Origin of the sequence: Rhizorhabdus histidinilytica (genome assembly GCF_900167915.1) — a bacterium.
Taxonomy (GTDB): domain Bacteria; phylum Pseudomonadota; class Alphaproteobacteria; order Sphingomonadales; family Sphingomonadaceae; genus Rhizorhabdus; species Rhizorhabdus histidinilytica.
The window spans coordinates 494,425-545,902 of record NZ_FUYM01000003.1 but is presented as its reverse complement, the minus strand read 5'-3'; the positions used below and the strand labels follow the sequence as shown (position 1 = coordinate 545,902).

Genomic DNA, 51,478 nt, shown 5'->3' with positions numbered 1-51,478 from the left:
CCAATGATGCCGCCCGATCATACCACGATGGCTCGCAGATCGTCTGACCAGCATGACACTCCGCAGCCGTCTCGTTCCGGGCGCGCCAATTTTCCCCAAATCGTTGGAAAAACTGTAGAAAAACGGTCCGGCAAACCGTCTTGCTACACAGTCCTGCTACACGATCAGCACGATGATCCGGCCCTAACTGTCGGAAATCGTTCGCGGAAACGACAATCTGGCTCGAAGGCTGGCGTAGCAAGCCGTCGTATGGTTAAAGGCGACCCGAGTTAGTCAAGCTAACGCGGCCCGATCGCCGTAGATCACGCGGTCGAGGCGCAGTGTTAGGTTCGTGATAAATTCGGTGCAGTCATTTGCATATTTCGGCTGCATTTGTCGGACCGTTCCGCCGGATTCATAATCGCCTTCGTGAGCAATCTGGTTCCGCCGCTTAACGTAACTGGCAAGCCGACGCTTGATCTCATCGGCAGTTGTTCCTGGTCCCGGCCATAGAGCGGCGACCTCCTCGAAAATTCCGGCGCTGCCGATCAAGCTATACGCGGCAATGATCTTCTCGGGAGCTTGGTAGGATAGGAACTGGAGGCTCTGATCGCGCAGCCGGGTGGCGAGCACAGTGGGTGTATTTGGGCTGGAGAGGACTGGGTAGGCCGACTTGAAGTTGTTTCCGCTTTTGATCGGGAGAAGATCGGCCATCGCGTTTGCTAAGGCGTCCGGTATATCCGCTGCGGCTAACGCCAGGGGAATGCGCTCCTCCAAGACAGCGTGAATATAGGCGTCCATTGCTGAAATGGCTGCCACCACTGCTGATCTGGGCATCCATAGCAAATCTTGGTTGGCCGCGTTCAACTTGCCGCGCCTCCCAAGGCCTCGCGCGGAGCGAAGCTCCACGTACATCGCCGTAAGTTGCCGTGCAGCGGCGATGCTCCGTTCAAAGTCGCTGATCGTTGTCATTGGGTTGTGATTGCCTACCCTGGAATTAAGTGCACATCCGTAATAACCCGCTGCCGCATGTAAAGCGATGGGGGGGGGCGTCGCCGCCCTTTCGGCTTTAGCGGTTCAGGGATTTCAGGACTTAACCAAGTGCAGAATGGCAAGATCAAGATCGGGATATCGCACCCTGCTGATAGCCTCTAACAAGGTACCGATCTTGTAGCCGCTCCCATAGGCATCAGACACCGAAGCTGATCCACCAGCGCCGCTCGGACGGGACCAACCGCCCAGAGCCAGAGCGATGTCACGATCGACACGGGCTTCCCGCAGGGCGTCGCGGAAGACGTGTCTGAAACTGTGGAAGCAGGTTTTCCTGCTGCTCGCTCCCGCCTTGGCGCAAAACCGCGCGAACCATGCTGAGAACGTCGCTGATCGATATCCCGTCGCGCCAAGGGAGACTTCTGCGAACAGCTTCGTTTCGCCAGCTTTTGCGCGCTGCGCGACGAACTCCATGAAACCAAGCGCAAGAAGTTCAGGATGAATAGGGATCAAGCGCTCGCTCGATGCGGTCTTGAGTCGCTTGTCAGTGTCCGGCGTGGTCGCCATCGCAGTGATGGTGAAGCACGCTACTCCTTCGACCATCCTGATGTCGGCAACATCGAGTTGGCATGCTTCGTTGAGGCGCAGGCCTGCAAACAAGCTGATCAGTGGTATCCAAAAGCGCGCATTACGAGGCCGATTCGATCCTGGTCGTGCGTAGCCATGCCCATCGTCTTGGCAGCCGACGTAGAGCGGCGCCGAGAAAATCGCTTGTAGCTGCTGCGTAGTGAACGGCTCGCGCTTGTCGCGCCGTTGGGTCGGATCAGGCACCTTCAGTCCAGCGGCCGGGTTGCGGTCGATCAGTTCTTCCTTGATCGCCCAATTGAGCACGCCGCACAGCTTATTGACGTAGGTATTGATGTTCGCTGCACTGATTAGGTCGGTCAGGCCGTTTGCCTTGGCACGTTCGGCAACATCGACCGGGCTCATGTCTGGAAATCGCTTCGAGGCGTTGCGCGGCAGCCAACGCAAGGTCTCGATGAAGGCCCTACATCGAGCGCGGTTTATTGAATGGATCGGAGTCTCGTCGCCGAAGACCGCCAATGCCAATCGACGGGTCGTCTCGTAAGCCAATCTCGTTCGGGGCGACCAATCGTGGGTTGGGTCGCTCATATATGCGTCATAGACCTGTCGGAACGATGGTCGTGGCGCAGCAGACTCGGCGGGAGGAGGCACCTCAATGATGAGAGGGACCGACGGTGTCTTCAGAAGCAGATTGGAATCGAGAGAAAAGCCGATCCGCTGTCGAGCCATCTCGAACTCGTGCTCGATGGTGGCCGCGACCTGATGCGAGCGGCGCTGGGCCGTGGTGAGGCTGTCGGTCTCCAACGATCGCCAGATTTCTCGTCGCCCAACGGTCGCCACCAATGATGCGGGGACGCGTCGCCGGAAATAATAGCGCTTACCCCGCAGAACGACGCCATGCGTTCGAATGTGGGGTGGGTTTGTGTAGCAGCCAGATTGTCGTTTCCGCGAACGATTTCCGACAGTTAGGGCCGGATCATCGTGCTGATCGTGTAGCAGGACTGTGTAGCAAGACGGTTTGCCGGACCGTTTTTCTACAGTTTTTCCAACGATTTGGGGAAAATTGGCGCGCCCGGAACGATTCGAACGTCCGACCCTCAGATTCGTAGTCTGATGCTCTATCCAGCTGAGCTACGGGCGCGCTGTGAGGGGGGCATCTAGTCGGGGATCGCGTCGGACGCAACCCCGTTGCGCAGATTTTATCGCGGGCCTAGAGCTTGGCCATGAAAAGCCGCCTTTTCCATGCCTTTCCAGCCCTCCGCATGGGGCTCGCCGGTGTTGCGGGCCTTGCCGGCCTCGTGGGGCTCGCGGGCCTGACCGGCTGCGCCGATACGCGGACCGGCTATCCTTCGCTCGTGCCGCGCCCGATCGAGCGCGAGGTGATGCAGGCGGAGGCGGTGCCTCCCGCGCCGCCGGCCACGCCCGCGCCGCCGGCGCCATCGGCCGACATCGCCCAGATCATCGCCGGCGCGCGCAGCGCCGACGCGGCCTTCCGCGCCGAGGTCGAGAAGGCGCGCGCCGCGATCGAGGCGGGCCGCTCCGCGCCCGAGGGCAGCGAGGCCTGGGTCGCCGGGCAGCAGGCCTACAGCAATGCCGACATCGCCCGCCTTCCCGTCGCCGACGCGATGGCGGAGCTCGACCGGCGCCGCGAGGCGGCGATCGAGGCCGGCGATTCGGCCAGCGAAGCCGCTATCGCCGAGGCGCAGGGGCAGCTCCAGGAGCTTCAGGAGGCCGAACGCGCCCTGCTGACGGCGCTGCTCCCCGCCTGATTCCCCCGCCGATTCCCAAGGTTTCCGGAAATGACCCACGACCTGCCTGCGCCGCCCGTCGCGGCCCGCCGCCCGCACAGCTACAGCCGCCACGGCCACCGTGTCGAAGATCCCTGGGCCTGGCTCAAGGACCCGAAATACCCGACCGTCGACGATCCCGACATCCTCGCCTATCTGCGCGAGGAGAACGCCTATTTCGAAGCGGCGATGCGGCCGCACGCGGCGCTGGTCGAGACCCTGTTCGCCGAGATGAAGGGCCGCCTCAAGGAGGACGACGCCAGCGTTCCCCAGAAGGACGGCAACTGGCTCTACTGGTGGGCTTACAAGCCGGGCGGCCAATATCGTCTCTGGTATCGCAAGCCGGCCGATGGCGCAGATGCTAGAGAGACGGTGATCCTCGACGAACCGGCCGAGGCCGCGTCGGTCGATTATTTCCGGCTGCAGGTGCTGAGCGTCAGCCCCGACGGCAGGCTCGCCGCCTGGTCGGCCGATCGCAGTGGCGCCGAACGGTTCGAGCTGCGCATCCGCGACCTCGCCACCGGACAGGACGTCGAGACGGTCACGACGGTCGCCAACGGCGCGGTCGCCTGGGGCAATGACTCGCGCAGCCTGGTCTACACCGAGGTCAACGACAATTGGCGCACCTATCGCGCGCGGTTCCACATCCTCGGCACCGACCCGGCGACCGATCGGACGCTGTACGAGGAGACCGAGGAGCTCGGCTTCAACGTCGGCGTCGGCAAGACCCAGGATGACCGCTGGATCGTCGTCGCCACCGGCGACAACCAGACGAGCGAGGTCCGCCTCGTCCCCGCCGACGATCCGGGCGCCGCGCCGCTGCTGGTCAGCGCGCGGCAGGTGAAGCGCGAATATTCGGTCGACAGCGCGCATGGATCGCTCTGGATCCTGACCAACGACGACCATGTGAACTTTCGCGTGGCGCGCGCCGATCCGGCTGATCCGGGCCGGTGGGAGACGGTGATCGCCGGTTCGGACCGCGTCTATATTCGCGGCCTGACCGCCTTCGCCAGGCACCTGGTGCTGACCGAGCGGGTCGACGGCCTCGATCAGGTCCGTCTGCGCGGCTATGAAGGCGCCGAGCATCGCATCGCCTTTCCCGAGGCGAGCTACACCGCCGGCCTCGGCAGCAATCCCGAATATGATCCGCCCGCCTATCGGCTGAGCTATGCGTCGATGGTCACGCCGCAGACGGTGTTCGACTATGACCCCGCCGCGCGCACCCTGACGACGCTCAAGGTGCAGGAGATCCCGTCGGGCTATGATCCGTCGCTCTACGCGACCGAGCGGCTGATGGTCCCCGCGCGCGACGGCAAGGCGATCCCGGTGTCGGTGGTCTATCGCAAGGGCTTCCCGAAGGACGGGTCGGGCAAGCTCTTCCTCTATGCCTATGGCGCCTATGGCCATGCGATCCCGCCGGGCTTCTCGACCGTGCGGCTGTCGATGATCGATCGCGGCTGGGCCTATGCGATCGCCCATATCCGGGGCGGCGACGATCTCGGCTATGACTGGTATCTGCAAGGCAAGGCCGAACAGCGCTGGAACACCTTCCACGACTTCTCGGATGCGGCGCGCGGGCTGATCGCGGCGGGCTTCACCCGCGCCGGCAACATTGCGATCAACGGCGGCTCCGCGGGCGGCGAACTGATGGGCGTCGTCGCCAACACCGATCCCGAGCTATGGGGGGCGGTGGTCGCCGACGTGCCCTTCGTCGACGTGCTCAACACGATGCAGGACGAAAGCCTGCCGCTGACGCCGGGCGAATGGCCCGAATGGGGCAACCCGATCACCGACAAGGCGGCGTTCGAGCTGATCCGCAGCTACAGCCCCTATGACAATGTCGCGGCGAAACCCTATCCGCCGATGCTGATCACCGGCGGCCTCAACGATCCGCGCGTCACCTATTGGGAGCCCGCCAAATGGGCCGCCCGGCTGCGCGCGACCAAGACCGACGACAATCTGCTGCTGCTCAAGATCAACATGGGCGCGGGGCATGGCGGCAAGTCGGGCCGCTATGAATCGCTGCGCGAGGATGCGGAGGCCTATGCCTTCGTGCTGACGCAGGTCTAGTCCCGACTTGCCCGCAACGCCGCCCCGGCGGCGAAGGGCGCCAGCGCGGTGAGGATCAGGGCGGTGGCGCCGAGCAGCTTGAGCGCGCCCATGCCGTCCGGCCCCAGCGCGCCCGCGCCGAAGATCAGCAGCGGCACCGCGAGCGGCAGCATGACCAGCCCCGCCAGCGCTCCCGCGCCGCGCAGGCCGAGGGTCAGCGCGCTCGTCATCACGCCGAGCGCGGCGAGCGCGGGGGTGCCGACGGCGAGGCCCAGCTCCAATCGGCCGAGCGTCGCGCCGTCGAGCTTGAGCAGCGCGGAGGCGGGCAGGGCGGCGATCATCAGCGGCGGGCCGAAGCCCAGCCAGTGGGCGGCGATCTTGGCGGCGGCGACGCCCTCGTCCGACAGGCCGCGCACCGCATATTGATCGAGCACGCCGCTCTCGGCATCGGGCGCGACCAGCCGGTCGACCGGCAGCAGCGCCGCGAGCAGTGCCGCCATCCACAGCGCGCCGCCACCCACCTTCGCCAGCAGCGCGCCGTCGGGCCCGACCGCGAAGGGGAACAGCGTCGCGACCAGCAGGAAGAAGATCAGCGGCAGCAGCGCCCCGCCGCCCTGATAGGCGAGGCGGACGTCGCGCAGAATGATCGCCGCCCAGGCGCTCATGCGCGCATCCCCAGCGCGATCTCGACCGCGCCGGGCAATGCCAGCGGCTGGTGCGTCGCGACGACGACGATGCCGCCCGCCGCCCGGTGCGCGGCCATCGCTTCGGCGAGCCGGTCGACCGAGGCGGCGTCGAGGCCGTTGCCAGGTTCGTCGAGCAGCCAGATCGCCGCGCGGCCGGCGATCACCCGGGCGATCGCGGCGCGCTTGCGCTGGCCGGTCGAGAACAGGCGGACCGGCACCTGCGCGAGATTGGCGATCGCCATCCGATCGAGCGCGGCGTCGACATCGGTCGGCGAGGCGCCGTCGAGCTTCGCCCAGAAGCCGAGCGCCTGCGCCAGCGGCAGGCGCGGATCGAGCGCGGCGGTCTCTCCGGTGAAGGCGGCCCCGCCCTCGCGCACGACGGCGCCGGCCGAAGCGGGGAGCAGGCCCGCCGCGATCCGCATCAGGCTCGACTTGCCCGCGCCGTTGGGGCCGGTCAGCAGCGCCGCGCCACCGGCCTCCAGCGCGAAGCTCAGCCCCTCGAACAGCAGCCGGTCGCCGCGCAGGCAGGCGACCCGGTCGAACGCCAGCCGTGCGGCCATCAGCCGGCCATCTCCTCGAGCGCGTGCATGTCGGCGTCGGACAGGCCGAAATGATGGCCGATCTCGTGGATCACGACATGCGCGACCAGCGCCTCCAGCGTGACGCCGGTCTCGACCCATTCGTCGAGGATCGCGCGGCGGAACAGGTGGATCATGTCGGGCATCGTCCCCGAATGGTCGACCGACTTCGCGCCGATCGGCAGGCCGGTGTAGAGGCCGGTCAGCTCGAACGGATTCTCGATCCCCATCTCGTCGAGGGTGGCGTCGTCGGCGAATTCCTCGATCTTCAGGACGACGTCGCCCAGGTGGCGGGCGAAGGCGGGCGGCAGCTTCGCGATCGTCGCGCGCGCGATCGCCTCGATCCGGTCGGCGCCGGGCGCCAGGGTTTGACCTTCGCTCATCTTCGGCCGACATAAAGAGCAGAAACGGATCGCGCCAGCGGAGGATGCCATGTCGATCGAACCCCTCACCGACGAGGAGCGCGCCGACGCGCTCGATGCCCTGCCCGACTGGGATTATGATGACGGCCGCGACGCGATCAGCCGCAGCTTCACCTTCCCCGATTTCTCCGCGGCCTTCGCCTTCATGACCCGGGTCGCGCTCTATGCCGAGAAACACGACCATCATCCCGAATGGTCGAACGTCTGGAACCGGGTCGACATCCTGCTGACCACCCATGACGCGGGCGGCCTGTCGCACCGCGACGTCGCGATGGCGGAGGCGATCGAGGCGCTTGCCGAGTAGCGGTCGATCTGCTAATGTTCTCTATTTGTTCTTGACAATTTCGCTGAGATCGTTATGAGCGATGGGCAGCGATAAGGCTGCGGCAATGGGAGAATGCCGTGACCAATTTTTCGAAAAAAATTCCTTTAGCGCGCGATAGCACGCCGGACGAACCGCGTTCCTATTGGGATAGGCTGTTGATGGAAGAGGCTGCCGCTAAGGTGCGGTCGGCAAAGCTGGCAAATTCCGGAAGGCGGCTACCGCAGCCCGACCCGAACACGAAGTTCAAGGTCACTACCATAGCGCCGGCCATTTCGATGAAGCAGGGTGACAGTGGTCGGCAGCTCGGTATTAAACTTGAGAATGGTTACCCGACCTATAGACCGGATGCCGTACAAAAGAGAGTTATCAAAGAATATTTGACGTCACACGGTATGCCGGCAAGTCAGGTAGACAGTCTCAAATTTGTTCCTGGTCTCGATAAAGAGGCAAGTATTCCAACCCGACTTGGTTATCATGGGGGCGGTGGCGCGGTAACCCAAGGGGATACGGTTTATGTTCATCCCGAAGATTTTGTCGATGTCGTGCAGTTCAATTCTCCTACGCCGTTCGAAGAGGCTTATCATTCGGCGCAATTTGAAGCGGATGGAGGGGCCGGATTTTATCGGCCTTATGTGCTAGGGATAGTCGGAGGTATTCTGTCGGGAAAAGGCAATTATCAGGGTATTCCATATGAAGCCTTTGCCCACGGGGCAGCTAACGAAATGTACAAAACCTATGCTAGGTCAAAAGGCAAACAAAAATGAAGACCCTTCGCTGGACCTTGTTTTGGGTATTCGTGCTGGTCTATTTTTCCTATTGGGCGCCGAGTTGTTTTCCGGGCGATCCGCCACCCGGTGTAGATAAAGGACCTCCCAGTTGGGCGTTCTGGTTCTTCTTCCTTGGGTTGCCTTTGCTGGCGGCGATCATACGCCAGTTCGACGAGGATCGTTGAAGGGTTCCATGATCTGCGGGAAGGGAAATCCAATGAGCGCCAGGCGCGCACCGCCGATTTCGCTCATCGGTCTATTGCTGACGGCCTGCAACGAGATCTCTCCCAAATCGGTGACGCTTCATAACCGGTCCGCTGAGCCTTTGTCCGACATTTCAGTCGATTTCGCCGGCGACGTGAAACGGATCGCCAGATTGTCCCCTGGTCAGTTCGTCGGCTTGGCATCTGCGAAGGGGCGCGAAGGGGCGATCTGCGTGACCTTCATGCGAGAGGGTGTGACGCGCAGCTATGGCTTTGCGTATATAACGGCCCATATGCCGAGCGATTGTCGGATGGAGGTGGGCGACCACAGCGTGGAGGTCGCTTGCAATGGAGACCAACAGAGAAGCCTGGAACCGATCGTTGCCAATGGGTGTGGAACTGCTTCTCAAAGAGCTCGGCATTAGCTGTTTTGCTTAGATAGTCAGCCTCGCGACCACCGCGCGAAGATCGCGGTCGGCAGCAAGAGGCCGCGTTCCTCCTCGCGCACCGCCATCTCGCCGACCTCGACGGTGCCGCCAAGATCGGCGGTCGCCTGGCGGAGCAGTTCGCCGATCGCCAGCGCCGACATGCGGATCGCATAGACGGTGAGGACGAGGAACTTCGACCGGTCGTCGAGCAGCGCGCGGCAATCGGCGATCAGGCCGGGCAGGCCCTCCTCCAGTCGCCAGGTCTCGCCATTGGGGCCGCGCCCGAACTTGGGTGGATCGAGGAAGATGCCGTCATAGCGCCGCCCGCGCCGCACCTCGCGCGCGCTGAACTTGGCGGCGTCGTCGACCATCCAGCGGATCGGGCGGTCGGCCATGTCGGACAGGAAGGCGTTGGCCTTGGCCGCCTCGACCGACTTCTTCGACGCGTCGACATGGGTCATCCGCGCGCCTTTGGCTGCGAGCGCGAGGGTGCCGACGCCGGTATAGCCGAACAGGTTCATCACCTCGTCGCCCTCGGCGGTCCGGTCGCGCATCCACGCCCATTGCGGCGCCATGTCGGGGAAGAAGGCGAGGTGGCGGAAGGGGGTGTTCTGCGCGGTGAAGCGCACCTCCTCCCAACGCAGGTGCCAGCCGCCGCGCGGCACGTCGCGCGACAGGTGCCACTGGCCACCGCCATCCTCGTCCGACGCGCCGATGAAGTCGCCGTCCGCCTCCCAGTTGGGCGAGGCGGGCGCCCACATCGCCTGCGGCTCGGGCCGGATGAAACGGAAGCGGCCATAGCGTTCGAGCTTCCGGCCATGGCCGGAATCAACCAAGCCGTAATCGGCCCAGGGCTCGGCGATCAGGGTGGTGAGGTTCATGATCTTTCGCTCAGCCCTGGTCCGTCATTCCAGCGAAAGCTGGAATCTTCCTGCCTTCTTCCTGTCGCTGGAAAGAAGTGAGATCCCAGCTTCCGCTGGGATGACGCTTATGGGAAGGCGCGTCCCGGTTCACGCCGCCGCCTTGAGCGAGGGGCCCACCGTCGCCAGCGTCTCGGGCCCTTCGAGCAGCCGGGCGCCGGCGGCGCGGACCTCGTCGAGGGTGCAGGCGTCGATCCGGGCGACGATCGTCGCGGGATCGATCGGCGCGCCGTGGACCAGCGTCTGGAAGCCGAGCCGGTCGGCGCGGCCCTGGACCGATTCGAGTGCCATCAGGATGGTGGCGCGAATCTGCGCCTTGGCGCGCTCGAGCTCGACCGGGGTGAGCGTCGCCGCTACGTCGCGGAGCAGCGCGCGCGACAGGTCGGTCGCGTTCTGTGCCTCGCGCCGCGCGGTGGCGAGATAGACGGTCAGCATGCCGGTGTCGCGCCAGGCGGCGACCGAGGTGCCGACTGAATAGGCCAGGCCGCGTTCCTCGCGGATCGACTGGAACAGCCGCGACGAACTGCCTTCGCCCGCCGCCTGGCTGAACAGCAGCAGCGGATAATAGGACGGGTCGAAATAGCTGACGCCTTCGTAGCCGAACAGGATGTGCGCCGATTCCAGCCGGCGGCGCTCGACGAAGGTGCCGCCGCGATAGGCGGCCAGCTCGGCGACCGGGCGCGGGGCCGGCTCCATGTCGCCGAAGCCCTCCTCCGCCAGCGCGACCAGCCGGTCGACGTCGATCTTGCCCGCCGCCGCCAGCACCATGTTCTCGGGCCGGTAATGCTTGCGCGTCCAGGCGCGGAGATCGTCGACCCCGATCGCGGCGATCGTCTCCTCGCCGCCCAGCACCGGACGGCCGAAGGCCTGCCCCGGCCAGGCTGTCGAATGGAAATGATCGTTGATGATGTCGTCGGGCAGGTCGCGCGCCTCGCCCAATTCCTGCAGCACCACATCCTTCTCGCGGGCCAGGTCGCCGGCGTCGAAATGCGGCTTGCGGATCAGGTCGCCGATCAGCTCGATGCCGAGGTCGAGATGTTCGGCGAGCAGCCGCGCCTGGAACGCCGTCTGGTCGCGCGAGGTGTAGGCGTTGAGATAGCCGCCGACATTCTCGACCGCTTCCGAAATCGCCCGCGCGCTGCGCCCGCCCGCACCCTTGAACACCATATGCTCGAACAGATGGGCGAGGCCATTGGTCCGCGCCTCCTCGTGCCGGGCGCCGCAGTCGACATGGAGGCCGATCGCGATCGTCTCGACTCCCGCCATCGGATCGGCGGCGATCGTGAAGCCGTTCGCCAGCCGGTGGAGGTGCGGGCCGGACATGGGCGTCAGGCGGCCGTCGCGGCCTGTTCGGCGACGAAGCCTTCGATCGCGCCGATCTCGGCGGGGAGGACGGCATAGCGCTCCTGCCGCTCGAACAGTTCGCCGATCCGGGCCGGCAGGGTCGGGCGGGTGCCGGTGGCTCGCTCGACCGCATCGCCGAACTTGGCGGGATGCGCGGTGGCGAGGGTGACGATCGGGATCGAAGGATCGAGGTCGCTGTCCTGCGCGGCGGCAAGGCCGATCGCGCTGTGCGGATCGATCGTCTCGACCGCGCGGTCATGGGCCCAGCGCATCGCCATCTGCATGCGGTCGGCGTCGATCCGCGCGCTCGAGAAGAGACCGGCGGCCTCGGCCCGCATCGCGGCGGGGATATCGAGCCGCTTGTTCGTCTCGAACCCCTTCATCGTCGTCGCCAGCGCAGCGCCGTCGCGGCCGTGCAGGTCGAACAGCAGCCGTTCGAAATTGGAGCTGACCTGGATGTCCATCGACGGCGCCGCGGTCGGCGTCACCGTGCCGACCGAATAGTCGCCGGCGGACAGCGCGCGGTGGAGGATGTCGTTGACGTTGGTGGCGACGATCAGCCGCGCGACCGGCAGGCCCATCTTCGCGGCGACATAGCCCGCGAACACGTCCCCGAAATTGCCGGTCGGGACCGAGAAGGCGACCGGGCGGTCCGGCGCGCCGAGGCGGACGGCGGCGTAGAAATAATAGACCACCTGCGCCATCAGCCGGGCCCAGTTGATCGAATTGACCGCCGACAGGTTGAAGCGGCCGGCGAAGTCGGCATCGGCGAACATGGCCTTCACCAACGCCTGGGCGTCGTCGAAGCTGCCTTCGATCGCGATGTTGTGGACGTTAGGAGCCAGCACCGTCGTCATCTGGCGACGCTGCACCTCGGACACGCGGCCCTTGGGGTGGAGCATGAAGATGTCGACCTTGGCGCGGCCGGCGAGTGCATCGATCGCGGCCGAGCCGGTATCGCCGCTGGTCGCGCCGATCACGGTCAGGTGGGTGTCGCGCTTCGCCAGGAAGCGCTCGAACAGCAGGCCGAGAAGCTGAAGCGCCACGTCCTTGAAGGCGAGCGTCGGGCCGTGGAACAGCTCCATCAGCCACTGGCGATGGTCGAGCTGCTTGAGCGGCACCACCGCGGCATGGGCGAAGCGGCCATAGGCGGCCTCGCACAGCGCGGCGAGCTCGGCATCGTCGAGCGCGCCGGCGACGAACGGCTTCATCACCGCGACGGCGGTGTCGACATAGGACAGGCCGCGCAGCGCCGCGATCTCGGCGGTCGAGAAGACCGGCCATTGTTCGGGCACATAGAGGCCGCCGTCCGACGCGAGTCCCGCGAGCGTGACGTCTTCGAATCCGAGGCGCGGGGCCGAACCCCTGGTGCTGACATACTGCATGACCGGCGGCCCTTAGCGGCGAAGGGCCGCAGCGGCAAGCGCATCGGCCTTCGCGCGGTTTTGGCCGGGTGAGGGGAGCGGCCGTGTTCCGTCGCTTCCCGTTACGACGGGAACCGCCGTGATGCCCCGACGTTGCCGAGATAAAATTGCTCTATCTTCCATAACTTATGTCAATCCGAAGGATCATCCGATGTCGATCCACAAGATGGTTGCCGCGCATCCCGACGTGGCAGGTGACCCCAACGAAGTGCTGGCAACCGCCGCGCGCCATGCGATGTTCTGTGCGGAACTCTGCACCAGTTGCGCCGATGCCTGTGTCGCCGAGCCCGACGACATGCGCCAATGTGTGCGGAGCTGCCTCGACTGCGCCGATGTCTGCGAGGCGACGGCGCGCGTCGCGGTGCGGCGGACGGGGCGAAATATCGAGGTACTGCAGGCGATGCTCGAGACCTGCGTTCGGACCTGCGAGCTATGCGCCGAGGAATGCGCTCGTCATGACATGGAACATTGCCGGCTGTCGGCGAAGATGTGCCGCGAATGCGCGGCGGATTGCCGCGCCGCGCTGCCGACGGTTCACTGACCGGCGGCGGCGCGCTGGTCGATCCAGATCGCAGCCTGGCGCGGGTCGTCGGCGGCAGGCCGCTCGCGCTCGTGGCGGGGCAACGCGTCGATCGTGTCGAACCAGCCTATCCGGCTCTCGCGCCAGATGTGGAAAGCGGGCGGCAGCCAGGTGGGATCGTCGAGCGTCGCCATGGTGAAATCGATCAGCTCCGGGGCATGGTCGACCCGCATGGCGAGCGAGCTGCCGCAGTCGGGGCAGAACCAGCGTTCACCTACGTCGGAGGATCGATACCGGATCGGATCGCCTTTTTCGACGCGGAAATCCGCCAGCGGCACCGAAGCGAAAGCCATCACCGGCGCGCCGGCGAAGCGCTGGCACATCCGGCAATGGCAATAGCCGGGGTCGAATGGCGCGCTCGCCAGCCGGTAACGGATCTTGCCGCACAGGCAGCCGCCCGTCCGTGAACCGTCGCCCCCCGTCATCGGCCACTGCCGTCATGGTCCGACCGGGTCGGGATGCGCGGCTGCACCTTGTCGCCCTTGGTGGCGCGGGTGCGCTCGGGATCGGCGCCACGCGCGGTCTTTGCCTCGTCGCGCGAGCCGATCTCGGCGGCGAGACCGCCGCCCGAGCTGCCCGATTGCGAGGGTGTCGGAGGACCGTCGTGAAGATCATGGTCGCTGCCGTCATGGCCGGCAGCGAAATGCGCCTTGTCCATCATTTCTCTCCCACAGGACCAGCATCGAACGAGCACGACCCGTGCGAGGCTCCGGCCGCTGATGTGAGCGGTTGGATTTTCCCGATGGGCGCCGATAGGAAGAGGGAATGATGACCGAAACCCGGGATGAAGCGATGATGCCCGCCGACCTTGGCCAACGCTTCGAGGCGGCATGGAACGCGCATGACATGGATGCGTTCGGCCGGCTGTTCCACGCCGATGCCACCTTCGTGAACCGCTTCGGCACCTATTGGCGTGGCGTCGACCAGATCGTTGCCGGCCATGCGGCCATCCACGCGTCGATCTACAGCGATTCGACGCTGGAAATCGATGCGCCCGACGTCGATCCGATCTCCGACGATGTGGCGATCCTGCATTTCTGGTCGCGCCTCAACGCCGGTGCCGCCCATCCGGCGGGGCCGCATCCGGTCGACACGCTGATCATGGCGGTGGCGACGCGCCGCGCTGGTGAATGGCGGATCCAGGCACTGGAGAATGTGACGCTGGTCAATCCGCGCACGGGGGAGACGATATTGCGCCGCTGAGCCTGTCGGGCCTACCGCAGCGCGATCAGCCCGGCGTCGGTCGGCGTGAAGCCGCAGGCGTCGAGATAGAAGGGCCGCAGGTGCGGGTCGAAATCGACGTGCAGCCATTCGCAGCCGGTGTGCTTCGCTTGGGCGACCGCTTCATCGATCAGCGCCTTCGCCATTCCCTGTCGCCGGAATGCCGCCGCGACCATAGTGTCGAGGACGAAGGCGTGGACGCCGCCGTCCTAGGCGACATTGACGAAGCCAATCAGTACGCCTCCGCGGCGCAGGCACACCCAGCCGAGGCTGAAGCGGTTGACCTGCGACCACCAGTCGTCGTCGAGCAGCCGGTGGTCGAAGCATTCGGCGTGAAGCGCGTTGACCTCGTCATTGGTGAACGCGCCGCGCCATTCGATGAGGTTCGGGGAGGGTTCCATGGGCGCGGTTAGACCGGTCGCGCTGACCCACGTCAATGGCCGCGCCGGGCTGCTCGCGGCGGCCCCACGACGAAGCGTTTGACGAGGATCGGCGCACATCACTATATGCGCTCTCCGACAGGCGGCCGGGAGGGCCGCCTTTTTGCGTTTCGGAGTTCGTTCGACCGATTTGGAAGGAAAGGGAGTTTTCGCCATGACCATCACCCCGCTCATGCCGGTTTATCCGCGGTGCGGCGTGCGTCCGGTGCGAGGCGAAGGCTGCTATCTGATCGGCGAGCGTGGCGAACGCTATCTGGACTTCGCCAGCGGCATCGCGGTCAACATCCTCGGCCATGGCCATCCCGAGCTGGTCAAGGCCATCGCTGACCAGGCGGCGACGCTGATGCACACGTCGAACCTCTACGGCAGCCCGCAGGGCGAGGCCTTCGCCCAGAAGCTGGTCGACAAGACCTTCGCCGACACGGTGTTCTTCACCAATTCGGGCGCCGAGGCGGTCGAGTGCGCGATCAAGACCGCACGCCGCTACCATTATGCGAATGGTCATCCGGAGCGGACCAAGATCATCAGCTTCTCGAACGCCTTCCACGGGCGGACGCTGGGCACGATCTCGGCCACCAACCAGCCCAAGATGCGCGACGGTTTCGAGCCGCTGCTGCCGGGCTTCCAGGTAGTGCCGTTCAACGATCTCGAAGCGGCGCGGGCGGCGGTCGACGCCACCACGGCGGGCTTCCTGGTCGAGCCGGTGCAGGGCGAGGGCGGCATGACCCCGTCGAAGCCCGAATTCCTCAGGGGCCTGCGCCAGATCTGCGACGAGCAGGGCCTGCTGCTGATCCTCGACGAGGTGCAGTGCGGCTATTGCCGGACCGGCACCTTCTTCGCGCATGAGCAGTACGGCATCACGCCGGACATCATGGCGGTGGCCAAAGGGATCGCCGGAGGCTTCCCGCTCGGCGCCTGCCTCGCCACCGAGGAAGCGGCCAAAGGCATGGTGTTCGGCACCCATGGCTCGACCTATGGCGGCAATCCGCTCGCCATGGCAGCGGGCGAGGCGGTGTTCAAGGTGGCGGTCAACGACGAGTTCCTCGCCAATGTCCGCGCGATCGGCGACCGGCTGCGCCAGGCGATCGAGCAGCTCATCCCCAACCATGACGGCGTGTTCGACAGCGTCCGCGGCCTCGGCCTGATGATCGGCATCAAGCTGAAGGACGCGGTCGAGGCGCGCGCCTTCGTCGCGCACCTGCGCGACAATCACGGGCTGCTCACGGTGGCGGCGGGCGAGAACGTCGTCCGTGTCCTGCCGCCGCTGGTGATCGACGAGAGCCATATCGCCGAATGCATCGAGAAGCTCTCGGCCGGCGCGCGGACCTACGAGCCTTCGGCATGACCCGGAGCTTCCTGGACCTCGCCGATGCCGGCGCCGCCGGCGTCCGGCTGATGCTCGACGAAGCGGTGGCGCGGAAGAAGGCGCGGGCAGGCCTGCCCAAGGGCGCCGCCGACCGCGACGCGCCGCTCGCCGGCCACACGCTCGCGATGATCTTCGAGAAGAATTCGACGCGGACGCGCGTGTCGTTCGACATGGCGATGCGCCAGCTCGGCGGCACCACGATCGTGATGGATTCGGGCAGCATGCAACTCGGCCGCGGCGAAACGATCGCCGACACCGCGCGCGTGCTCAGCCGCTATGTCGACGCGATCATGATCCGCACCGACGACCACCAGAAGGCGGTCGATCTGGCGAAATATGCCGACGTGCCGGTGATCAACGGGCTGACCGATCGGTCGCATCCCTGCCAGATCATGGCCGACCTGCAGACGATCCTGGAGCATAAGGGGCGCATCGAAGGTCTCGGCTGGGCGTGGCTCGGCGACGGCAACAACGTCCTCCACTCGATCGTCGAGGCGGGCAGCCTGCTCGGCTTCCCGGTGCGGATCGGCTGCCCGGAGGGCTATGATCCCGACGCCGGGATCCTTGCCGAGGCGCGCGCGCGGGGCGGCGGCATCCTGCTGTCGCGGGATCCGGTCGAAGTGGTGCGCGGCGCGGACGTCGTCGTCACCGACACCTGGATCTCGATGGGGCAAGCGCATGCCGAGGAGAAGCTGGCGGCGATGATGCCGTTCCAGGTCGACGAGGCGCGGATGGCGCAGGCCGCGCCGGACGCCGCCTTCCTCCACTGCCTGCCCGCGCATCGTGGCGAGGAGGTGGTCGACGCGGTGATCGACGGGCCGCGCTCGCTGATCTGGGACGAGGCGGAGAACCGCCTCCACGCCCAGAAGGCGGTGCTGCTCTGGTGCCTGGGCAAACTGGGCTGAATCGGAAAGGCGGACGGGCGGACTTGAAATAGCCGCCCGTCATGCTGACCTTGTTTCGGCATCCCGGTCCGAGTCCAGGGTGACGATGGGACATTGAAGTGGCTTCCGAAATCCAGATTCTCGACACCGCCGTCGGCTTCGCCATTCCCGAACGCCATGCCCGCGGCCGGATCGTCCGGCTGGGGCCGGCGCTCGACGCCGTGCTCGGCGCCCACGGCTATCCACCGGTGGTGGAGAAGCTGCTGGCCGAGGCGATCGTCCTTGCCGCGTTGCTCGGTTCCACGCTCAAGCATGACGAGGGTCAGCTGACCCTCCAGGCGCAGGCCGAGGGTGGCGCGATCGAGTTGATGGTCGCCGATTATCGCAATGGCGAGGTGCGCGGCTATATCCGCCACGATCCCTTGCGGCTGGCCGAGATCCCGGCGGATCCCTCGCTGTTCGCGCTGTTCGGGCGCGGTTATCTGGCGATCACCTTCGACCAGGCCGTCACCGGTGAGCGCTATCAGGGCATCGTCCCGCTTGAGGGAGGATCGCTCGCGGAGGCGGCCGAGACCTATTTCAGCCAGTCGGAGCAGTTGCCGAGCCTCGTCCGCCTCGCCAGTCGGCGGCTGCCCGATGGCCGACACGTCGCGGGCGGCCTGCTCGTCCAGCACCTGCCCGAGGGCGAGGAGGGCCGCGACCGCATCCACACCCGCCTCGACCATCCCGAATGGGAGCATGTCCATGCGCTGGCGCAGACGGTGACGGCGGACGAGCTGGCCGATCCTGACCTGCCGATCGAGACGATCCTGTGGCGGCTGTTCAACGAGGACGAGGTCCGCACCTATCCCGGTGTCTCGCTGGCGCGCGGATGCCGCTGCGATCCCGCGCATATCCGCACCGTCATCGCGCGCTTTCCGCCCGACGAGCGAGCCGGGATGGCCGACGAGCAGGGCGAGATTCATGTGGATTGCGAATTCTGCGCCAAACGCTTTTCATTGGCGCTCGATTCGATTTGAGCGGACGGCAGCGAATCGGACGGGCTTTCCCGTTCCTGAAACAAGAACACAGCATTCTTCAGGAATCGGTTTCGCCGGTCTTGATGTATCGACCGTTGGTCGAAGGACGATGGTCTGGCGGCGATGATCGGGGGATCGGGGCGCCTGGACAGGCGTGGGGACGCGTGATGGCTTGGTCGTGGCGGTGCGGCGTGATGGTGCTGATGGCGGGTGCGACGATGCCCGCGGCAATGGCCGATCCGGCTCCACCGGGTGGTTCAGCCGCGCCGATCTCGCTGACTGCGCTCCAGCAGCTCGAGGCGGGCCTGTGGCAGCTCGATGTCAAGGGCCGCGCCCCCCGCCAGATCTGCATCGCCGATCCGGTCGCCCTGGTCCAGGTCGAGCATGACCAGCCCGGCTGCTCGCGCTTCGTGATCGCCAACGGTCCGCGCAGCTCGACGGTCCATTACAGCTGCCAGCGCGCCGGCTGGGGCCGGACGACGGTGCGGGTGGAAACGCCGCGGACCGCCGTGATCCAGACCCAGGGCATCTCCCGCAACGCGCCGTTCGACTATATTGTCGAGGCCCGCCGGATCGGCGCCTGCGGTGGCCAGACGGCCGCTCGCCAGCGCTGACCCCGCTCACCCACGCTTCGCCGAAAGTCGAATCCCCCAGGCGCGCATGCATGTGGCCTGGTTAATGCTTTGTTTAACCCTGCTGGGGTAGATGGGTCGCGTGCCTCCCCCTTTGGGCACACTTTCCTCCCTTAGCAGGCTGTATAGCCTCACTGGGCCGCTCTCGGGCGGCCCTCTTTTTTAGCGTTCCGCCGGGGCCTTCAGCTCGACCACCGAAGTGTCGCCGTTCAGGAAAGGCGGGTCGGGGATCGCGGCGCGTGATTCGTTGAGCAGCATCGACCAGCGGGCCGACAGGTTGCGGAAATAGGGATCGTCTTCCTCGATCCGGCGCCGGATGACGGGGGTCTTGGGATCGGCGCGCATCACCATCAGGTCGAACGGCAGGCCGACCGACAGGTCGGATCGGATCGTCGAGTCGAACGATAGCAGGCCGACCTTCACCGCCTCGTCGAGGGTGCTGTCATAATTCATCGCGCGGTCGAGGATCGGCTTGCCGTACTGGCAGGCGCCGATCTGGAAGAAGGGGCTGTCGCGCTGACATTCGATGAAGTTGCCGGCGTCGTAGATCAGGAACAGCTTGAGCGGCCCGCCGCCGATCCGGCCGCCGAGCAGCAGCGATATGCCCGACGACACGCCCGCCGCGTAGAGCGCGGGCTTGAGCTGGGCGCCGGCGGCCATCACCGCCTCGCCGACCAGCTGCGCCGCCTGGAACATGCTGGGCATGTCCTCGATCCGGCGAGGCCCCTCGTCGGGATTGGTCGCGGGCAGGCCCTCGGCGAGCATGCCGAGGACGAGCTGGGTGACCGACAGGTTGCCGGCGCTCGCCGCGACGACGAGCCGGTTCTCATCCTCGGCCAGGATGTGGAGCTTCCGGTAGGTGGAGATATTGTCGATCCCCGCATTGGTGCGGGTATCGGCGATCATGATCAGCCCCTCACGGAGCATTATCCCGACGCAATAGGTCATGGCGTTCCCCTCGGCCCTCCCCGACCGGCGACGATCATAAAGGATCGGACGCGAATTCCATGCCTGTTTTTCGGGGTGCCCCGGCTCACTTTCGCGCGCGGCAAAAATGGCCTAAGCGCGGGGCATGTCTGACATTGCGAACAAGGAAGGCCGCCGCGCGATCGTGCTGCTGTCCGGCGGCCTCGATTCGATGGTTTCCGGCGGCATCGCGCGCGAGCAGGGCTTCGCGCTCGCCGCGCTGACGATCGACTACAACCAGCGCCATCGGGTCGAGCTCGAAGCGGCGAAGCGGGTCGCGGCGGCGCTCGACGTCGACCGGCACGTCACCCTGCCGCTCAATCTACGCGCCTTCGGCGGCTCGTCGCTGACCGACGACATCGACGTGCCGAAGGACGGGGTGATGCCGGGAATCCCGTCGACCTACGTCCCCGCGCGCAACACCATCTTCCTGTCGCTGGCGCTGGGCTTCGCCGAGGCGACCGGCGCGCGCGACATCTTCCTCGGCGTCAACGCACTCGATTATTCGGGCTATCCCGATTGCCGGCCCGAGTTCATCGCCGCCTTCCAGCATCTCGCCGATCTGGCGACGAAGATGGGCGTGGAGGGGCAGGGCTTCACCATCCACGCGCCGCTCCAGCACATGACCAAGGCCGATATCGCACGGGAGGCGGCGCGGCTCGGCCTCGACGCCGGGATGAGCTGGTCCTGCTACGATCCGACGCAGGACGGCAAGCATTGCGGCCTGTGCGACAGCTGCCGGCTACGCTCCAAGGGCTTCGCCGAGGCCGGGCTCGCCGATCCGACGGTCTACGCCTGATGGGCAGCTATGCCGTGAAGGAGATGTTCCTGACCCTGCAGGGGGAGGGAGCGCAGGTCGGCCGCCGCGCGGTCTTCCTGCGCTTTGCGGGATGCAATCTCTGGAGCGGGCGGGAAGAGGACCGCGCCGACGCGCAATGCCGCTTCTGCGACACCGACTTCGTGGGCCTCGACGGCGACAATGGCGGGCGCTACCCCGATGCCGGCACGCTGGCCGACCGGGCGATCGCGCTATGGGGCGAGCTGCCAGGCGCCTTCATCGTCATGACTGGGGGCGAACCACTGCTTCAGGTCGACGATGCGCTGGTCGCCGCGCTCAAGGCACGCGGGTTCGAGACCGCGGTCGAGACCAACGGCACCCAGCCGGCGCCGGCCGGGATCGACTGGATCTGCGTCAGCCCCAAGGCGGGTACCGACGTCGTCTTGCGCCGGGGCAACGAGCTCAAGCTGGTCTGGCCGCAGCCGGGGATCGATCCGGCGGCGCTGGAGGATTGGGATTTCGAGCATTTCCTGCTCCAGCCGATGGACGGCCCACGGCTCGACGAAGCGCGCGCGGTGGCGATCGCCTATGTGATGGCTCACCCGAAATGGCGGCTGTCGACCCAGACCCACAAGGTGGTGGGGATTCGCTGACATGGTCATCCCGGCGAAAGCCGGGATCTCCCTGCCTTTTCCATCATGGAGAAATGAGATCCCGGCTTTCGCCGGGATGACGGCCCTGATTAAGTTACCTCAACCCGCGCGGCCGTTGGGGGCGCTGGCCTGTTGCACCGGGGGCGGGGCGCAGGCGGCCTTGAACAGATCCTTGCGGGTCCAGCAGGCCTTGTCCATCGATACCGGCTGGATCGGCACGTAGATCTGGCGGCGCGCGTGGATCATGTCGCCGGCCGGGATCAGGCTGTTGCGGAACTCGCGCATCCGGTCGATGGCGAGCTGGGTCAACTTGCCGCGGCCGAGCTTGCGCGCCTCGCGTCCGATCGCGCTCGCCGTCTCGCAGAAGCCGAGCTGGGCGTGCATCGTCGAGAAGCCGTTATAGGTCTTGGTCGTGTAGTTATCGAACGTCTTCTGCCAGGTCTTGCCGCCGGTCCGTTTGAAATAGGCGCCGAGCGTCTTGTAGGCGTCGTTGAGCTCCGCCGCGTTCTTCGACAGCAGGTCGTTATAGTTGGGCACCGTCAGCAGGATCGGCGAAAACTGGCACTGGAGCGCTGCCACGTTGAGCCCCGCGCGCATGTTCCACAACATATGCGCCCTGAGTTCCGCCGGCGTCGCCTTCGGCAGCGGCTGACCCAGGCCGGCTTCGTCGCCGACCACCGGGCCGCCCGTGAAATTGGGCTGCACCCAGAAAAGATAGGCGGAAGCGGGGGCGGCCTGGCCCACCGCCAGCATCGCCGCCATCCCCGAAACCAACCATCGAACCATGCTTTCTCTCCCGAACCTCAGAGAACCGCCCGCCCGACAGTGCTCGACCATTTTCCTGATCCGCGATCGATCACATCGCGTTGACGGCGTTGTCCGCAGCGGCGCCGTTTTCGGCGGCGGCCGCAGCAGCGCCCGCCTGATCGAGAGTCGCGCTCTCGACCGCCGTCATGTCGTTCATCGATCCGTCGCTGGCGTTCATCTCGACGATATTGGTGTCGCCGCCGCTGTCCTTCTTGCCGCAGGAGGACAGGCCCGCCGCAGCCATCGCCAGGCTGCCGACGAGAAGAAGATGGATCGAACGCGTCATGATTACTCCCCGCATACAGGCTCTTGGCGGGCAGGATATAGCCAACGACTCGGGCGCTCAAGAGTCCTTGTCGGATCGGCTGGAACAGCGCAGCGCGGCGAGCATCGCCGGGAAATGGCGGTGCAGCGCTTCATCGACCCTGGTCATGTCCGCGGCGACGCCGAGCCGTGCCATGCTGGTCACCGCGAACTCGCCGAGCCCGCACGGCACGATCCCCGAGAAGTGCGACAGGTCGGGGTCGACGTTGAGCGAGAAGCCGTGGAAGCTGACCCAACGGCGGACCCGGACGCCGATCGCCCCGATCTTCGCCTCGTCGGCCCCATGGCCGGTCCAGATGCCGACCCGGCCGGGCTCGCTGCGCCCGGCGATGCCGAAGTCGGCCAGCGTCGCGATCACCCAATTCTCGATCGCTGCGACGAAGCAGCGGACGTCGCGCCCGCGCTTGTCGAGGTCGAGCAGAACATAGCCGACCCTCTGGCCTGGGCCGTGATAGGTGTATCGGCCGCCGCGTCCCGACCGGAAGACCGGGAAGCGGTCGGGGAGCAGCAGCTCGTCGTCCTCGGCGCTGGTGCCCGCCGTGTAGAGCGGGGGATGCTCGAGCAGCCAGATCAGCTCGCGCGCTTCGCCCGCGCGGATCGCGGCGGCGCGCGCCTCCATCTCCGCCACGGTCTCGGCATAGGGAGACAGGCCGGGGGTTACCCGCCATTCGATCTCGTCGTCCACGGTCATGTCCTTCGCATATTGCCGCTTTCGGCGATCGATCAAGTGCTGCGCGATTGCGCTCGGCACGCCCGGCGGATAGGGGGCGCGGACGGGGTGTGGAGTAACCATCGAATGACGGCTTTCTCGCTGGGAACGGTCTGGGAAGAAACGATCGCCTTCCTGCGCCGGGAGAGTGGGCTTCTCGTCCCCGTCGCGCTGGCGGTCTACGGCCCGGCCCAACTGCTGTTCGATGTCGGCATGCAGGCGCTGATGTCCATGCGCGGCGCGGGGGAGGCGGTGCCGTCATGGCAGGCGCTGCTGGTCGTGCCGGGCGGGCTGTTGATGCTGCTCGGCAATCTCGTCGTCTCGCTGCTCGTCCTCGCTCCGGGCATCAGCGTCGGCGAAGCGCTTGCGGCTGGGCTGCGCAGGCTGCCGACCGCGCTGGCCGCGATGCTGCTGCTCGGCGTCGCCATCCTCGCGGTGATGCTTGCGATCGTGGTCGCCGCGACGCTGGGCGCGGTCACTTTCAAGGCCGATCCGCGCTCGCCGGTGATCGCCAGCCAGCTCCTTGTCCTGATCATGATCCCGATCGGCCTGTTGTGGCTGCGCCTGTTGCTGCTGCCGACGGTGATCGCGGTCGAGCCGCTCGGCGCGATCGATGCGATCCGGCGGTCCTGGGCGCTTGGCCGGACCAATGTGCTGCGGCTGCTCGGCGTCTGGTTGCTGCTGCTCTTCCTCAGCATCATACTGGCGATGATCGAGATGTTCGTGGTCGGGTCGCTGACCGAGCTGCTCAAGCTCGGCATCGGCGATATCGGTCTTGCCTCGGCCGTCCAGATGGTCGCCAACGCCGCGCTCGAGGCGCTGCTGTCGATGGGCCTCGCGGTCTATCTGGCGCTGGTCTACCGCACGCTCGCGTCGCGCTGATCGAACAGCGGGACGTGCGGCGCGGCCTCGCGCGGCAGCACGCCGGCCAGGCGCGGATCGGCGAAGGTCTCGACCGCACGCGCAAAAGGCACGAAGCCATGGCGGCGATAGAAGCCGAGCGCGCCGGGATGGTCGAGCGTGCAGCTATGCACCCACATCCGCTCGACGTCCTTGCGCCAGCCCAGTGCCAGCGCCTGCGCCATGAGCCAATTGCCATGTCCCTTGCCGGCCAGCTCGGGGATGAAGCCGAAAAAGGCGATCTCGGCCTCGCCGGGCCGGCGGAAGTCGAGTTCGAGCAGCCCGATCTCGATGCCGTGCCGGTCCTCGACCGCATGAATCTCGACATCGGGATCGCCGATGATCGCGGCCAGCTCCGCCTCCGTCATCACCAGCCGCGAGAACCACAGCCACGGCTCGCCGATGCGGCGGAACAGCGCGCGATATTTGTCTGTCGACGGCGTCTTCCACCGTGCCAGGCGGAAGGGCGCGTTGGGCGCCGGCCTCGGCCGGGGCCGCTCGAGCATCTCCAGCGAGGTGACGACGGTCGCCACCATGTGCGGGGGAACCTCGGTCAGCGGCACGGGATCATCATTCCCACGTCGCCTCGGGCGGCAGGCTCATCAGGATCGCGTCGATGTTGCCGCCGGTCTTGAGGCCGAACAGCGTGCCGCGGTCGTAGACCAGGTTGAACTCGGCATAGCGGCCGCGGAAGTTGAGCATGCGGCGGCGGTCCTCGTCGCTCGCGCTCTGGTGCATGCGGGCACGGACGATCTTCGGGAAGATGTCGAGGAAGGCTTCGCCGACGTCGCGGGTGAAGGCGAAATGGGCTTCGAACCCCGCTTCGTCCTCGACGTCGAGATGATCGTAGAAGATGCCGCCGACGCCGCGATGGACCTGGCGGTGCGGGATCCAGAAATAATCGTCAGCCCACGCCTTGAAGCGATCGTAATAGTCGGCGCCGTGCGGGTCGCAGGCCGCCTTCAGACGGGCATGGAAGGCTTCGGTGTCGGCATCGTAGGGGATCGGCGGGTTGAGGTCCGCGCCGCCGCCGAACCAGCGCTTCGTGGTGGTGAGGAAGCGGGTGTTCATGTGGACGGCGGGCACGTGCGGATTGGCCATGTGCGCGACCAGGCTGATGCCGGTTGCGAAGAAGCCGGGGTTGTCCTCGCCCGCGCCGTGGATTGTCCTGGCGAATTCGGGCTGGAAGGCGCCGCCCACGGTCGAGACGTTGACGCCGACCTTCTCGAACACGCGGCCCTTCATCAGGCCACGGACGCCGCCGCCGCCCTCGCCGGCGGGATCGCCGTCGCGGTTCCAGGGGGTGTAGCCGAATCGGGCGTCGCTGCCTGCCTCGGCCTCGATCGCCTCGAATGCGGCGCAGATTCTGTCACGCAGCGATTCGAACCATGCGCGCGCCGCCGCCTGCTGCGCATCGAGCTGCAATGTCATTGGGGCCATCCTCCGGTCTGCCTCAGCGCCTCGGCCAGCGCGATGCCAGCCGAGACCGCCATATTCAAGGACCGGAAGCCCGGCCGCATCGGAATGCGCACGCGCAGATCGGCCCGGTCATGCACCGGGCGCGGCACGCCGGCGCCCTCCGATCCGAGCAGCACTATGTCGTCGGGCAGGAAGCTGGCCTTGTCCAAGGTCAAATCGGCGGCGGTGGTGAGCAGCACGATCCGGCCCGTCGCGCGGGATTCGAACGCTTCCCAGTCGGCATGACGGCTGATCTCGGCTGCCTCGGCATAGTCCATGCCCGCGCGGCGCAGCGCACGTTCGGAAAAGGGAAAGCCGCACGGCTCTATGATGTCGACGGGGACGCCGAAGCATGCCGCCATGCGCAGGATCGTGCCCACATTTCCGGCAATATCGGGCTGGTGAAGGGCGATCCGCATCGCGCTGCTGATAGGCGAATGTATCGCAATGCCGCAATAATCGGAAAATGGGATTGGCAAAGCCGACAAAGCGGCGCTATCAGCGCGCAGCCGCCGGGGATTTTGCGGGCGGCCGCGCATGCGTGGGGGGAAAGGCTGTTTGTCGGACCCTTTGGCGCAGGCGCCGAAATCGTGGCAGCGCAAAGGTTCCGGAATGGCGACGCTCGAAACTACAGAAACGCCCGGCGAAGGGGCCGGCGACGGCGTTCGTCGCCGTGACTTCATCAATCTCGCGGCGGTAAGCTTCGCCGGCGTCGGCGCGGCGACGGTGCTGCTGCCCCTGATCAACCAGATGAATCCCTCGGCCGACGTGCTCGCGCTGGCTTCGATCGAGGTCGATCTCTCGGCGATCAAGGAAGGCCAGGCGATCAAGACGATCTTCCGCAAGCAGCCGCTCTTCGTCCGTCACCTGACGGCCGCCGAGATCGCGGCGGCGGACAAGGTCGACCCGAGCTCGCTGCGCGACCCGCAGACGCTCGAGCAGCGCACGGTCGACGGCAAGAAGCAGTGGCTCATCACCATGGGCGTCTGCACCCATCTCGGCTGCGTGCCGCTGGGCGCCGGCGAGGGTGAGATCAAGGGCGAGTTCGGCGGTTATTTCTGCCCGTGCCACGGTTCGTCCTACGACACCGCGGCGCGCATCCGCAAAGGCCCGGCGCCGAAGAATCTCGAAGTGCCGAAATACGCCTTCAAATCCGATACCGTCGTCCAAGTCGGCTGAGGTAGACAGACATGAGCTTCCCCTGGGCAAATCACTACGCGCCTAAGCATCCGCTGATGAAGTGGATCGACGACAGGCTGCCTCTGCCGCGTCTGGTCTACAACGCGGTCGGCGCGGGCTATCCGGTGCCGCGCAACCTCAACTATTTCTGGAACTTCGGCGTGCTTTCGGGCGCGGCGCTGGCGATCCAGATCGTCACCGGCATCGTGCTGGCGATGCATTATGCCGCCAACGGCCTCGTCGCCTTCGATTCGGTCGAGCACATCATGCGCGACGTGAACTCGGGCTGGATGCTGCGTTATGCGCACGCCAACGGCGCGAGCTTCTTCTTCATCGTCGTCTACCTGCACATCTTCCGCGGCCTCTTCTACGGATCGTACAAGGCCCCGCGCGAGATGGTGTGGCTGCTCGGCCTCGTGATCTTCCTGCTGATGATGGCGACCGCCTTCATGGGCTATGTGCTTCCCTGGGGCCAGATGAGCTTCTGGGGCGCCAAGGTGATCACCGGCCTGTTCGGCGCGATCCCGGTCGTCGGCACCCCGATCCAGACCTGGCTGCTCGGCGGCTTCGCCCCCGACAACGCCGCGCTGAACCGCTTCTTCTCGCTGCACTATCTGCTGCCGTTCGTGATCGCGGGCGTCATCATCCTGCACATCTGGGCGCTGCACATCCCGGGTTCGAGCAACCCGACCGGCATCGACGTGAAGGGTCCGCAGGACACGGTTCCGTTCCATCCCTATTACACCGCCAAGGACGGTTTCGGGCTGGGCGTGTTCCTGATCCTCTATTGCGCGGTGCTGTTCTTCGCGCCGAACGCGATGGGTCACCCGGACAATTATATCGCCGCCAACCCGCTCTCGACGCCGGCGCACATCGTGCCCGAATGGTATTTCTGGCCGTTCTACGCGATCCTCCGCGCCTTCACCGTCGACTTCATCCTCCCGGCCAAGCTGTGGGGCGTGATCGCCATGTTCGGTTCGATCATCCTGCTGTTCTTCCTGCCGTGGCTCGACAAGTCGCCGGTCCGCTCGGGCAACTATCGTCCGGCGTTCAAGAAGTTCTTCTGGCTGCTCGTCATCGACGTGCTGATCCTCGGCTATTGCGGCGGTTCGCCGGCCGAAGAGCCCTACGTCATGATCAGCCAGCTCGCCGCGGCCTATTATTTCGCGCACTTCCTGATCATCCTTCCGATCGTCTCGCGCATGGAGCGTCCGCTGCCGCTGCCGAACTCGATCACCGAAGCGGTGCTGGAAAAGCACGGCAACGCCGCGGCCTAAGGGGGATATAGAGACAATGGTTCGTCCCATCGCATTCCTCGCCGGCCTCGGCTTCGTCTTCGTCCTGCTGTTCTCGCTGGTGACGGGCGCCGTCGCCTATATCAGCGAGCCGCCGGCCAAGACCGCCGAGCATGAGTTCCACCTGCACCCGAAGGAGGTTTCCTTCGCGTCGGATGGCCCGCTCGGCAAGTTCGACCGCCAGCAGCTCCAGCGCGGCTTCCAGGTGTACAAGGAGGTCTGCTCGGCCTGCCACTCGCTCCACCAGGTCGCCTTCCGTGACCTGAAGGATCTGGGCTTCACCGATGCCGAGGTGAAGGCGATCGCCAAGAACTGGGCGACCGAGGTCCCCTCGATCAACCCGGAGACCGGCGAGCCCGCGACCCGCAAGGGCACCCCGGCCGACAAGATCCCGGCGCCCTATGCGAACGAGGTCGCCGCCCGCGCAGCGAACAACAACGCGCTGCCGCCGGACCTGTCGCTGATGGCCAAGGCGCGTCATGACGGCGGTGCCTATATCTACTCGCTGCTGACCGGCTATCAGGACCAGCCCGCGGAACTGCTCAAGCATTTCCCGGATGCCAAGACCCCGGCGAGCCTGCACTACAACCCGTACTTCGCGAACCTGAACCTCGCGATGCCGCCGCCCCTCGCGGCCGACGGGCAGGTCACCTATGCCGACGGCACCAAGTCGACCGTCGACCAGATGGCCAAGGACGTCTCGGCCTTCCTGATCTGGACGGCGGAACCGAAGCTGGAGAAGCGCCATGCCACCGGCATCGCTGTCCTCGGCTTCCTGCTGATCGCCACGATCCTGGCCTATCTGTCCTACCGGAACATCTGGGCGGGCATCAAACACTGAGCCAGACCGGTTCGATCAACGGAAAGGGCCGTCCGGGCGACCGGGCGGCCCTTTCCTTATGGATCGTCGGCAAAGAGGGGACAGTCAGCGCATGACTAGCAATCGTCTCGGCCTGATCGGCGGCAGCGGGCTCTATCGGATGCCGGCATTGTCGGATGGCGAATGGATCGCGGTCGACACGGCCTGGGGCGCGCCATCGGACTCGCTGCTGCTCGGCACGATCGCCGGCCGCGAGGTGGCGTTCCTGCCGCGCCACGGCCGCGGCCACCGCATTGCCCCGCACGAGGTCAACTACCGTGCCAACATCGCCGCGCTGAAGGCGGCGGGCTGCACCGAGATATTGGCGGTGTCGGCGGTCGGTGGCTTCCATGCGGACGTGCCGCCAGGCAGCTTCGTCCTCGTCGATCAATATGTCGATCGCACCACCCGCGGCGGGCGTAGCTTCTTCGGAGACGGCATCGTCGCGCACGCTGCGTTTGGCCACCCGACCTGTACCCGTCTCGGCGCGGTCGTGGCCGCCGCGCTGGCGGAGGAAGGCGGGCTGCACCGGATCGGCGGCACGATGCTGGTGATCGAGGGGCCGCAATTTTCGACCCGCGCCGAATCGCTGCTGCACAGGAGCTGGGGGTGCGATGTGGTCGGCATGACCGGCCTGCCCGAGGCGCGCCTCGCCCGCGAGGCCGAGCTTTGCTACGCCAGCGTCGCGATGGTGACCGACGATGACGCCTGGTCGGACATTCATGTCGATGTCGCTTCGGTGATCGCGATCATGGAGGCCAACGTCGCCCGCGCCCAGGCGCTGGTGGAAGCGGTCGCCGCCGGCACATGGGGCGGCATCCACTGTCCTCAGGGCTGCGACCATGCGCTCGACGGCGCGGTGATCACGGCACCCTTGGCCTGGCCTCCCGCGACCAAGCGACGGCTGGCGACGCTGCTGCCCCGGTTGTTTGGATGAGACAGCTCGCCTTCTCGCTTGCTGCGCTGCTCCTGGTCGCGGCCCCCGGGCTCGCGCCAGCGGCCCATTGGTGGGAGGCGGGGCCGCCGCTGCCGGTGCTCACGGGGCGGGTGACTGACGAGGCTCGGTTGCTGCCGCCTGCCGTCGCTCGCGACATTGATCAGCGGCTCGCCCGGTTGGAGGCGGCCACAGGCCATCAGTTTGTTGTGCTGACCGTGCCCAGCCTGCGCGGTCAGCGGATCGAGGATTTCGGGATTCGTGTCGGGCGTAGTTGGGGGATCGGCCGCAAGGGCATCGATGACGGCGTACTGCTCATCGTCGCACCGAATGAGCGGAAGGTGCGGATCGAGGTGGGCTACGGCTTGGAGAAACCACTAAGCGATCCGCTCTGTGCGACGATCATCCGCGACACGATCCTGCCGCGCTTTCAGAAGAGCGACATGGCCGGTGGGATCAGCGCGGGCGTGAATGCCATCATCGCGCGGATCGGCAGGTAGGGGCCAGCTTCAGGTCGGGCGGCGATGCTGGATGTTGGTGACTTTCAGCGTCATGACGACGTCGCCGTCCTGGTTGAACACGGTCAGCCGGAAGGTGACGAAGCCCATCGTCGGGCGCGAGCGTGGCGTGCTCTTCGACAGCACCTCGGCCTCGACGCTCAGCGTGTCGCCGGGATAGACGGGCTTGGTCCAGCGCAGCTCGTCGACCCCGGTCCCGCCGAGCGAGAAATAGCCGTCCTCGGTCCAATGGTCGGTCAGGATGCGCATCACCATCGCGCAGCTATGCCAGCCGCTGGCCGCCAGCCGGCCGAAGATCGGGCTCTGCGCGGCGGCTTCGTCGTCGAGGTGGAAGGGTTGCGGATCATATCTGGAGGCGAAGTCGATCACCTCCTCGCGCGTCACCGGATAGGCGCCGAAGCGCTCGACCTGGCCTTCCTGATAATCCTCGAAATAGCGCATCCGGTCATTCCTGCTTTCGCGTCATCCCGGCCTCCGCCGGCATGACGGATTTTTGTCTAATGTCTATACATTGAAGCGGAACAGCATGATGTCGCCGTCGTGGACGACATAGTCCTTGCCTTCCGACCGGAGCTTGCCCGCCTCGCGTGCGGCGGCCTCGCCGCCCAGCGTGACATAGTCGTTATAGGCCATCGTCTCGGCGCGGATGAAGCCGCGCTCGAAGTCGCTGTGGATCACGCCCGCGGCCTGCGGCGCCTTCGATCCCTTCTCGACCGTCCAGGCGCGCGCTTCCTTCGGGCCGACGGTGAAGAAGGTGATCAGGTCGAGCAGCTCGTAGCCGGCGCGGATCACGCGGGCGAGGCCGGTTTCCTTGAGGCCGAGGTCGGACAGGAAATCGGCGCGGTCGGCGGGGTCGAGCGTGACGATCTCGGCCTCGATCGCGGCCGAGACGATCACCGCCTTGGCGCCTTCGGCCTTCGCCTTCTCGAACACGCGCGCCGACAGTTCGTTGCCATCCGCCGCCGCGCCCTCATCGACGTTGCAGACGTAAAGAACCGGCTTGGAGGTGAGGAGCTGCGCCTGGGTGAAGATGCGCGCCTCGTCGTCGTCCTTCGGCTGGGTCAGCCGGGCGGGCTTGCCGTCGCGCAACAGGTCGAGCGCCTGGCCGAGCACCGATGCGGCGGCCTTGGCCTCCTTATCCCCCTGCGCCGCCTTCTTGGCGAAGGCGGGAACGCGCTTCTCGAGGCTTTCGAGGTCGGACAGCATCAGCTCGGTCTCGACCGTCTCGGCGTCGGCGATCGGGTCGACCTTGCCTTCGACATGGGTGACGTCGCCGTCCTCGAAGCAGCGCAGCACATGGACGATCGCGTCGACCTCGCGGATGTTGGCGAGGAACTGGTTGCCCAGCCCTTCGCCCTTCGACGCGCCGCGCACCAGCCCGGCGATGTCGACGAAGGCGAGCTGCGTCTCGATGATCTTCGCCGATCCGCCGATCTTCGCGATCTCATAGAGGCGCGGATCGGGCACCGCGACCTGGCCGATGTTCGGCTCGATCGTGCAGAAGGGATAGTTGGCCGCCTGCGCCGCGGCGGTCTCGGTCAGTGCGTTGAAGAGGGTGGACTTGCCGACGTTCGGAAGCCCCACGATGCCACAGCGAAAACCCATAATCTCTCAAGCCTTGTTCGGATGCGCGCCCGATAGCCGGTGCGGCGGGCAAAGGCCAGTGCATGCCGCAAAAAGCAGAAGGGCCCCGGAGCATCCTCCGGGGCCCTTCCTGTGCATCCGATCCGGCCGGATCAGGTCCGGGACGGCGTGAAGGCCTTCAGCTCGGCGGGCACGCTGACCGGGATGATCTTCGGGGCGGGCTTCGCCTTGGGGGCGGTGCCGGTCGGCGTCACGGAGCTGGGCGCGGGGGCGGCCGAGCCACAGCTTCCCGAGCTGGTCCTGATCACGCGGGGCTGATCGGCCCCCTGGCCGGCGGCGGGCGCGCCGTCCGAGCTGTAGCTGACCGTCCGGGTGCAGCCATCGGCCGATGTCGTGCTCGACACGAAGCTGTAGTGCATCACGCCGACCGGCTGGCCCTGCGCGTTGGTCATGACGATGCCGGGGCCGCGTTCGGCGGGCGTCGCAGGCATCTGCGCCCGCATCGCCGCAGCCTGCTGCATCATGGCCTGGGTACGGGCTTCCATCATCGCCGAGATGCGCTCCATCTCGGCAAAGGCCGAATCGGGGCCGAAGGCGGCATCGAACAGGCTGACGGGGGCCGGGGCCGCGACCAGGACGACCTGCGGGGCGACACTGCCCTGATAGCGGACGTGCTGGACCGAGCCGTCGGGCATTGCGATCAGCATGACCTTGTTGTCGTCGCCGGCGGCGAAGGCCGCTCCGGCAAGAGCCGCGGTCGCCACGCCGGCGATGATCGCGGTTCGGACAAGACGCATGGTATCCCTCCATTCGTAAAGTCGATGGCGCGGAAGCTAATCCGGCGTAGCTGAACCTCCGATAAACGAACGGTCTCGACACATCCGATCATGCCAACGGCCCAGCGTCGTCAGGGCGATGGCGGCGCCGAGCAGACACATCAGCATGTCCCACTGCGTATCCCAGGGATCGCCCTGGGTCCCGAGAAAGGCGTCGGCACCCTGGCCGAGCGCGACTGCCGCCGCGAACTCGATCAGTTCGTACAGGGCGCTGATCGCCAGACAGATCAGCAGCACGATCGGTGTCAGCAGGTTCCTTGCGCGAAGGACGGCTCCGCGGACGAAGATTTCGCGGATGACGATCGCGGGAACGAAGCCCTGCATCAGATGCCCGAAACGATCATAGGGATTGCGCGCGAGCCCCAGCCAATCCTGCACCGCGAAGCCGATCGGCACGCGCGCGTAGGTGTAGGCGCCGCCGAGCATCAGCACGAGGCCGTGAAAGCCGATCAGGCCCAGTGCGAGCGGCGTGAACCGGAAGCGATGGCGGATGGCGAACAGGATCGGCCAGGCGATCAGCACGGGCGCCACCTCCATCCACCAGGTCGCCCTGTCATAAGGCGCCCGGCCGGACAGGATCAGCCCGGCCAGCCAGATCGCGCCGAGCCAGTATAGCGAACGGCTTTCCGCTCTCACGTCCGACGCCCCCCAAAGTGCACCGGACCACTGCTATGGCAATGGAGGGGATGGCCGCAAGCCGTGGCTCAACCGGCCAGCAGGCGCGGCGTGCGCAGCAGCAGCGTGACCCGCGCCCCGCGCGTGCCGTTCTCGACGCGGACCTCGCCGCGATGGCGTTCGGCGATGGCGCGGACGATGACGAGGCCGAGGCCATGGCCGCCGAGCGTCGAGCGGGGCTGGACCGGCTCCTCCTGCTCGGGAAAGCCCGGTCCTTCGTCAGTGACGGCCAGCTCGAGCGCCGGCTCGCCGTCGCGGCGCGCGTCCTGCGCCTCGACGGCGATGGTCGCGCCCGGCGGCGACACCTTCAGCGCATTCTCGATCAGGTTGGCGAGCGCCCGGATCACCAGCTCGCGATCGCCGACGAACGCGGCGGCGGCGACGGTGCGGGTGATCCGCACCTGCTTCTGGTCCTCGGCGACGGCCTCGTAGAGGTCGACCGCATCCTCGACCGCGGCGGCGATGTCGAACGGCACGGGCGGTGAACGGACGTCGGATTCGATCTCGCGCAGTTCGAGCAGCGCATTGAACGCGGCCATCAGCCGGTCAAGCTCCGCCGCCGCGCGCGCCGCCTGCCTCGCGATCTCCGGATCGGCGGCATCCTCCATCGTCGACAGCCGCGCGCGCACCCGGGCGAGCGGGGTGCGCAGGTCGTGGGCGATATGGTCCGACGCCGCGCGCAGGCCGTGGATGCGGCGTTCGAGCTCACCGAGCATGCCGTTCATGTGGCGGGCGAGGACGCCGATCTCGTCGGGCGGTCCGGGATCGGCGATCCGCGCCTTGACGTCGCCCTCGCCCACCCGGTCGCAGACCCGGTTGAGGCGGCGGATGCGCGCCGCGGTCTGCCCGCCGACGATCAGCGCGGTTGCGATCGACAGCCCCATCAGCACCAGCACGATGCCGCCACCCCACAGCCCCAGCGATCGGCGCAGCGCGCTGGCCGAGGCGACCGGCCGCGCGATCAGCAACGCCGCGCCGCCGGGCAGTCGCCGCTCGACGCCAATCAGTTCGCCACGGCCGTCGGGCGCGCGGGCGGCGACATAGCCCTCGCGCCACGGACGCACCGCGTCGGGCCAGCGCGCCCAGGTGCCCTGGACCCGACCGTCGGAATCGCGGAACAAGGCGATGCGGGGCTGCCCCGTGCGGCCGGCATATTGGCCGATCTCGCCGACCGCCGAGGCGAGCAGCGGCTGGGCGGCCGGGCTGCCCATCACCCCGGGGAGCTTCTCGTCGAGGGCCTCGAAATCGCGTTGCGCGGCCTCGGCGGCCGTGATGCGGCGGGCGTCCCGGTCGACCATGGCGAGACCAAGCATGCTGAGCGCCAGCGCCAGCACCGAGAAGAAGCCCAGCAGCAGCGCCGTCTTGGCGGAAAGATGCAATGGTCTCAAGCGGGCCCGTCCAGCCGCCGCAGCATCAGGCCCTGGCTCCGCACCGCGACGATCAGCGGGCTGAGACTGGCGGGGAGATCGGTGCCCGCCGCCTCGAGCTTGCGGCGCAGGCGGGAGACGTGAACGTCGATCGTGTTGGCGAAATTGGCCGGCACGAAATTATAGGTCGACCAGCAGACCGACCAGAGCATCGACCGCGTCACCGGCAGACCGATATTGCGCGCGAGCAGCGACAGGATCGAGAATTCCCGCGCCGTCAGGTCGAGCAGGGTGCCGCACAGCGACGCCGTCATCGTCCCCGCGTCGATCCTGAGCGGGCCGCAGACCAGCTCTGTCCCCGCCGGCGATGCACCGTCCCATTCGCGCCGCCGCAGCAGCGCGGCGAGCCGGGCGAGCAATTCGATCTCCGACAGCGGCTTGACCGCATAATCGTCGCCGCCGCCCGCCAGCCCCTCGATCCGGTGCCGCTCCGATCCCAGTGCGGTCAGGAACAGCGCCGGGGCGCGGGTCGATCGGCCGCCTTCGGAACGGATCCGCCCGAGCGCGCCGAGCCCGTCGAGCTCGGGCGTCTGCCGGTCGAGGATCAGCACGTCGAACGGGTCCGCGCTCGCCCGGTCGACCGCGTCGGTGCCGGTGGCGACCACGTCGACCCGCGCGAAGCCGGCGCGGCCGAGCGCGGTCGCCAGCAGTTCGGCGACTTCGGTCTCGTCCTCCAGGATCAGCGCCGATCGGCCCAGGAACAGGCTGCGGAAGCTCTGCTCGATCATGATATCGTCTTCTTGCCCCATGGCGTCATCATGCCAGCCCGCCGTGGAAAGGAAAGCGGGACGCTTCGGGCCGTCAGATAAATTCAGGCCAACGTGCTGGCCTGCCGGGCGCGGCCATTATAGACCGGAACCATGAAGCGCCTGAGCATCCTTGCCGTCTTGCTGCTGATCGGCGCCGCCGCGCCGTCGGCGATCGAGGACGCGGCACTCGGCCTCAAGCTGGCCGATCATGCGCGGCGCACCGGCGACGCACGCGAGATGCTTGTCGCGGCACGCATCGTCGCAGCGAGCGGCCTGCGCGAGGCGGAGGTCAGGGACGGGCGGCTGGTCGCGCGGGCCGGGCTGCCCGATCGGTCGCCGATCGCCGTCGCGCTGGCGGAAGAGGCGCGGCTGATGGCACCTGGCGACGCCGCCGTCGCCGCCGAGGCGGAGGCGTTGGCCCTGGCGCGGCCCAAGGGCATCGTCGGCGGAAGCTGGGGCAGTGGGCCGCTCCAGTTCCGGCAGATGCTGCCGGCCGGCGAGAGCGTCGGCTGGACGGTGCGGACGCGCGCGGCCGAGCCGGCCTTCGTCTCGGCGATCGGCGATGGCGACGCCGACCTGCACCTGAGCGTCGCCGACCGGCGCGGGCGCACCGTCTGCGACGAACGCGGCAATGCTTATTATCCGCTTTGCCGCTGGTCGCCGCCGCGCGCTGCCGACTATCGGGTGATCCTCGGCAATGCCGGTCGGGTGCCGACGCGGGTGGTGGTGCTCAGCAACTGACCGGAGGGCGCCGATCCGGGTTGTGAACTGGATCACCATCTGGGTCTTCGAACCATGTCATGCTCGGCCCGTCATGTGGCCCTTTCGCAGAAAAACCCGATCGCGCGATGATGATGCATCGGCGACGATCGACGCTGCGATCCTGTTCACGGCGCAGCGCTGGTGTGCCTTCAGCCGCTCGGTGGCCCTGCCCGCCGAGATGACCCTGCGCGACCGCATATCGATCTTCGCCCGCGCGCTCGACGAGAGCCTGCACGGCCATTTCCCGACGCTTGTCTCCGCGCCCGAGCAGGTGATCCTGCTGATCATCGCCAAGGGCGTCGAGCAGTCGGGCCTGCTGGCGCGCGGCGAGATCGAACGCGAGCTGGGGATCATCCTGCCGCATTGAGAGCCGCGATCAGGCGGCCCGGAACCGCAGCAGCCGCGCGCCGATCGCCTTGCCGTCCGTGTCGCGCGCGATCAGCACCAGCGTCTCCTCGCCCTTGGGCAGTTCGCGGCCGGTGCCGGGATCGCGGGTGACGAAGGTGAAGCCGACATTGGCCCAGCGGCCCGGCGCGACGATCAGGCCGAGTGGCGGAGCGAGGCTGGTGTAGCCGCCTGCCGCGTCGCGATACCAGGCCTCGATGCGCAGCGGTTGTGGCGGCTCGGCCATGTCGACGCGGACATGGTCGCAATGCAGAAGAAGGGTGAGGTCGCCGCCATCGTCCGACCGCGGCCGATTGCCGCCGTCCGCCTTGCACGCTCCGGCTCGATCGATCGCCAGCGCGGTGGCGAAGGGCAGCGGCGGCAGCGCGCGGGCGAAGTCGACCATGTCGGGCGATCGCCCGTCGAACAGTAGCGGCGCCGACAGGTCGCCCGCCGTCCAGAAGGCGCCGATCGTTCCGCCCCGGCGCGGGCTGCCGCTGATCCCGGCGGCGAGCGCAGCGAAGCTGGCGGGGCGGTCGGGGGCGATTGCGCGGGCCAACGCCTTGGTGAAGGCGCCGCCGTCGCCGTCGTCCCAGGCGATTGCACCGGGACCGGCGGCGGCGAAGGCGACCAGCCGCCCGCCACCTGCCAGTCCGCCGTCGACGAAGCCCGAGGGATCAACCGCCCCGCGCAAGGGAGCGCCGGCCGGGATGCCGAGCCGGGAGGGCGGAATCGCCTTGGGCGTTCCCGAACCGCGCAGCAGCCCGCCGCCGGTGCAACTGTCGATCACCATCCACACGTCGACGCCGCGCGCGCGTAGCTCGCCGACACGACGGCCGATCTCGTCGTCGACCAGCGCGCCGGGTACCGTTCGGCTGCGCGGGTCCCAGGCGCCGGCATCCGCGGCAAGGAACAGCTCGTCCTTTCCGTCGGGCTCGATCGGGTCGGCGGCCCTGGCGGGCGCCTGGGTGCCGTGGCCCGACAGGAAGATGACCGCGCGGTCGCCGGCGGCCGATGCGGCGGCGAGCCGGTCGAGCGCCGCGCGGATCGCGGCGAGGGTGGCGCCGTCGCCGGTCAGCATCGTCAGCGCCGCGCGGTCGACACCCAGCGTCGCGAGCGCTCCGGCCATTCGATCGACGTCGTGCGCCGCGCCGGGAAGAGCGAAGACGGCGAGGCGCGGATCGGAGAAATGCGAGACGCCGACCAGCACCGCGCGCGTCTCGGCAGCGGCCGGAGCGGCCGAGAGCAGCGCCCCCGCGAGCGCGGCGAGGAGGAAGCGCATTCGCATCACTCCCTCTCCATAGGCGCGCGCACGGGCCGCCGCCAGCGCATGTCAGGAAACGTCAGGGAGCAAATCGGGCGGTCCGTGGCAGAGCCTGCGCCGGGGTAACAGGGGAGATATCGTGACACGTAGCATCTGCTTTTCCGCCGCCGCGGCGATGGCGGCCGCGCTGGCCTGCGCGCCGGCGTCGGCGGCCATGGACGAAACCGTGAAGGGTGCGCTCGCCCTTCAGCAACAGGGCAAGGCCGCGCAGGCCTACGACATGCTGGCGCCGCTCGTCGGAACCCGCGCTGGCGACCCGGACTATGACTATGCGCTGGGCCTCGCCGCCGCCGACAGCGGCCGCGCGGGCGAGGCGATCCTCGCCTTCCAGCGCGTGCTGTCGGTCCAGCCCGGCAACAGCCAGGCCCGCGCCGAGCTGGCCCGCGCCTATGCGCTGGGCGGCGACGTCGACACCGCGCGCGCCCAGTTCAACACCGTCGTCCAGGACCCGACCCTGCCCGATCCGGTGCGGCAGCGCTTCGACGGCATCGTCCGCCGCTTCGACCGGGAGGTCGCCGGCGGGAGCACCGACGTGTCGGGCTTCATCGACGCCTCGGCCGGCCATGACAGCAACATCAACAGCGCGACCAACCTCTCGTCGATCACTATCCCGCTGTTCGCGGGCCTCGGCCCTGGCACGCTGGGTGGCGCTGCGCGGCGGATCGACAAGCAATATTACGACCTGCAGGGCGGCGTCAGCGTCGCCACCCCGGCCAGCCGGCAGATGCGCGTGTTCGGCAGCCTGCTCGGCACCTGGCGCGACAATATCGGCGACCGCACCTTCGATCAGGCCAGCCTGACCGGCACGGTCGGCGGCTCCTACAGCTTCGCCAGCCGCGACGTGCTGTCGCTGTCGGGGCAGGCCCAGAAATTCTGGCTGGGCCATGACGGCTATCGCACCGCCTATGGCGCGATCGGCCAGTACACCCACCTGATGGGCAACGGCGCGGCGCTCAGCGTCGGCGCGCAGCTCTACCGCTTCGACTATGACCGGGACCCGCTGCGCGACGCCGATCGCTATGCGCTGGCGGTCTCCTATGCCGACCGCATCTTCGTCGCCAGCGTGTCGGGTGGCAAGGAGGAGGCGCGGCGCAACGCCGGCGACCAGTTCTCCAACGGCTTCGTCAACGCCAATCTCGGCTTCGAATATTCGATCTCGCCGGGGCTGAACGTCGTCGGCGGCATCTCGGGCGAGCTGCGCCGCTACGACGACGCCGATCCGCTGTTCCTCAAGAAGCGCAAGGACGAGCAGATCGACGCCTCGATCGGCCTCAAATATCTGCTGACCGGATCGGTCTACCTCCGCCCGCGTGTCACTTACACGCGTAATTTCAGCAATATAGCGCTGTACGACTTCAAGCGTTGGACCGCCAGCCTCGGCGTCCGCTTCGAGTTCCGGGGGAATTGAACATGACCAGCACCACCTTCTTCGCCCGGCTCTCGCTCGGGCTCCTCGCCTCGGCGTCGATCGCCGGCCTCGCCACCCCCGCCATGGCGGGCAAGCTGCTCTTCTCCGACGATCCCGCCCTCGCCGGCGCGACGCTGGCGGCGGGGCAGGAGGTCCGCACCAGCGGCGGTACCACCCAGATCATGACCGACAATGGCAGCATCGTCTCCCTGGTCGGCGGCGGCGCGGTTCGGGTCGACGGCGACGACGTCACCGTGCTCGCGGGCAGCGTCACCGTCGCGACGCGATCGGGCGATTCGACGACCAGCGTCCGCCTCCCGGGCGGCGCCACCGCGCGGTTGAGCGGCGTATCGCCTTCGGGTTCCTTCACCGTCACCGGTGACGGCTTCACCGGTCATGCGCTGGGCGGCAACGTCTCGATCCAGGCTGACGGGCAGACCAGGGTCTACACCCGCGGTTCGGCCTGGCAGGGACAGGCCGGAAGCGGCACCTCGCGCATCTTCGCCAACCGGGCCGATCCCGCCCCGGCCGCGTCGCGGACGGCGGGGAGCGACGCGATCGAGCCGGCCGGCGACACCGCGCGGGCGGCCGCCGCCGGCGTGCCCGTCAACCTGGGCGAGGCGCTGGCGGCGGTCGGCGCGTCGGGCGACGTCGTGCAGGCGGCGCGCAACGTCGAGGCCTCGGCGACCAATCCGGCCGTTCCGGCCTTCCCGGCCGACGACGTCGCGACCCTGGTCGACTTCGCGGCGCAGCTTCAGTCGGCCTATGGCGGGCAACTGTTCGCGGGGGCCGAGCCCGGCATCATCCAGACCTATCTCGCCTATCTGGCGAACGGCGGTGCGGGCGACCAGTTCAAGGCGACCTATGCCGCGCTGATCAACCAGTATATCGACCTGCTGCGCACCGGCGCCTCCCCGGCGAGCTTTACCGGGGCGAACCAGGCGGCAGTGAACAGCTATCTCGCCTATCTCTCCTCGACAGGGGCGCTGCAGGGCCTTTCGGCGCAGAACCGGGCGCTGGCCGACGCCTATCTCGACTTCCTGTCCTCCGGCGGCGCCGCGACCGACTTCACCAGGAGCTATCTCGACGTCGTCAACGCCTATATCGACTTCATCAAGGGTGGCGGCGCTCCGGCCAATTTCACCGGCGCGACCCAGGACGTGATCAACGCCTATTTCGCCTTCCTGCAATCGAGCGGCCTTGTTGACGCGATCGCGCAGGCGAACCGGTCAGTGTTCGACGCCTATGCGCAATATCTCGCCAATGGCGGCACAGGCGTATTCGTGCCGCCCGGCGGCTCCAATCCGGGGACGGGCCCCGGCACCGGCCCAGTGGTGCTGCCCGACTATGCGGCCGCGCTGCAGGCCTATATCACCTTCCTCAAGGGCGGCGGCAATCCGAACGGGTTCAGCGGGATCACCGTCGATCTGATCCGCCAATATATCAACCTGGCGATCGACAACGGACTGTTCGCGGGCGTGCCGGCCCCGACGATCCAGCTGATCCGCGACGCGCTGAACCTGCTGGCGACGACAGGCACCTTCGACGCGATCGCGCCGCTGCTCGCCAACCTGACGCTGGTGCTGCCCACCATCCCGACCACGCCGACCGGCCCGACGACACCGACCACGCCGGTCACGGGCGACGGGACGACCGGACAGATGATCGCTTATGCCGGTGACGTGATCGGCATCGATTCGCGCGACAAGACGACGGTCACGACCGGCGACGGCGGCAAGCTGCTCAAATATGTCTGGACGACCAATCCCGATGGGGAATCGCCGGAGATCGGAACCAACAACGGTTTCGAGAGCGGCAGCGTTGCGGGCGTGATCGGCTGGACCCGTTGGGCGGGCGGCTCCACCGCCGGCAAATATTTCGGCAATCCGCCGGTCAGCCGCAGCGACAAGCAGGGTCTTCACCTCGTCTATGGGGCGCCGGCGACGAACCTGCCGACCAGCGGCACCGCTACCTATGCGCTGGTCGGGGCAACCAAGCCGACGATCAGCGACGGTTCGCGCGATCCTGGCACGCTCAGCGGCAGCGCGGCGGTGGCCTTCGGCACGACGCCCAAAGTCGGCCTGGACCTCGACGTCGCGATTGGCGGCTTCGTCTATCAGGTCAACACCAGCGGCGGCATCACCGATCCGGCGCAGAGCCAGATCTCGGTCCAGCCGGACATGAGCTTCTTCGCCAACAGCCTGAACGTCGCGCCGGGGGGACCGGTCTGCCCGGCCTCGAGCTGCCAGGCCGACATTCGCGGCTTCCTTGCCGGGCCTGGGGCGAGCCATCTCGGGATCAGCTACTCGGTCAATGCTCCGGGCGGCGGCCCGACCGTCACCGGCGCGGCGGCGTTCGGCAAATAAGGACTTCGGGCGCCGGCCATTCCCACCGCCCGGCACCCGCGGGAGACGGCGTCAGGTCTGGTAGCCTGGCGCCGTTTTTCCTTTAGAGCGATTTCTAGGCAGATGGAACCATCTGCCGACTCGGAAATCGCGGTAAAACAATGATCTAGAGCGGCCGGTCCGCATGCGATCGGATCGCGAACCGCTCTAGCGGGCGACCAGGATGAAGGGGGCCCAGACCGAGGGATCGGCGCCGTCCGTCACCTTCGGGTCGGCGATCAGCCGCAGCATCGCCTTGCGCAGCGCCTGTGGCCGGGGCTCGCCCTTGGCGGCGCGCGAGGCGGTCTCGACGGTCAATCGCGCAGCGACGTCGTCGCGCACCGCCCAATGGCTGACCAGCAACGATCGCGCCCCGGCATAGAGGAAGGCACGGGCGAGGCCGGACAGGGCAGGGGCGGTGGGGCTCTGGCCGGCCGCCGTGTCGCAGGCGGACAGCACGACCCAGTCGGCGTCGATGTCGAGCCCGGCGATCTCGGACGCGGTGAGCAGGCCGTCGTCGTTGGCGTCGGGCTTGGCGGGCGGGGTGAGGACGAGGCCCGGTTCCGATACCTTGTCGACGGCGCCGCCGACGAGGCCATGGGTGGCGAAGGCAAGGACGCGGACCCGCTTGAGGTCCTCGGCCTTGACCGCGCTTTCGGTCGCGGCGGCGCCGACCAGCAGGCTGGGCTGGAGACCGAGCGCGTCCTGCATCCGGCGTAGCTCGCGCTCGGCCTGGGGAAGCGGGGCGAGCGCGGCGAGGGCGTCGCGATCGACCGCGCCACCGCGATAGAAGCTGTGCAGATCGCCCGGCGCGGCCTTGCCGCCGAGCAGTGGCGCGCCGATGCCGACGAAGCGGTCGCCAACCTTGGCGGCGGCGTCGTTCTCGCCGATGCCAGCGATCGCGGGAACCTGCATCAGCGCCGCCTTGCGGATCAGCCAGGGGGTGGCGCGCAAGGCGGCAGGATCGTCGTCGCGGCCCCTGGGCGCGTCGGTCACCAGCACCGCGAAGGGTAGCTTGGTGAAGCCGCCGCCGGGGGCGAGGATCCAGTCGGTCGCGCCTTTCAGCGCGGCGTCGAGTCCGGCGGGAACGATGTCGCGATAGACGCGGTGGGCGAGCGTGCGATCGAAGCGGGGCTGTTCGCCCGACGCGTCGGCCAGCGCGCCGCGCGTCGCCCGTTCGAGGCCGAGTGAGGCGCGTAGGGCGGCCGCATCGGCCGAGGTCGTCGCGCCTTCGGGAGACCGCGCCCAGGCACCGCCGTCCGGCCGCACCACGAAGGTCAGCGCGCCGCCGGCGAACGGGACGGGCATCACCAGCGCCTGTCGCCGGCCGAGCCGTTGCGCCACCGCCGTTTCGTCGAGCGCGGCGAAACGGGTGAGGGCGGCATAGTCGGGCTGGGCGGCGGTGAGCGCGGCCTCGGTCGCGGCCAGCTCGCTGTCGACCTTACCGACCTCGGCGGTGGCGTCGCGATAATCGGCGTTGCCCTTGCCATAAGCACGCAGCGCCGCCTGGGTCAGCATGTCGCGCTGGGCGAGCAGATCCTGTCGCTTGCGGACTAGCGTGGCGGCACCGTCGCGCGCGGCAGCGCGGGCGGAGACGGCGACGATCGCGCGGCCGGCGTCGTCGAGCGCCATGAGCTGGGCGACGCGGAAGCCCGCTGGCCGATCGCCGACCAGCCAGCTCGCCTCCAGCAGCCGGCCGAGATGATCGGCGACGAAGCTGCTGCGCCGGTCGGGATCGGCGTTGGCGAACAGCTCGCGCTCGGTGACGGTCAGGATGCGGACGAGGGCGGCGTCGGCGCCGGGCTGGCGGAGGCGGGCGGCGAGCAGCGCGCGATAGCCGGCATTCTCGATCCGGTCGGGATGGGTTTCGGGCAGCGTCTTTGCCTGCCAGGCGTCGACTGTGGCGAACTGTTCCGACGCGTCGGCATCGTCGCCCATGTGGAGCAGGGTCTTGCCCAGCGAACTGCGGATGCGCATCGCCCGCTGCTGGTTGCCCTGGCCGAGCCCGGCGATCGCCTGGCGGCGGATCGCGACCGATTCCTCCTCACGGCCGAGATCGACGAGCTGGTCGGCGAGATTATCGCGAAAGGCGGCCAGCGCCTGGTCGGTCGGGTCGCGGGTCCTCTCCCCGATCGCCACGGCCCGGCGGGCATAGGGCTCGCCCTCGGCGGCGCGGCCGAGGAACATCAGGTTGCGGGCGAGGTTGTTGTAGCTGATCGCCAGCGGCGGATAGTCGGGCCCGAAGCGCTTCTCGCGCAGCGCCGCGATCCGCTTCAATATGTCGACCGATTCCGCGCGCCGGTTCTGCGCCGCGAGCACCGCCACCCAGTTGGTGAGCGCGACGATCGCGGTCGGATGATCCTCGGGCAGGACGCGCGCCGCGATCGTCATCGCTTCGCGCGCATAGGCTTCGCTCGCCTCCAGCTTGCGCTGCTGGAGGGTGATGGTCGACATGTTGCCGATCGATCCGACCAACTCGGCATCCTCGGGCGCCGCTACCTTGCGATAGAGGTCGATCGACTCCCGGCCGATCCGTTCGGCGGTGTCGAGGTCGCCCTCGGCGAAATAGATGGTGGCGAGCGTGTTCGTCGCGCTTGCCTCCTCCGGGCTGCCCTGCGGTCGGATCGCGTGCCATTGCGCGATCGCCGAGCGGAGCGATGCTTTCGCTTCGTCGAGCTTGTTGAGATCGGCCAGCGCGGAGCCCCGCATCGTCGCGATGCGCGCTTTGTCGGCCGGGGTGGCGCCGGGCGTCCGCTGCGCTTCGGTCAGGATCGGCAGCGCCTCATCGCTGCGCGAGGCGCCGACCAGCGCGGCGCCGAGGTTGACGAGGACATGGGGCCGTCGCGCGCTGCCCTGCGGCGTCGCGGCGAGCGCGGCGCGCCAGGCGACCACCGCGCCGCCGGGATCGGCGGATATGTCGATCTTCGCGGCGGCTGCCACGGGATCGGCCCCGGTGGCCGCGACCGGCGGCGACGACATCAGAAGCGCGGCCCCCGCCGCGGCAGACAACAGACGGCCCCTCACGCTATTCCTCCGAACGCGATACTTTCCCCAGGGAAGTCTTGTACTGCGGGAAGGGCCCGGCGTCAGCCCGTCAGGGCAGATTGAGCTGCCAGGAGATTCCGAAGCGGTCCTGGACCCAGCCGAAGCGGCGGCTGAAGCCATGGTCGCCGATCCCCATCAGCGCCTTGCCGCCGTCGGACAACCCAGCCCAGAGCGTCTCGATCTGCGCTTCGTCGTCGCAGTCGATGAAGAAGGAGAAGGAAGGCGTGAAGCCGAAGTCGTGGACCGGCGGGCTGTCGAAGCAGCGGACCGTCTGGCCGGCGATCGAGAGGCTCGCCTGATAGATCGAGCCTTCCTTGCCGGGCCCCTCCGCACCCCAGCGGGTCAGCTCGACCACTTCGAAATCAGGGAAGATGCCGCGGTAGAAGTCGATCGCCGCCTCCGCATCGCCCTGGAACATCAGAAAGGGAGTGACCTGCATGACAGCCTCCGTCAGTCGGCGAGCCGCAACGCGATCTCGCTCATGAAACGGGCGTCGTCGCCCGCAGCCAACCAGTCCGCCTCGGACGCGATCGCGCCCAGCATGCCGGCGAGCGGGTCGAGCTCCGCCTTGACATAATTACCGAGGACATAACCCGTCACCCGGTCCTTGTGTCCCGGATGGCCGATGCCGATGCGGACGCGCCGGAACGCGTTGCCGATATGCGCCTCGGTCGATCGCAGGCCGTTATGGCCGGCGGTGCCGCCGCCGGTCTTCACCTTCACCTTGAATGGGGGGAGGTCGAGCTCGTCGTGGAAGACGGTGACGTCGCCGGTCTCCCTCTTGAAGAAGCGCATCGCCTCACCGACGGATCGGCCGCTCTCGTTCATGAAGGTGGCGGGCTTGAGCAGCAGGACCTTCGCGTTGCCGATCCGCCCGGTCGCCGACCAACCCTGGAACTGCTTCTTCCACGGATCGAAGCGATGCACCTCGGCGATCGTGTCGACCGCCATGAAACCCACATTGTGCCGGTGCATCGCATATTGCGCGCCCGGATTGCCAAGGCCGACCCAGATCTGCATGGCGGTCGCTCTAACCAATCAACGGTCGCGATGCCAGCAAAGCCGGAACGATCCGGGATCGGTCGGCCATGCCGCGAAAGAAAAGGCCCCGCCGAACGGGTCGGCAGGGCCTCCATTCTTTCACGAAACCGCGAAGGGCTCAGCCCTCGGCAGCCTCCTCGCCAGCTTCGGCGGTTTCCTCGCCCTCGGCGCTCTTCAGCGCCGACGGAGCGACGATCGTCGCGATGGTGACGTCTTCCTGGTCCTGCGCGACCGCGCCCTTGGGCAGGGCGATCTGCGACAGGTGGATGCTTTCGCCCACTTCGAGGCCCTTCAGCGAGACGACGATCTCCTCCGGGATCTCGGCCGCGTCGACCGACAGGCCGAGGTCATGGACGACGACGTTCAGCACGCCGCCACGCTTCAGGCCCGGCGACAGCTCCTCATCCTTGAAGTGGACGGGGACGTTGACGTTGACCTTGGTGTGCTCGCCGATGCGCAGGAAGTCGACGTGCAGCGGACGATCGGTGACCGGGTGGAACTGGACGTCCTTCGGCAGGGTCCGGATCTTCTTGCCGCCGAGATCGAGCATGACCACGCTGTTGAAGAAGTGGCCGGTGTGCAGCAGCTTCATGAGGATCTTTTCCTCGACGTGAATCGAGGCGGGTTCCTGCTTTTCGCCGTAGATCACGGCGGGGACGCGGCCTTCGCGGCGGATCGCGCGGGAGGCTCCCTTGCCAGCCCGCTCGCGTGCCTCGGCCGACAGGTCGAGCACTTCGCTCATAACATGTCTCCAGTTCGCATTTGAGTTTCCAAGACCCGTACCGCCTCCAGGGATGACCGGAACGGGATGGGGGCGCATAGCGGCGCGGCGCCCGAAAGGCAAGGAAGCTCTTTGCAGGCGGGGCCGGCCCGTGCAAGGGAGACGCGTGCTCGACGAACATATCCTCTTCATCGACGGCGAAGCGATCGTGATCGACAAGCCGTCCGGCCTGCCGGTCGATCCGCCGCGCGACGGCAGCCTGAGCCTGGAGAATCATCTCCAGTCGCTCGCCTTCGGCTTCAAGCGCTGGCCGAGCGCGGTCCACCGTCTCGACCGCGACACCTCGGGCTGCCTGCTGCTCGCGCGTAACCCCAAGGCGCATCGCCGCTTCGCGCTCGCCTTCGAGGAGGGCAAGGTCGAAAAGACCTATCTTGCCGTGCTCGACGGGATACCGGCCGAACAGGGCGGGCTGGTCGAGCTGCCGCTCGCCAAGATATCCACCCGCGAGAAGGGCTGGCGGATGGTCGGCGATCCCAAGGGCAAGCCGGCGACCACCGCCTGGCGGCTGGTTGCGGCGGCCGACGGCCGCGCGCTGGTCGAGTTCCGGCCGACGACCGGCCGCACCCACCAGATCCGTGTCCATGCCGCGACCGGCATCGGCCTGCCGATCCACGGCGATCCGGTCTATGGCAAGGGCGGGCCGACGGGTGTGACGCTGCTCCATGCCGCGGCGCTCGTGGTGCCGCGCGAGGGCAAGCCCGCGATCGAGGCGCGGGCGCCGCTGCCGGCGCGCTTCACCGCGCTGGGCTTCGCCGACCCGGCCTGATCCGATGCCGCGCATTCCCGTGACCGCCCACATCTCGATCGACGCCGACGAGATCGAGGAGCGATTCGTGCGAGCGAGCGGGCCGGGCGGGCAAAACGTCAACAAGGTGTCGAGCGCGGTCGAACTGCGCTTCGACGTGCGAAACTCGCCCTCGCTGCCCGCCGCCGTCGCGGCGAAGCTGGAGCGGCTGGCCGGGGCTCGGCTCACCTCCGACGGGGTGATCGTGATCCAAGCCCAGGAATATCGCGATCAGCCCCGTAATCGCGAGGCCGCGCTCCAACGGCTGATCGAGCTGATCCGCGAGGCGACCTTCGTACCGAAGAAGCGCAAGCCGACCAAGGCGACCTATGCGTCGAAGGTCCGACGGCTGGAGGGCAAGGCCAAGCGATCGGGAGTGAAGGCCGGCCGGGGCAAGCCTCGGCTTGACTGACCGGAGGCGCTCAGAGCCCGCCGAGGTGGAAGATGCTGAACGCCGCCACCGCGCCCATATAGGCGCCGCCCAGCAGGATCGCACCGATCAGCATCGGCGCGCGGACGATCCGCTCGGCCAGCGTCGCCTGCCACAGTGCCAGCGACAGCGGGAAGTAGATGAGCGTGCCCGTCACCAGCCCCGGTGAGCTGCGGTCGAAGCTCAGTACCAGGACGAGGTGGAAGACGAAGTTCCAGAACAGGTTGCCCGCCGCCCAGGCGAGCAGCCAGAAATTGGCCGTCGCGCCGCGCGTCCTCGCGGCCCAGCCGACGAGGGCCGCCATGATCGCGATGAAGGCGATATTGCCGCCCAGGAACAGCGGGAGATCCATCGCATGGCCGCTGATCTCCCCGGCATAGCCCGGAAAGCCGGTCAGATATTCCTCGGCGACATGCGCCGCGAAGGCGACCGGCAGCCACCGGATCAGGCGATAATAGGATGCCGTCATCGCGCGCTCCCCCGAACCCCGCGCGAACGATATCGCAAGCCGCTTGAAGCGCAAGCGCGGCGGGTCCAGATGGACCGCATGTACATGTTCGACATCGACCGGCACGGCGACAAGGCGTCGCTCTATGCCGACATGGCGGCGGCGCTCGCCGCGCTGACTGCCGACGAGCCCGACGCGATCGCCAACATGGCCAATGCCGCGGCGCTGATCTGGGAATATCTGCCCGACCTCAACTGGGCCGGCTTCTACCGCGCGATCGGGCAGGAGCTGGTGCTTGGGCCGTTCCAGGGCAAGACCGCCTGTATTCGCATCCCCTTCGGCAAGGGCGTGTGCGGCACGGCGGCGGACACCCGCACCGCGCAATGCGTGTCGGATGTCCACGAATTTCCCGGCCATATCGCGTGCGACGCCTATTCGGCATCCGAGCTGGTGGTACCGATCGTCCACGAGGGGCGGCTGATCGGCGTGCTCGATCTCGACAGCCCGATCAAGGGCCGCTTCGACGAGCAGGACGTGGTGGGCTGCGCCGAACTGATGGCGGTGCTGGGGCCCCGGATCGCGGGGTAGCTGCCGGAAATCCGTCATTCCGGCGAAAGCCGGAACCTCACTTTCTTCTGTCGGAACATAAGATAGAGAGATCCCGGCTTTCGCCGGGATGACGATCCCGCCGTCAGCTCAGCCGGTCGATCGCCTCGTCGTCGAGCGATCCCGGCACGATCATCAGCGGGCAGGGGAGCTGGCCGGCGTCGGTGCCGGCGAAGTGGCTGACCAGCTTGCCGGGATTGCCGCTCGCCGCCGCGCCGAGGACCAGCGCCGCGACATGCGGCTGCTCCGCCAGCAGTTCGCGGACCACCGTGACGGGATCGCCCTGGCGCACCGTGATCGACGGCATGACGCCGGTATCCTCGATCAGCGCGCTCGCCGCCTGGGCGACCATCGCCTCGGCGCGCAGCCGGGCCTCCTCCTCGAAGGTGGCCTGGACCGCGCCCCACTGGACGAACTCCTGCTGCGGCACCAGCGCCAGGATCTCGACCGACCCGCCGGTCTTTATGGCGCGCCGGGCAGCGAAGCGCAGGGCAGCGCGCGCGGCCTCATTGTCGTCGATGACAACCATATAGGTACGCACTTTGCCTTATTCCCCTTGCTTTGAACCAATCCGGTTCCTCAGGTGTGCTTTCTGGCTATCCCGGCCTTGACCTTGTCATCCTGAGCGCGGATGAGGGGCCGGCATCGACCCCAAACCCTCTTCAGGGGATATAATATGCCGATCGAGTTGAAGATGCCCGCCCTTTCTCCGACGATGGAGGAAGGTACTCTCGCCAAATGGCTCGTCAAGGAAGGCGATACGGTCAAGTCCGGCGATCTCCTCGCCGAGATCGAGACCGACAAGGCGACGATGGAGTTCGAGGCCGTCGACGAAGGCACCATCGCGAAGCTGGTGGTCGCCGAGGGTACCGAGGGCGTCAAGGTGGGTTCGGTGATCGCGCTGATCCAGGGCGAGGACGAGGATGCGGCGCCCAAGGCCACCCCGAAGGCCGAGGCCGCACCCAAGGAGGAGCCGAAGCCCGCTCCCGCGCCGAAGGCCGAAGCGCCGGCTCCGAAGGCCGAGGCGTCCGCCAAGCCGGCCGCGCCCGCCGCAATGCCGGCCGCCTCGGGCGACCGGGTGAAGGCGAGCCCGCTCGCGCGTCGTCTCGCCCAGGCACAGGGCGTCGATCTCGCCCAGGTCAGCGGCACCGGCCCCGGCGGCCGGGTGGTGAAGGCCGATCTCGACGGCGCCCCGAAGGCTGCCGCTCCGGCCCCGGCGCCTGCCGCTGCCGCGACTCCCGCACCGGCCGCCGCTCCCGCCGCGGCGCCCAAGCCCGCCGCCGCGCCCGCGCAGGCCGGTCCGGACGAGATTCCGCACGAGGTCGTCAAGCTGTCGAACATGCGCAAGGTGATCGCGCGGCGGCTGACCGAATCGATGCAGCAGAGCCCGCACATCTTCCTGACGGTCGATATCCGGCTCGATCCGCTGCTCAAGCTGCGCGGCCAGCTCAACGCCTCGCTCGAAGCGCGCGGTGTCAAGCTGTCGGTCAACGACCTGCTGATCAAGGCGCTCGCAGTCGCCTTGATGGAAGTGCCCGACTGCAACGTCTCCTTCGCCGGCGACACGCTGATCCAGTACAAGCGGGCCGACATCTCGGTGGCGGTGGCGATCCCGGGCGGCCTGATCACCCCGATCATCAAGGGCGCCGACACCAAGAGCGTCGCCGCGATCGCGACCGAGGCCAAGGACCTCGCGCAGCGCGCCAAGGAGGGCAAGCTCCAGCCGCATGAATATCAGGGCGGCACGGCGTCGATCTCGAACATGGGCATGTTCGGGATCAAGCAGTTCACCGCGGTGATCAACCCGCCCCAGGCGATGATCATGGCGGTCGGCGCCGGCGAGAAGCGGCCCTATGTGGTCGACGACGCACTCTCGACGGCGACGGTCATGTCGGTCACCGGCAGCTTCGACCATCGTGCCATCGACGGCGCGGTCGGCGCGCAGCTGATGCAGGCGTTCAAGCGGCTGGTCGAAAACCCGCTCGGCATGCTGGCCTGATGGCCGCAGGCCTGGAGCTGCCGCCGGAAGGCAACCCCGCGATACGCGTGGTCGCCATGCCGGCGGACACCAATGCCAATGGGGACATCTTCGGCGGCTGGCTGGTCAGCATGATGGACCTCGCCGCCGGTACCGTTGCATCCCAGCACAGCAAAGGCCGTGCGGCGACGATCGCCATCGACGGGATGATCTTTCATCGGCCGGTCAAGGTCGGCGATGTCGTGTCGGTCTATGCCGATCTAAGGTCGGTCGGACGGACGTCGATGAAGATCGAGGTCGCCGCCTGGCGGCGGTCGCGCGACGGCAGCGAGAATGAGCGGGTCACCCAGGCGACGATCACCTTCGTCGCGATAGACGAACAGGGACGGCCGCGCGCCGTCGACGGATAAATACAGGAGCAGGCAGTGGCGGAAACCTACGATCTCATCGTCCTCGGTTCGGGCCCCGGCGGCTATGTCGCGGCGATCCGCGCGGCGCAGCTCGGCCTCAAGACCGCGATCGTCGAGCGGGAGCTGCTCGGCGGCATCTGCCTCAACTGGGGCTGTATCCCCACCAAGGCATTGCTGCGCTCGGCCGAGATCTACCATCACATGAAGCATGCCGAGGCGTTCGGGCTTTCGGCGGTGAAGCCAGGGTTCGAACTGGCGAATGTGGTGCAGCGCTCGCGCGGCGTCGCCAAGCAGTTGAACCAGGGCGTCACCGGCCTGATGAAGAAGCACAAGATCGCGGTCCATTTCGGCGACGGCAAGCTGACCGACAAGGGCAAGCTGACGGTCACCAAGGACGGGCAGGCGACCGAGCT

General features: G+C 67.5%; 61 protein-coding genes, 1 tRNA gene and 1 pseudogene (1 of these 63 cut by a window edge). 30 read left to right on the top strand and 33 right to left on the bottom strand.

Annotation, left to right across the window (positions count from 1 at the left end; all coding sequences use genetic code 11):
• Nucleotides 1–273 precede the first annotated feature (273 nt).
• From B5X82_RS09495 to B5X82_RS09485, 3 genes are all read right to left on the bottom strand, one after another.
• Complete coding sequence (locus B5X82_RS09495) at nucleotides 274–951, bottom strand: hypothetical protein (RefSeq protein ID WP_079647888.1); 678 nt, start codon at nucleotides 949–951, stop codon at nucleotides 274–276.
• A gap of 114 nt (nucleotides 952–1,065) precedes the next feature.
• Nucleotides 1,066–2,442, bottom strand: a complete 1,377-nt coding sequence (locus B5X82_RS09490) for a DUF6538 domain-containing protein (RefSeq protein ID WP_328588182.1) — start codon at nucleotides 2,440–2,442, stop codon at nucleotides 1,066–1,068.
• Nucleotides 2,443–2,618: 176 nt separating this feature from the next.
• Nucleotides 2,619–2,695: transfer RNA gene (locus B5X82_RS09485), tRNA-Arg, on the bottom strand.
• 82 nt (nucleotides 2,696–2,777) lie between these two features.
• Between B5X82_RS09485 and B5X82_RS09480 the strand changes: the two genes are divergently transcribed.
• Nucleotides 2,778–3,323, top strand: coding sequence for a hypothetical protein (locus B5X82_RS09480; protein ID WP_079647886.1), 546 nt, complete (start codon nucleotides 2,778–2,780; stop codon nucleotides 3,321–3,323).
• A gap of 30 nt (nucleotides 3,324–3,353) precedes the next feature.
• Nucleotides 3,354–5,411, top strand: a complete 2,058-nt coding sequence (locus B5X82_RS09475; RefSeq protein WP_079647885.1) for a S9 family peptidase — start codon at nucleotides 3,354–3,356, stop codon at nucleotides 5,409–5,411.
• Here B5X82_RS09475 and B5X82_RS09470 read toward each other — a convergent pair.
• Genes B5X82_RS09470 through B5X82_RS09460 form a run of 3 tightly spaced genes read right to left on the bottom strand, consistent with a single transcriptional unit; the run spans nucleotide 5,408 to nucleotide 7,037 of the window.
• Complete coding sequence (locus B5X82_RS09470) at nucleotides 5,408–6,055, bottom strand: heme exporter protein CcmB (protein WP_079647884.1); 648 nt, start codon at nucleotides 6,053–6,055, stop codon at nucleotides 5,408–5,410. The genes B5X82_RS09475 and B5X82_RS09470 overlap by 4 nt on opposite strands.
• Nucleotides 6,052–6,636 carry a heme ABC exporter ATP-binding protein CcmA gene (ccmA, locus tag B5X82_RS09465; protein WP_079647883.1) on the bottom strand — a complete coding sequence of 195 codons (585 nt, stop codon included), beginning with the start codon at nucleotides 6,634–6,636 and terminating at the stop codon, nucleotides 6,052–6,054. The genes B5X82_RS09470 and ccmA overlap by 4 nt, the downstream gene beginning before the upstream one ends.
• Entirely contained in the window at nucleotides 6,636–7,037 is a 402-nt protein-coding gene (locus tag B5X82_RS09460; protein WP_079647882.1) for a metallopeptidase family protein, read from the bottom strand. Before B5X82_RS09460 ends, ccmA begins: the two co-directional genes overlap by 1 nt.
• A gap of 49 nt (nucleotides 7,038–7,086) precedes the next feature.
• On the opposite strand from B5X82_RS09460, the gene B5X82_RS09455 reads away from it, so the two are divergent.
• From B5X82_RS09455 to B5X82_RS26315, 4 genes are all read left to right on the top strand, one after another.
• Nucleotides 7,087–7,380, top strand: coding sequence for a 4a-hydroxytetrahydrobiopterin dehydratase (locus B5X82_RS09455; protein WP_011952261.1), 294 nt, complete (start codon nucleotides 7,087–7,089; stop codon nucleotides 7,378–7,380).
• 98 nt (nucleotides 7,381–7,478) lie between these two features.
• Nucleotides 7,479–8,165, top strand: a complete 687-nt coding sequence (locus B5X82_RS26325; protein ID WP_125724100.1) for a hypothetical protein — start codon at nucleotides 7,479–7,481, stop codon at nucleotides 8,163–8,165.
• The gene (locus B5X82_RS26320) at nucleotides 8,162–8,353 is read left to right on the top strand and encodes a hypothetical protein (RefSeq protein ID WP_125724101.1); all 192 of its coding nucleotides are present in this window, start codon (nucleotides 8,162–8,164) and stop codon (nucleotides 8,351–8,353) included. The genes B5X82_RS26325 and B5X82_RS26320 overlap by 4 nt, the downstream gene beginning before the upstream one ends.
• A 32-nt stretch (nucleotides 8,354–8,385) precedes the next feature.
• Complete coding sequence (locus tag B5X82_RS26315) at nucleotides 8,386–8,796, top strand: hypothetical protein (protein ID WP_125724102.1); 411 nt, start codon at nucleotides 8,386–8,388, stop codon at nucleotides 8,794–8,796.
• Between the two features lie 17 nt (nucleotides 8,797–8,813).
• Here the strand turns inward: B5X82_RS26315 and B5X82_RS09445 are convergent, their stop codons facing one another.
• From B5X82_RS09445 to thrC, 3 genes are all read right to left on the bottom strand, one after another.
• Nucleotides 8,814–9,680, bottom strand: coding sequence for a class I SAM-dependent methyltransferase (locus tag B5X82_RS09445; RefSeq protein ID WP_079647880.1), 867 nt, complete (start codon nucleotides 9,678–9,680; stop codon nucleotides 8,814–8,816).
• 129 nt (nucleotides 9,681–9,809) lie between these two features.
• The gene (locus B5X82_RS09440) at nucleotides 9,810–11,042 is read right to left on the bottom strand and encodes a M16 family metallopeptidase (RefSeq protein ID WP_079647879.1); all 1,233 of its coding nucleotides are present in this window, start codon (nucleotides 11,040–11,042) and stop codon (nucleotides 9,810–9,812) included.
• Between the two features lie 5 nt (nucleotides 11,043–11,047).
• On the bottom strand, nucleotides 11,048–12,448 hold the full coding sequence (gene thrC, locus B5X82_RS09435) for a threonine synthase (protein ID WP_079647878.1): 1,401 nt from the start codon (nucleotides 12,446–12,448) through the stop codon (nucleotides 11,048–11,050).
• Between the two features lie 190 nt (nucleotides 12,449–12,638).
• On the opposite strand from thrC, the gene B5X82_RS09430 reads away from it, so the two are divergent.
• Complete coding sequence (locus tag B5X82_RS09430; RefSeq protein ID WP_079647877.1) at nucleotides 12,639–13,028, top strand: four-helix bundle copper-binding protein; 390 nt, start codon at nucleotides 12,639–12,641, stop codon at nucleotides 13,026–13,028.
• Here B5X82_RS09430 and B5X82_RS09425 read toward each other — a convergent pair.
• A complete protein-coding gene (locus tag B5X82_RS09425) occupies nucleotides 13,022–13,492 on the bottom strand; it encodes a GFA family protein (protein ID WP_079647876.1) in 471 nt (156 codons plus the stop codon). The genes B5X82_RS09430 and B5X82_RS09425 overlap by 7 nt on opposite strands.
• Nucleotides 13,489–13,728: a hypothetical protein gene (locus B5X82_RS09420; RefSeq protein WP_176152513.1), complete on the bottom strand. Its 240-nt coding sequence runs from the start codon at nucleotides 13,726–13,728 to the stop codon at nucleotides 13,489–13,491. The genes B5X82_RS09425 and B5X82_RS09420 overlap by 4 nt, the downstream gene beginning before the upstream one ends.
• Nucleotides 13,729–13,832: 104 nt before the next feature.
• Between B5X82_RS09420 and B5X82_RS09415 the strand changes: the two genes are divergently transcribed.
• The gene (locus B5X82_RS09415; protein ID WP_235862645.1) at nucleotides 13,833–14,270 is read left to right on the top strand and encodes an SgcJ/EcaC family oxidoreductase; all 438 of its coding nucleotides are present in this window, start codon (nucleotides 13,833–13,835) and stop codon (nucleotides 14,268–14,270) included.
• 11 nt (nucleotides 14,271–14,281) lie between these two features.
• Here B5X82_RS09415 and B5X82_RS26945 read toward each other — a convergent pair.
• Both B5X82_RS26945 and B5X82_RS26940 read right to left on the bottom strand, forming a co-directional pair.
• A pseudogene (locus B5X82_RS26945) lies at nucleotides 14,282–14,473 on the bottom strand (GNAT family N-acetyltransferase); the annotation flags it as partial.
• Between the two features lie 24 nt (nucleotides 14,474–14,497).
• On the bottom strand, nucleotides 14,498–14,689 hold the full coding sequence (locus B5X82_RS26940) for a hypothetical protein (protein ID WP_217699572.1): 192 nt from the start codon (nucleotides 14,687–14,689) through the stop codon (nucleotides 14,498–14,500).
• Between the two features lie 193 nt (nucleotides 14,690–14,882).
• Here B5X82_RS26940 and B5X82_RS09405 point away from each other — a divergent pair, with 193 nt between their 5' ends.
• The 4 genes from B5X82_RS09405 to B5X82_RS09390 all read left to right on the top strand — a co-directional run bounded on the left by B5X82_RS09405 (nucleotide 14,883) and on the right by B5X82_RS09390 (nucleotide 18,611).
• Entirely contained in the window at nucleotides 14,883–16,073 is a 1,191-nt protein-coding gene (locus tag B5X82_RS09405) for an aspartate aminotransferase family protein (protein WP_079647874.1), read from the top strand.
• Nucleotides 16,070–16,999 carry an ornithine carbamoyltransferase gene (gene argF, locus B5X82_RS09400; protein ID WP_079647873.1) on the top strand — a complete coding sequence of 310 codons (930 nt, stop codon included), beginning with the start codon at nucleotides 16,070–16,072 and terminating at the stop codon, nucleotides 16,997–16,999. Before B5X82_RS09405 ends, argF begins: the two co-directional genes overlap by 4 nt.
• 98 nt (nucleotides 17,000–17,097) lie before the next feature.
• Nucleotides 17,098–17,997 (top strand): Hsp33 family molecular chaperone HslO, encoded by a 900-nt coding sequence (hslO, locus tag B5X82_RS09395; protein WP_079647872.1) that lies wholly within the window; start codon nucleotides 17,098–17,100, stop codon nucleotides 17,995–17,997.
• A gap of 167 nt (nucleotides 17,998–18,164) precedes the next feature.
• Nucleotides 18,165–18,611 (top strand): DUF3617 domain-containing protein, encoded by a 447-nt coding sequence (locus B5X82_RS09390; protein WP_079647871.1) that lies wholly within the window; start codon nucleotides 18,165–18,167, stop codon nucleotides 18,609–18,611.
• Between the two features lie 180 nt (nucleotides 18,612–18,791).
• Here the strand turns inward: B5X82_RS09390 and B5X82_RS09385 are convergent, their stop codons facing one another.
• Entirely contained in the window at nucleotides 18,792–19,535 is a 744-nt protein-coding gene (locus tag B5X82_RS09385; RefSeq protein WP_235862644.1) for a peptidase, read from the bottom strand.
• Nucleotides 19,536–19,701: 166 nt separating this feature from the next.
• Between B5X82_RS09385 and queC the strand changes: the two genes are divergently transcribed.
• Together queC and queE are read left to right on the top strand one after the other, a co-directional pair.
• Complete coding sequence (queC, locus tag B5X82_RS09380; protein ID WP_079647869.1) at nucleotides 19,702–20,394, top strand: 7-cyano-7-deazaguanine synthase QueC; 693 nt, start codon at nucleotides 19,702–19,704, stop codon at nucleotides 20,392–20,394.
• Nucleotides 20,394–21,026: a 7-carboxy-7-deazaguanine synthase gene (gene queE / locus B5X82_RS09375; protein ID WP_079647868.1), complete on the top strand. Its 633-nt coding sequence runs from the start codon at nucleotides 20,394–20,396 to the stop codon at nucleotides 21,024–21,026. The genes queC and queE overlap by 1 nt, the downstream gene beginning before the upstream one ends.
• Nucleotides 21,027–21,125: 99 nt before the next feature.
• On the opposite strand, the gene B5X82_RS09370 is transcribed toward queE, so the two are convergent.
• The 3 genes from B5X82_RS09370 to lipB all read right to left on the bottom strand — a co-directional run bounded on the left by B5X82_RS09370 (nucleotide 21,126) and on the right by lipB (nucleotide 22,848).
• Nucleotides 21,126–21,812, bottom strand: coding sequence for a hypothetical protein (locus B5X82_RS09370; protein ID WP_079647867.1), 687 nt, complete (start codon nucleotides 21,810–21,812; stop codon nucleotides 21,126–21,128).
• A 70-nt stretch (nucleotides 21,813–21,882) separates the two neighbouring features.
• On the bottom strand, nucleotides 21,883–22,119 hold the full coding sequence (locus B5X82_RS09365; RefSeq protein ID WP_079647866.1) for a hypothetical protein: 237 nt from the start codon (nucleotides 22,117–22,119) through the stop codon (nucleotides 21,883–21,885).
• 57 nt (nucleotides 22,120–22,176) lie between these two features.
• The gene (lipB, locus tag B5X82_RS09360) at nucleotides 22,177–22,848 is read right to left on the bottom strand and encodes a lipoyl(octanoyl) transferase LipB (RefSeq protein ID WP_079647925.1); all 672 of its coding nucleotides are present in this window, start codon (nucleotides 22,846–22,848) and stop codon (nucleotides 22,177–22,179) included.
• A 105-nt stretch (nucleotides 22,849–22,953) separates the two neighbouring features.
• On the opposite strand from lipB, the gene B5X82_RS09355 reads away from it, so the two are divergent.
• On the top strand, nucleotides 22,954–23,748 hold the full coding sequence (locus B5X82_RS09355) for a hypothetical protein (protein ID WP_079647865.1): 795 nt from the start codon (nucleotides 22,954–22,956) through the stop codon (nucleotides 23,746–23,748).
• Here the strand turns inward: B5X82_RS09355 and B5X82_RS09350 are convergent.
• The 3 genes from B5X82_RS09350 to B5X82_RS09340 are packed head-to-tail and all read right to left on the bottom strand — an operon-like array spanning nucleotide 23,724 to nucleotide 25,643.
• Nucleotides 23,724–24,329 (bottom strand): GNAT family N-acetyltransferase, encoded by a 606-nt coding sequence (locus tag B5X82_RS09350; protein ID WP_079647864.1) that lies wholly within the window; start codon nucleotides 24,327–24,329, stop codon nucleotides 23,724–23,726. The genes B5X82_RS09355 and B5X82_RS09350 overlap by 25 nt on opposite strands.
• Before the next feature lie 7 nt (nucleotides 24,330–24,336).
• The gene (gene hemF / locus B5X82_RS09345; protein WP_079647863.1) at nucleotides 24,337–25,197 is read right to left on the bottom strand and encodes an oxygen-dependent coproporphyrinogen oxidase; all 861 of its coding nucleotides are present in this window, start codon (nucleotides 25,195–25,197) and stop codon (nucleotides 24,337–24,339) included.
• Nucleotides 25,194–25,643 (bottom strand): tRNA (cytidine(34)-2'-O)-methyltransferase, encoded by a 450-nt coding sequence (locus B5X82_RS09340; RefSeq protein WP_079647862.1) that lies wholly within the window; start codon nucleotides 25,641–25,643, stop codon nucleotides 25,194–25,196. Before B5X82_RS09340 ends, hemF begins: the two co-directional genes overlap by 4 nt.
• A 193-nt stretch (nucleotides 25,644–25,836) precedes the next feature.
• Here B5X82_RS09340 and petA point away from each other — a divergent pair, with 193 nt between their 5' ends.
• The 5 genes from petA to B5X82_RS09315 all read left to right on the top strand — a co-directional run bounded on the left by petA (nucleotide 25,837) and on the right by B5X82_RS09315 (nucleotide 29,991).
• Nucleotides 25,837–26,403 (top strand): ubiquinol-cytochrome c reductase iron-sulfur subunit, encoded by a 567-nt coding sequence (gene petA / locus B5X82_RS09335; RefSeq protein WP_079647861.1) that lies wholly within the window; start codon nucleotides 25,837–25,839, stop codon nucleotides 26,401–26,403.
• Nucleotides 26,404–26,414: 11 nt separating this feature from the next.
• A complete protein-coding gene (locus B5X82_RS09330; protein ID WP_079647860.1) occupies nucleotides 26,415–27,680 on the top strand; it encodes a cytochrome b in 1,266 nt (421 codons plus the stop codon).
• A gap of 16 nt (nucleotides 27,681–27,696) precedes the next feature.
• The gene (locus B5X82_RS09325) at nucleotides 27,697–28,539 is read left to right on the top strand and encodes a cytochrome c1 (protein WP_079647859.1); all 843 of its coding nucleotides are present in this window, start codon (nucleotides 27,697–27,699) and stop codon (nucleotides 28,537–28,539) included.
• Between the two features lie 91 nt (nucleotides 28,540–28,630).
• Complete coding sequence (mtnP, locus tag B5X82_RS09320) at nucleotides 28,631–29,494, top strand: S-methyl-5'-thioadenosine phosphorylase (RefSeq protein WP_079647858.1); 864 nt, start codon at nucleotides 28,631–28,633, stop codon at nucleotides 29,492–29,494.
• A complete protein-coding gene (locus tag B5X82_RS09315; RefSeq protein WP_079647857.1) occupies nucleotides 29,491–29,991 on the top strand; it encodes a TPM domain-containing protein in 501 nt (166 codons plus the stop codon). Before mtnP ends, B5X82_RS09315 begins: the two co-directional genes overlap by 4 nt.
• Nucleotides 29,992–30,000: 9 nt before the next feature.
• Here the strand turns inward: B5X82_RS09315 and B5X82_RS09310 are convergent, their stop codons facing one another.
• The 6 genes from B5X82_RS09310 to B5X82_RS09285 form a co-directional block, all read right to left on the bottom strand.
• Nucleotides 30,001–30,450, bottom strand: coding sequence for a MaoC family dehydratase (locus tag B5X82_RS09310; protein WP_079647856.1), 450 nt, complete (start codon nucleotides 30,448–30,450; stop codon nucleotides 30,001–30,003).
• Nucleotides 30,451–30,513: 63 nt separating this feature from the next.
• Nucleotides 30,514–31,614 (bottom strand): redox-regulated ATPase YchF, encoded by a 1,101-nt coding sequence (ychF, locus tag B5X82_RS09305; protein ID WP_079647855.1) that lies wholly within the window; start codon nucleotides 31,612–31,614, stop codon nucleotides 30,514–30,516.
• Nucleotides 31,615–31,745: 131 nt separating this feature from the next.
• Nucleotides 31,746–32,390, bottom strand: coding sequence for a hypothetical protein (locus B5X82_RS09300; protein ID WP_079647854.1), 645 nt, complete (start codon nucleotides 32,388–32,390; stop codon nucleotides 31,746–31,748).
• 36 nt (nucleotides 32,391–32,426) lie between these two features.
• Nucleotides 32,427–33,065 (bottom strand): DUF2238 domain-containing protein, encoded by a 639-nt coding sequence (locus B5X82_RS09295; RefSeq protein ID WP_235862643.1) that lies wholly within the window; start codon nucleotides 33,063–33,065, stop codon nucleotides 32,427–32,429.
• Between the two features lie 68 nt (nucleotides 33,066–33,133).
• On the bottom strand, nucleotides 33,134–34,492 hold the full coding sequence (locus B5X82_RS09290; protein ID WP_079647853.1) for a sensor histidine kinase: 1,359 nt from the start codon (nucleotides 34,490–34,492) through the stop codon (nucleotides 33,134–33,136).
• Nucleotides 34,489–35,259, bottom strand: a complete 771-nt coding sequence (locus tag B5X82_RS09285; RefSeq protein WP_235862642.1) for a response regulator transcription factor — start codon at nucleotides 35,257–35,259, stop codon at nucleotides 34,489–34,491. The genes B5X82_RS09290 and B5X82_RS09285 overlap by 4 nt, the downstream gene beginning before the upstream one ends.
• Before the next feature lie 132 nt (nucleotides 35,260–35,391).
• Between B5X82_RS09285 and B5X82_RS09280 the strand changes: the two genes are divergently transcribed.
• A complete protein-coding gene (locus tag B5X82_RS09280; RefSeq protein ID WP_079647851.1) occupies nucleotides 35,392–36,021 on the top strand; it encodes a hypothetical protein in 630 nt (209 codons plus the stop codon).
• 73 nt (nucleotides 36,022–36,094) lie between these two features.
• Nucleotides 36,095–36,409: a hypothetical protein gene (locus B5X82_RS09275; RefSeq protein ID WP_223811248.1), complete on the top strand. Its 315-nt coding sequence runs from the start codon at nucleotides 36,095–36,097 to the stop codon at nucleotides 36,407–36,409.
• A 9-nt stretch (nucleotides 36,410–36,418) separates the two neighbouring features.
• Here B5X82_RS09275 and B5X82_RS09270 read toward each other — a convergent pair whose 3' ends face one another.
• Nucleotides 36,419–37,708 (bottom strand): caspase family protein, encoded by a 1,290-nt coding sequence (locus tag B5X82_RS09270; RefSeq protein WP_176152512.1) that lies wholly within the window; start codon nucleotides 37,706–37,708, stop codon nucleotides 36,419–36,421.
• 121 nt (nucleotides 37,709–37,829) lie between these two features.
• On the opposite strand from B5X82_RS09270, the gene B5X82_RS09265 reads away from it, so the two are divergent.
• Nucleotides 37,830–39,158: a surface lipoprotein assembly modifier gene (locus tag B5X82_RS09265; RefSeq protein ID WP_235862641.1), complete on the top strand. Its 1,329-nt coding sequence runs from the start codon at nucleotides 37,830–37,832 to the stop codon at nucleotides 39,156–39,158.
• A gap of 2 nt (nucleotides 39,159–39,160) precedes the next feature.
• The gene (locus B5X82_RS09260; RefSeq protein ID WP_079647848.1) at nucleotides 39,161–41,524 is read left to right on the top strand and encodes a hypothetical protein; all 2,364 of its coding nucleotides are present in this window, start codon (nucleotides 39,161–39,163) and stop codon (nucleotides 41,522–41,524) included.
• Between the two features lie 186 nt (nucleotides 41,525–41,710).
• On the opposite strand, the gene B5X82_RS09255 is transcribed toward B5X82_RS09260, so the two are convergent.
• The 4 genes from B5X82_RS09255 to B5X82_RS09240 all read right to left on the bottom strand — a co-directional run bounded on the left by B5X82_RS09255 (nucleotide 41,711) and on the right by B5X82_RS09240 (nucleotide 46,370).
• Complete coding sequence (locus tag B5X82_RS09255) at nucleotides 41,711–44,521, bottom strand: CHAT domain-containing protein (RefSeq protein ID WP_079647922.1); 2,811 nt, start codon at nucleotides 44,519–44,521, stop codon at nucleotides 41,711–41,713.
• A 115-nt stretch (nucleotides 44,522–44,636) separates the two neighbouring features.
• Nucleotides 44,637–45,026: a VOC family protein gene (locus B5X82_RS09250; RefSeq protein WP_079647847.1), complete on the bottom strand. Its 390-nt coding sequence runs from the start codon at nucleotides 45,024–45,026 to the stop codon at nucleotides 44,637–44,639.
• An 11-nt stretch (nucleotides 45,027–45,037) separates the two neighbouring features.
• On the bottom strand, nucleotides 45,038–45,607 hold the full coding sequence (gene pth / locus B5X82_RS09245; protein ID WP_079647846.1) for an aminoacyl-tRNA hydrolase: 570 nt from the start codon (nucleotides 45,605–45,607) through the stop codon (nucleotides 45,038–45,040).
• A gap of 139 nt (nucleotides 45,608–45,746) precedes the next feature.
• The gene (locus B5X82_RS09240; RefSeq protein WP_079647845.1) at nucleotides 45,747–46,370 is read right to left on the bottom strand and encodes a 50S ribosomal protein L25/general stress protein Ctc; all 624 of its coding nucleotides are present in this window, start codon (nucleotides 46,368–46,370) and stop codon (nucleotides 45,747–45,749) included.
• Between the two features lie 145 nt (nucleotides 46,371–46,515).
• On the opposite strand from B5X82_RS09240, the gene B5X82_RS09235 reads away from it, so the two are divergent.
• Together B5X82_RS09235 and arfB are read left to right on the top strand one after the other, a co-directional pair.
• Nucleotides 46,516–47,175 carry an RluA family pseudouridine synthase gene (locus B5X82_RS09235; RefSeq protein WP_176152511.1) on the top strand — a complete coding sequence of 220 codons (660 nt, stop codon included), beginning with the start codon at nucleotides 46,516–46,518 and terminating at the stop codon, nucleotides 47,173–47,175.
• 4 nt (nucleotides 47,176–47,179) lie between these two features.
• Nucleotides 47,180–47,605 carry an alternative ribosome rescue aminoacyl-tRNA hydrolase ArfB gene (gene arfB / locus B5X82_RS09230; RefSeq protein ID WP_079647843.1) on the top strand — a complete coding sequence of 142 codons (426 nt, stop codon included), beginning with the start codon at nucleotides 47,180–47,182 and terminating at the stop codon, nucleotides 47,603–47,605.
• A 10-nt stretch (nucleotides 47,606–47,615) separates the two neighbouring features.
• On the opposite strand, the gene B5X82_RS09225 is transcribed toward arfB, so the two are convergent.
• Nucleotides 47,616–48,092 carry an HXXEE domain-containing protein gene (locus B5X82_RS09225; protein WP_079647921.1) on the bottom strand — a complete coding sequence of 159 codons (477 nt, stop codon included), beginning with the start codon at nucleotides 48,090–48,092 and terminating at the stop codon, nucleotides 47,616–47,618.
• A 78-nt stretch (nucleotides 48,093–48,170) separates the two neighbouring features.
• On the opposite strand from B5X82_RS09225, the gene B5X82_RS09220 reads away from it, so the two are divergent.
• Nucleotides 48,171–48,659 (top strand): GAF domain-containing protein, encoded by a 489-nt coding sequence (locus B5X82_RS09220; RefSeq protein WP_176152516.1) that lies wholly within the window; start codon nucleotides 48,171–48,173, stop codon nucleotides 48,657–48,659.
• 103 nt (nucleotides 48,660–48,762) lie between these two features.
• Here B5X82_RS09220 and B5X82_RS09215 read toward each other — a convergent pair whose 3' ends face one another.
• Complete coding sequence (locus B5X82_RS09215) at nucleotides 48,763–49,218, bottom strand: universal stress protein (protein WP_079647841.1); 456 nt, start codon at nucleotides 49,216–49,218, stop codon at nucleotides 48,763–48,765.
• Between the two features lie 135 nt (nucleotides 49,219–49,353).
• On the opposite strand from B5X82_RS09215, the gene B5X82_RS09210 reads away from it, so the two are divergent.
• The 3 genes in view from B5X82_RS09210 to lpdA are tightly spaced (at most 15 nt apart) and all read left to right on the top strand, a layout consistent with a single transcriptional unit that may run on beyond the window.
• On the top strand, nucleotides 49,354–50,676 hold the full coding sequence (locus B5X82_RS09210; protein WP_079647840.1) for a pyruvate dehydrogenase complex dihydrolipoamide acetyltransferase: 1,323 nt from the start codon (nucleotides 49,354–49,356) through the stop codon (nucleotides 50,674–50,676).
• Complete coding sequence (locus B5X82_RS09205; RefSeq protein ID WP_079647839.1) at nucleotides 50,676–51,065, top strand: acyl-CoA thioesterase; 390 nt, start codon at nucleotides 50,676–50,678, stop codon at nucleotides 51,063–51,065. The genes B5X82_RS09210 and B5X82_RS09205 overlap by 1 nt, the downstream gene beginning before the upstream one ends.
• A gap of 15 nt (nucleotides 51,066–51,080) precedes the next feature.
• On the top strand, nucleotides 51,081–51,478 hold the start of the coding sequence (gene lpdA / locus B5X82_RS09200) for a dihydrolipoyl dehydrogenase (protein ID WP_079647838.1). 1,000 nt of this gene lie beyond the right edge of the window; only the first 398 of its 1,398 coding nucleotides appear in the window; its start codon is at nucleotides 51,081–51,083; the stop codon falls past the right edge of the window.

Excerpts from the sequence above, each read along its gene's own strand:
- B5X82_RS09495 (WP_079647888.1), bottom strand. The coding sequence starts at position 951 with ATGACAACGATCAGCGACTTTGAACGGAGCATCGCCGCTGCACGGCAA.
- B5X82_RS09480 (WP_079647886.1), top strand. The coding sequence starts at position 2,778 with ATGAAAAGCCGCCTTTTCCATGCCTTTCCAGCCCTCCGCATGGGGCTC.
- B5X82_RS09475 (WP_079647885.1), top strand. The coding sequence starts at position 3,354 with ATGACCCACGACCTGCCTGCGCCGCCCGTCGCGGCCCGCCGCCCGCAC.
- B5X82_RS09470 (WP_079647884.1), bottom strand. The coding sequence starts at position 6,055 with ATGAGCGCCTGGGCGGCGATCATTCTGCGCGACGTCCGCCTCGCCTAT.
- ccmA (WP_079647883.1), bottom strand. The coding sequence starts at position 6,636 with ATGGCCGCACGGCTGGCGTTCGACCGGGTCGCCTGCCTGCGCGGCGAC.
- B5X82_RS09460 (WP_079647882.1), bottom strand. The coding sequence starts at position 7,037 with ATGAGCGAAGGTCAAACCCTGGCGCCCGGCGCCGACCGGATCGAGGCG.
- B5X82_RS09455 (WP_011952261.1), top strand. The coding sequence starts at position 7,087 with ATGTCGATCGAACCCCTCACCGACGAGGAGCGCGCCGACGCGCTCGAT.
- B5X82_RS26320 (WP_125724101.1), top strand. The coding sequence starts at position 8,162 with ATGAAGACCCTTCGCTGGACCTTGTTTTGGGTATTCGTGCTGGTCTAT.
- B5X82_RS26315 (WP_125724102.1), top strand. The coding sequence starts at position 8,386 with ATGAGCGCCAGGCGCGCACCGCCGATTTCGCTCATCGGTCTATTGCTG.
- B5X82_RS09445 (WP_079647880.1), bottom strand. The coding sequence starts at position 9,680 with ATGAACCTCACCACCCTGATCGCCGAGCCCTGGGCCGATTACGGCTTG.
- B5X82_RS09440 (WP_079647879.1), bottom strand. The coding sequence starts at position 11,042 with ATGTCCGGCCCGCACCTCCACCGGCTGGCGAACGGCTTCACGATCGCC.
- thrC (WP_079647878.1), bottom strand. The coding sequence starts at position 12,448 with ATGCAGTATGTCAGCACCAGGGGTTCGGCCCCGCGCCTCGGATTCGAA.
- B5X82_RS09430 (WP_079647877.1), top strand. The coding sequence starts at position 12,639 with ATGTCGATCCACAAGATGGTTGCCGCGCATCCCGACGTGGCAGGTGAC.
- B5X82_RS09425 (WP_079647876.1), bottom strand. The coding sequence starts at position 13,492 with ATGACGGGGGGCGACGGTTCACGGACGGGCGGCTGCCTGTGCGGCAAG.
- B5X82_RS09420 (WP_176152513.1), bottom strand. The coding sequence starts at position 13,728 with ATGATGGACAAGGCGCATTTCGCTGCCGGCCATGACGGCAGCGACCAT.
- B5X82_RS09415 (WP_235862645.1), top strand. The coding sequence starts at position 13,833 with ATGATGACCGAAACCCGGGATGAAGCGATGATGCCCGCCGACCTTGGC.
- B5X82_RS26940 (WP_217699572.1), bottom strand. The coding sequence starts at position 14,689 with ATGGAACCCTCCCCGAACCTCATCGAATGGCGCGGCGCGTTCACCAAT.
- B5X82_RS09405 (WP_079647874.1), top strand. The coding sequence starts at position 14,883 with ATGACCATCACCCCGCTCATGCCGGTTTATCCGCGGTGCGGCGTGCGT.
- argF (WP_079647873.1), top strand. The coding sequence starts at position 16,070 with ATGACCCGGAGCTTCCTGGACCTCGCCGATGCCGGCGCCGCCGGCGTC.
- B5X82_RS09390 (WP_079647871.1), top strand. The coding sequence starts at position 18,165 with ATGGCTTGGTCGTGGCGGTGCGGCGTGATGGTGCTGATGGCGGGTGCG.
- B5X82_RS09385 (WP_235862644.1), bottom strand. The coding sequence starts at position 19,535 with ATGATCGCCGATACCCGCACCAATGCGGGGATCGACAATATCTCCACC.
- queC (WP_079647869.1), top strand. The coding sequence starts at position 19,702 with ATGTCTGACATTGCGAACAAGGAAGGCCGCCGCGCGATCGTGCTGCTG.
- queE (WP_079647868.1), top strand. The coding sequence starts at position 20,394 with ATGGGCAGCTATGCCGTGAAGGAGATGTTCCTGACCCTGCAGGGGGAG.
- B5X82_RS09370 (WP_079647867.1), bottom strand. The coding sequence starts at position 21,812 with ATGGTTCGATGGTTGGTTTCGGGGATGGCGGCGATGCTGGCGGTGGGC.
- B5X82_RS09365 (WP_079647866.1), bottom strand. The coding sequence starts at position 22,119 with ATGACGCGTTCGATCCATCTTCTTCTCGTCGGCAGCCTGGCGATGGCT.
- lipB (WP_079647925.1), bottom strand. The coding sequence starts at position 22,848 with ATGACCGTGGACGACGAGATCGAATGGCGGGTAACCCCCGGCCTGTCT.
- B5X82_RS09355 (WP_079647865.1), top strand. The coding sequence starts at position 22,954 with ATGACGGCTTTCTCGCTGGGAACGGTCTGGGAAGAAACGATCGCCTTC.
- hemF (WP_079647863.1), bottom strand. The coding sequence starts at position 25,197 with ATGACATTGCAGCTCGATGCGCAGCAGGCGGCGGCGCGCGCATGGTTC.
- B5X82_RS09340 (WP_079647862.1), bottom strand. The coding sequence starts at position 25,643 with ATGCGGATCGCCCTTCACCAGCCCGATATTGCCGGAAATGTGGGCACG.
- petA (WP_079647861.1), top strand. The coding sequence starts at position 25,837 with ATGGCGACGCTCGAAACTACAGAAACGCCCGGCGAAGGGGCCGGCGAC.
- B5X82_RS09330 (WP_079647860.1), top strand. The coding sequence starts at position 26,415 with ATGAGCTTCCCCTGGGCAAATCACTACGCGCCTAAGCATCCGCTGATG.
- B5X82_RS09325 (WP_079647859.1), top strand. The coding sequence starts at position 27,697 with ATGGTTCGTCCCATCGCATTCCTCGCCGGCCTCGGCTTCGTCTTCGTC.
- mtnP (WP_079647858.1), top strand. The coding sequence starts at position 28,631 with ATGACTAGCAATCGTCTCGGCCTGATCGGCGGCAGCGGGCTCTATCGG.
- B5X82_RS09315 (WP_079647857.1), top strand. The coding sequence starts at position 29,491 with ATGAGACAGCTCGCCTTCTCGCTTGCTGCGCTGCTCCTGGTCGCGGCC.
- B5X82_RS09310 (WP_079647856.1), bottom strand. The coding sequence starts at position 30,450 with ATGCGCTATTTCGAGGATTATCAGGAAGGCCAGGTCGAGCGCTTCGGC.
- ychF (WP_079647855.1), bottom strand. The coding sequence starts at position 31,614 with ATGGGTTTTCGCTGTGGCATCGTGGGGCTTCCGAACGTCGGCAAGTCC.
- B5X82_RS09300 (WP_079647854.1), bottom strand. The coding sequence starts at position 32,390 with ATGCGTCTTGTCCGAACCGCGATCATCGCCGGCGTGGCGACCGCGGCT.
- B5X82_RS09285 (WP_235862642.1), bottom strand. The coding sequence starts at position 35,259 with ATGATCGAGCAGAGCTTCCGCAGCCTGTTCCTGGGCCGATCGGCGCTG.
- B5X82_RS09280 (WP_079647851.1), top strand. The coding sequence starts at position 35,392 with ATGAAGCGCCTGAGCATCCTTGCCGTCTTGCTGCTGATCGGCGCCGCC.
- B5X82_RS09275 (WP_223811248.1), top strand. The coding sequence starts at position 36,095 with ATGTGGCCCTTTCGCAGAAAAACCCGATCGCGCGATGATGATGCATCG.
- B5X82_RS09270 (WP_176152512.1), bottom strand. The coding sequence starts at position 37,708 with ATGCGCTTCCTCCTCGCCGCGCTCGCGGGGGCGCTGCTCTCGGCCGCT.
- B5X82_RS09260 (WP_079647848.1), top strand. The coding sequence starts at position 39,161 with ATGACCAGCACCACCTTCTTCGCCCGGCTCTCGCTCGGGCTCCTCGCC.
- B5X82_RS09255 (WP_079647922.1), bottom strand. The coding sequence starts at position 44,521 with ATGTCGTCGCCGCCGGTCGCGGCCACCGGGGCCGATCCCGTGGCAGCC.
- B5X82_RS09250 (WP_079647847.1), bottom strand. The coding sequence starts at position 45,026 with ATGCAGGTCACTCCCTTTCTGATGTTCCAGGGCGATGCGGAGGCGGCG.
- pth (WP_079647846.1), bottom strand. The coding sequence starts at position 45,607 with ATGCAGATCTGGGTCGGCCTTGGCAATCCGGGCGCGCAATATGCGATG.
- B5X82_RS09240 (WP_079647845.1), bottom strand. The coding sequence starts at position 46,370 with ATGAGCGAAGTGCTCGACCTGTCGGCCGAGGCACGCGAGCGGGCTGGC.
- arfB (WP_079647843.1), top strand. The coding sequence starts at position 47,180 with ATGCCGCGCATTCCCGTGACCGCCCACATCTCGATCGACGCCGACGAG.
- B5X82_RS09225 (WP_079647921.1), bottom strand. The coding sequence starts at position 48,092 with ATGACGGCATCCTATTATCGCCTGATCCGGTGGCTGCCGGTCGCCTTC.
- B5X82_RS09220 (WP_176152516.1), top strand. The coding sequence starts at position 48,171 with ATGTACATGTTCGACATCGACCGGCACGGCGACAAGGCGTCGCTCTAT.
- B5X82_RS09210 (WP_079647840.1), top strand. The coding sequence starts at position 49,354 with ATGCCGATCGAGTTGAAGATGCCCGCCCTTTCTCCGACGATGGAGGAA.
- B5X82_RS09205 (WP_079647839.1), top strand. The coding sequence starts at position 50,676 with ATGGCCGCAGGCCTGGAGCTGCCGCCGGAAGGCAACCCCGCGATACGC.